Origin of the sequence: Enterobacter sp. J49, assembly GCF_002148625.1 — a bacterium.
GTDB classification, from domain to species: Bacteria; Pseudomonadota; Gammaproteobacteria; order Enterobacterales; family Enterobacteriaceae; genus Enterobacter; species Enterobacter ludwigii.
The window spans coordinates 1-57,671 of record NZ_MWPY01000020.1; the positions used below are offsets into that span (position 1 = coordinate 1).

Here is a 57,671-nt window from a genome sequence, read left to right on the forward strand (position 1 = left end):
TAAACTTCGTAATGAATTACGTATGTTCACTCAGAGACTTGGTATTCATTTTTCGTCCGAGGACGTTAAGAATCCATGTCACTTTGAGTGCCCACACAGATTGTCTGATAAATTGTTAAAGAGCAGTGCCGCTTCGTTTTCGCTACGGCGCGGGGTGTGCATATTACGCTTTCCCGCTTCAGAGTCAAGCATTTATTTTCGCTTATCTCTGCTGACCCGGCGGCGTGTGTGCCGTTGTTCCGTGTCAGTGGAGGCGCATTATAGGGAGTTATTCTGAAGTGACAAGAGGAAATTCAAAAAAAGTTTCTGTCCGTGTTTTTTTTCACCAACAGGGGTGAAATCAAGCTACAAATTGTTCTATTTGATGTATCTGCAACCACAATAGCACCCGAGGTGGCATAATTATCAGCATGAATCTTTAAGGAATAAACGCGATGCCATTAAGCGCACAACAACTGGCTGCCCAAAAAAACCTGTCGTATGTGCTGGCAGAAAAACTGGCTCAGCTGATTTTAGCGGGTAAATATGCCCCGGGGAGCATCCTGCCGGGTGAAATGGAGTTGGGTGAGCAGTTTGGGGTGAGCCGTACCGCCGTTCGCGAAGCGGTGAAAACCTTAACGGCAAAAGGCATGGTGCTTCCGCGTCCTCGCATTGGTACGCGTGTGATGCCACAGAGCAACTGGAACTTCCTCGATCAGGAACTGCTCTCATGGTGGATGACGGAAGATAACTTTCATCAGGTCGTCGATCACTTCCTGGTGATGCGCAGCAGCCTTGAACCTAAGGCCTGCCTCCTTGCCGCCACGCTCGGGACGGCAGAACAGAAAGCGCAGCTCAATGCCCTAATGGAAGAGATGGTGTTCCTGAAAAAACACTTCAACCGCGAACGCTGGATTGAGGTCGATATGGCCTGGCATGAACACATCTATATGATGAGCGCCAATCCGTTCCTGACATCCTTTGCCTCTTTATTCCATTCGGTATACCACACCTACTTTACCTCTATTACGCAAGACGAAGTGGTAAAGCTGGATTTGCACCAGGCGATTGTTGATGCCATTCAGGAGAGCGACGGGCAGCGAGCCCAGGATGCATGCCAGGCATTGCTGGCCGCGCCAACCCACCAGCAGGTACATAAATGAGAGAGAAAAAAGCACGCAGCATGGCCGGATTGCCGTGGATTGCAGCCATGGCGTTCTTTATGCAGGCACTGGATGCCACCATCCTCAACACAGCGCTACCCGCGATTGCACAAAGCCTTAACCGATCCCCGCTGGCGATGCAGTCCGCCATCATCAGTTATACCCTGACTGTCGCGATGCTCATTCCGGTGAGCGGCTGGCTGGCTGACCGCTTCGGCACCCGCAAAATATTCATGCTGGCCGTGACGCTCTTTACGCTCGGCTCTTTGGCCTGTGCGCTGTCAACGTCTCTTACAGAGCTGGTCATCTTCCGTGTTCTTCAGGGCGTTGGCGGGGCGATGATGATGCCCGTGGCGCGTCTGGCGTTACTGCGCGCCTATCCGCGCAGCGAACTGCTTCCTGTGCTCAACTTCGTCACGATGCCCGGCCTGGTCGGCCCCATACTGGGTCCGGTTCTCGGCGGGGTATTCGTCACCTGGGCAAGCTGGCACTGGATCTTCCTGATTAATATTCCCATTGGCGTCGCGGGGCTGCTTTATGCCCGCAAATATATGCCGAACTTCACCACCCCAAGACGCCGTTTCGATATGCGTGGTTTTTTCCTGTTTGGCCTGAGCCTGGTGCTCTTCTCCAGTGGGATGGAGCTGTTTGGTGAGAAGATCGTGGCGACATGGATTGCACTCTCCGTCATCCTCGGCGGTATTTTGCTGTTCCTTCTTTATATACGTCATGCACGCCGTCACCCGACGCCGTTAATTTCTCTGTCGCTGTTTAACACCCGAACGTTTTCCGTGGGCATTGCGGGCAACATTGCCTCACGCCTGGGGACGGGCTGCGTGCCGTTCCTGATGCCACTGATGCTGCAGGTGGGTTTCGGCTACCCGGCTCTGATTGCCGGTTGCATGATGGCCCCCACGGCGATGGGCTCTATTCTGGCCAAATCAACCGTCACGCAGGTGTTGCGCTGGTTTGGCTATCGTAAGACGCTGGTAGGTGTAACGGTCTTTATCGGGCTGATGATCGCGCAGTTCTCCCTGCAATCCGCCTCTTTACCGGTCTGGATGCTGATCCTGCCCCTGTTTGTGCTGGGAATGGCAATGTCGACACAGTTCACGTCGATGAACACCATCACCCTCGCCGACCTGACCGACGATAACGCCAGTAGCGGCAACAGCGTGCTGGCAGTGACTCAGCAGTTGTCGATCAGTCTGGGGGTGGCCGTCAGTGCGGCGGTGCTGCGGTTTTATGAAGGTTTTGACAGTGCGAACACCGTCGAACAGTTTCACTATACCTTTATTACCATGGGCGCACTCACCGTCGTGTCGGCGCTGGTATTTATGCTATTAAAACCCAAAGATGGCCGCAACCTGATCAAAGAGCGCCACAAAGCAAAGGCTAAACCGAACCCCGTTCCATCAGAACAGGAGTAAGCTGCAGACGTTGCTGCTGAAGGCCGGGCTCGGCCATTCGGTGGATAAGCACATCGATGGCCAGCTCGCCCAGTTCATCTTTTGGCTGATGAATCGTGGTGAGCGGCGGCGTCATGTAGCGGGCCAGTTCAATGTCATCGTAACCAATCACCGCCATATCGTGTGGAACACGCAGTCCCGCCTGATATAACGCCTGATACGCGCCAAACGCCATCGCATCGTTGCCGATAAACACAGCCTGCGGACGCTGCGCTTGCGACAGCAGTTTCTGCATAGCTTCAAAGCCGCCGTTAAATTCGAAATCACCGGTAATACGGTAGCCATCCGGAACAGTAAGCCCCGCCCGCGCCATCGCAGAAAGATACCCCTCAAGACGCAAGCGCGCCGGGGTTTTATCCAGGGGGCCGGTAATGCAGGCGATGCGGGTATAGCCTTTATCGATCAGATACTGGGTGGCCATGTCACCCCCCAGCAGCGAGTTATCCTGAATGAGATCGCTGGTACCGTCGAACGGCGCCCAGTCCATCATCACCGTGGGAATAGAAGGGTAGCGCTGAATAATCTCTTTCGAGGGCTGATGTGTTTCGGTACACAGCAGCAGTAACCCGTCGACGCGTTTTTGCATCAGCGTCTCCAGATTGCGGTTCATTCGCTGCTCATCCCCTTCGGTATTGCACAGCACCAGGCTGTAACCACGCTCGAAGCAGCTGCGTTCGACACCGCGAACAAGTTCAGAATAAAAGGGGTTGGTACTGGCGGTGATCAGCATGCCGATGGTGCGCGTCTGGTTGAGCTTGAGGCTGCGCGCCAGCGCGGACGGCGCATAGTTGAGATCTTTAACCGCGGCTTCGACTTTTTCCCGAATCGCCTCGCTAACGAAGCGATCGTTATTAATAACGTGGGAGACTGTCGACGTAGAAACGCCCGCCTGGCGGGCGACATCTTTCATTGTGGCCAAGCGTTACCCCTGCTGACTTAAGAATTCATCAATCTCTTTACGCCACGGAACGGAAGGCTGGGCACCTTTGCGCGTTACGGCAATCGCCGCGGCGGCATGGGCAAAGCGAATAGCATCATCCATTCTCTTGCCTTCCAGCAGCGCAGTCACCAATGCACCGTTAAAGGTATCTCCCGCCGCGATGGTATCAATCGCCTTAACCTTAAAGCCCGGCACGCGACGGCCTTCCCCGTTTACGCTGGCCCACACTCCACGACTGCCAAGGGTAATGATAACGGTGCCGATGCCTTTATCGTGCAGCACTTTCGCCGCCCGCGCGGCGTCGTCATCATTTTCAACGCGAACGCCTGTCAGTTTCTCCGCTTCAGTTTCGTTCGGGGTAATGATATCCACCAGCGCCAGCAGCTCGTCTGATAATACCCGCGCAGGCGCAGGATTGAGTACGACAGTGGTATGATTTTGATGCGCTATCGCTGCGGCCGCCAGGACGCTTTCAACGGGTGATTCCAGCTGCATCAGAAGCGCTTCGGCATTCGCGATGATCTCGCGCTGTGCGTCCACCCGCTCAGTGGTCAGCGCGGCGTTAGCCCCCGCATGAATACCGATGACATTCTCACCTTCCGCGTTGACGAAAATCAGCGCCACGCCGGTTGATTCCCCTTCGACAACGCTGACAGGCGCAATATCAATGTTATCGCTGGCCAGCTGTTTGCGTACGCGCTCACCGGTATCGTCATCACCCGTGCAGGCAATAAAGGCGATCTTCGCCCCACTGCGTCCTGCGGCGACGGCCTGGTTGGCGCCCTTACCGCCGAATGCCACCTGATACTGATTACCGGTGACGGTTTCGCCCGGTGTCGGGAACGATTCAAGGTTAAGAATGTGATCGGCATTGATACTGCCAAGGACGACAAGATTGCCTGCGGTTTTCATGGTTGAGGTGTCCATCTGAGAGCGCCACCGGTGTGACCCGGTGGCGTATGCCACACTTTTCTTTATAGGGTGTCCCTCAGGCAGCCAGCGACTGCCTGATTCGCCTTTTACTGCTTGATGACCAGTTTCAGGTCAACAGGATATTTGGCCTGAACTTTTTCGCCCTTCAGCACTTTATCAGCAGTCTGCACGCCCGTTGCGCCGATCTGCTCAGGCAGCTGAGCGATGGTCGCCGCCAGTTTGCCATCTTTTACTGCTTTTTCACCATCCGGTGTGCCGTCAAATCCGACAACCATCACATCAGATTTACCTGCGGTCTGCAGAGCACGCAGCGCGCCCAGCGCCATTTCGTCGTTCTGTGCAAACACAGCCTGCACGTCAGGGTGCGCGGTCAGCAGGTTCTGCATCACGTTCAGACCTTTCGTGCGGTCGAAGTCAGCAGGCTGGCTGGCCAGTACGTTAAATTTGTGCGCTGCAACAGCCTGCTGGAAGCCTTCACCACGCTCACGCGCCGCTGACGTACCGGCAATACCCTGCAGTTCGATAACTTTCGCGCCTTCACCCGCTTTCTTCGCGATGTAGTCACCCGCGATTTTGCCACCCAGTACGTTATCAGAAGCGATGTGGCTGACTACGTCGCCTTTCGTCGCCTGACGGTCAAGGGTGATGACCGGGATCTTCGCCTGGTTTGCCATCTTCACGGCGTTACCCACGGCGTCAGAATCCGTTGGGTTGATCAGCAGGATTTTGGTGCCACGTACGGTTAGGTCCTGAACGTTTGCCAGCTCTTTCGCCGGGTTGTTCTGAGAGTCCAGCACCACCAGGTTGTAGCCCAGTTTGTCAGCTTCTTTCTGTGCTCCGTCCTTCAGAGAGACGAAGAACGGGTTGTTCAGCGTGGAGATAACCAGCGCGATGGTGTCTTTCGCCATTGCGTTAGCACTTACGGTTGCGCTCAGCGCGACAGCAGAAACCAGGGTAGCCAGTTTTTTCATGTTCATATCTAAGATGTCCTGTAGTGTCGTCAGTTACTGTTTTTTGTTGTCTACCAGAACCGCCAGCAAAATCACCACTGCTTTAACGATCATCTGGTAATAGGAGGAAACACCTAATAAATTCAAACCATTATTCAGGAAACCAAGGATCAGTGCGCCGATCAATGTCCCAACAATGCGACCTTTACCGCCCGCAAGACTCGTACCGCCCAGAACGACTGCCGCAATGGCATCCAGCTCATCCCCCGCCCCCGCCGTTGGCTGCGCAGAAGAGAGGCGCGCCACTTCGATGATGCCTGCCAGAGAGGCCAGCAGACCACACAGCGAATAGACGATGATTTTGACTTTATTGACGCTGATCCCGGACAGACGCGTTGCCGCTTCGTTACCGCCCAGCGCATAGATATAACGACCCAGACGGGTGTGATGCAGCATGTACCACGCCGCGAGGAAAACGATAGCCATGATCCAGACCGGCGTCGGGATACCCAGCGGACGACCAATACCGAACCAGCCAAACAGATCGGCGTTATCCGTAAAGCCGGTATTTACCGGACTGCCGTTGGTATAAACCATGGTGACACCGCGCAGCAGGAGCATCATGACCAGCGTCGCAATGAACGCCTGAACGCGGCCTTTCGCCACAATCACACCGGTCACGGCACCAATTGCCGCCCCAAGTGCCAGCGCAGCTGCAACGGCCACCAGCGCGTTGACTTCAATCCCTACAATTGAAGCCGCAACCGCACCGGTGAGCGCCAGCAGGGAACCGACGGACAGATCGATACCCGACGTCAAAATCACCAGCGTCATCCCTACCGCCATAATGGCGTTAACCGACGTCTGCTGAAGAATATTGAACAGGTTATTAACGGTAAAAAAGTTTGGACTCATGGTCGAAACAATCGCGATCAACACCAGCAGGGCAATCAGCGATTTTTGTTCCAGCAGCCATGCCTTTGTGAAATAACGGCGACCAGAAACAGCCTGGGTAGTCATCTTCTTACTCCTGATTCACGCGATTAAGCTTGCCCACAGCGGCAGCCATCAGAACTTCCTGGGTGGCCTGCTCGCGAGTGAATTCACCACCGAGATGCCCTTCATGCATGACGATAATGCGATCGCTCATGCCTAATACTTCTGGCATCTCGGAAGAGACCAGAATGATGCTCAGGCCGTCGGCCTTGAACTGGTTAATCAGCTGATAGATCTCTTTCTTGGCCCCCACGTCCACGCCGCGGGTTGGCTCATCAAGGATCAGCACTTTCGGACGCGTCATCAGACCGCGTGCAATGGCCACTTTCTGCTGATTACCACCGGACAACAGGCCAATCGCCTGCTCCATCGACGGCGTTTTAACGTTGAAGAGACGGATAAAATCGCTGACCGCCTGCTGTTCATCTTTGTGCTTCAGGCTGCCACCGCTGCGGCTGAAATAGCGCAGGGCAGTAAGCGACATGTTCTCTTTTACCGACATCCCCAGCACTAAGCCGTCACGCTTGCGGTCTTCAGAGATATAGACGATGCCGTTTGCCAGGCCATCCTGTGGAGAGCGAGTTACTACCTCATGACCGTCGAGCGTGACATAACCGCTGGTACGCGGCAGTGCGCCATAGAGCACTTTCATCAGCTCGGTACGGCCTGCCCCCATTAACCCCGCCACGCCAAGGATCTCCCCCTGGCGCAGGGTAAAGGTGACATCGTTCACGCCCGGGCCACAGAGGTTATCCACCTTAAGGCGGATCTCACCCGGTGCTTTGTCCAGATGCGGATACTGGTCTTCGAGCTTACGTCCCACCATCATTTCGATAAGGGTATCTTCGGTCAGCGTGGCGACTTCGCGCTCGGCAATGAATTGCCCGTCGCGGAAGACCGTTACGTCGTCGCAGATCTCGAAAATCTCTTTCATACGGTGAGAGATATAGACAATCCCGCGTCCCTGCGATTTCAGCTCGCGGATAACGCGGAATAAAGATTCGGTTTCGGTATCGGTCAGCGCGTCCGTCGGCTCATCCATAATGATGACCTTCGACTCAAAGCTCAGCACCTTCGCGATTTCAACCATTTGCTGATCGCCAATGGAGAGGTCGCCCACCAGACGGTCGCTCTTGAAGCGCAGGTTTAGCTTCGCCAGCAGTTTATCCGCTTCGGCATACATCGTTTTCCAGTCGATTTTGCCAAACCGGTTAACGAACTCACGTCCGAGGAAGATGTTTTCCGCAATGCTGAGCTGCGGGATCAGGTTCAGCTCCTGGTGGATAATACCGATCCCCGCATCCTGGGAGGATTTCGGGCCGTTGAACGTGGTCTCTTTACCCAGCCACAGCAGCGAGCCGGCATCGCGTTGATAGATACCGGTCAGCACTTTCATCATGGTGGATTTGCCGGCCCCGTTTTCGCCCACCAGCGCCATTACGCGTCCGGGATAAACGTTCAGTGCCGCGCCAGAGAGGGCTTTTACGCCCGGGAACGCTTTATCGATCCCTTTCAGTTGCAGTAATGCGTCCATGATGGCCTCAGAAGGTGACGCCAGCACAGAGAATGATATTCGCATACGGGGAACACTCCCCGCTGCGAATCACCGCCTGACTGTCTGCGGTTTGTTGTTTGAATTGCTCGTGCGTTGTGTAACGAATTTCTATGGTGTTTCCCTGGTGTTGTTGCAGTTGCTCAATGTGGCTGAGCAACGTTTCGTGGAGTTGCGGATTATGGTGTTTAATTTCCGTCGCGAGAATGGCCGCCTCAACCTGCATCTCCGCAGTCACCACGTCCAGTACCTGCATAAACGAGGGCACGCCCTGCGTTAACGCCATATCAATACGGGTGGTGCTGCGCGGAACCGGTAAGCCTGCATCGCAAACCACCAGCGTATCGGTATGCCCAAGACGGGAAATAACCGATGAGATTTCTGCGTTAAGAACGGTGCCTTTCTTCATTTTCTTGCTCCACTAGCGAAACGTTTCGCTGAAATCAGTTTAGTCTTAACGGTGTTCAGAAAACCACCATGACATAACAGATTTGTGATCGGCGTCGAAACGTTTCGCTACGTGAAATGAGAAGGCGATAAATGCAAAAACGGTAACCCTTTGGTTACCGCTTTTTTAGGGTTGCACCCTCTCCATCCAGGAGAGGGCATCAGGCCACACGAGGACCTAGATTTCGACCTGCGTTCCCAGCTCAATCACACGGTTAGGCGGGATCTCAAACTGGTCAGGCGCGCGAAGGGCGTTACGCTGCAGGATAAGGTACAACTTGCCGCGCAGACGCAAATACCAGGGGCGCTTGCCAATAATCAGCGACTCGTGGGACATAAAGAACGAGGTCTCCATCATGCGACAGCTCAGTCCTTCCAGACCGCAGCGATGGAACACCTCTTCGACGTTTGGTGTCTCACGCCAGCCGTAGCTTGCAACTACGCGCCAGAAGGTCGGCGACAGTTGCTCGATTTGCACGCGGCGGACATTGTGGACGTACGGGGCATCTTCGGTGCGCAGGGTCAGCAGGATCACGCGCTCGTGCAGCACTTTGTTGTGCTTGAGGTTATGCATCAGCGCAAACGGGATAACGTTCAGCGCACGCGACATATACACCGCGGTGCCCGGCACGCGGACCGGCGGCGATTTCTCCAGCGAGGCAATCATAGCCTCCAGGGAGTTACCGTGCTCATGCATACGGCGCAGAAGGCGGAAACGTTCGCTTTTCCACGTGGTCATGACAATGAACATCACCAGACCGAGCGTCAACGGCAGCCAGCCACCGGAGACAATCTTGTCGAGGTTGGCGGAGAACAGCGGCACGTCAATGCACAGGAAGCCGACCAGAATCATCATCACGAGGAATTTGTTCCAGTGCCAGTTTCGGTACGCTACCGTGGTGGAGAGCAGCGAGGTCAGTACCATCGTACCGGTTACCGCAATACCGTACGCCGCCGCCAGGTTGCTGGAGTGCTCGAAGCTGACGATGACAATCACCACGGCGAAATAGAGCAGCCAGTTGATGAACGGAATGTAAATCTGGCCCGACTCCATCTCGGAGGTATGGATAATGCGCATAGGCGAGAGATACCCCAGACGCACGGCCTGACGCGTCAGAGAGAACACGCCTGAAATTACCGCCTGCGAGGCAATAACGGTCGCCAGCGTCGCCAGAATCAGCATGGGCACCAGCGCCCAGTCCGGAGCCAGCAGGAAGAATGGGTTCTTAATCGCCTCCGGGTTTTGCAGCAGCAGCGCACCCTGACCGAAATAGTTCAGCACCAGCGACGGCAGGACCACTAAAAACCACGCCACGCGGATAGGCAGTTTCCCGAAGTGCCCCATATCGGCATACAGCGCCTCAACACCGGTGATGGAGAGCACGACGGCACCGAGCGCGACGAAGGAAACCACTTTGTATTCAAGGAAGAAATGCACGGCCCAGTATGGGTTCAGCGCATGCAGCACGTCCGGGTTAGCTATAATGCTGCGTAAACCGAGTGCCGCCAGGACCAGGAACCAGGCCAGCATAATCGGAGCGAACAGCTTGCCCACCAGCCCGGTGCCGTGCTTCTGGATGATGAACAGCAGCGTCAGGACAAGGATCGCCAGCGGAACAACCCACGAATCAAGCTGTGGCGCGATAATCTCCAGCCCCTCTATCGCCGAGAGAACCGAAATCGCGGGCGTAATGACGACTTCCCCATAGAAGAAGCTGCCGCCAATCAGGCCGATAATGACCAGCACCGACGTCATTCTGGCGGAGGTATTCCGCCCGGCAAGGGACATCAGAGTCAGGATCCCCCCTTCACCGGCGTTATCTGCACGCATAACGAAGGAGAGGTATTTCACTGAAACCACCAGGATCAGCAGCCAGAAGATGAGGGACAGGAAGCCAAAGACGGCATCGCGCTCAACACCAAAACCAAACTGACCGGACAGACATTCACGAAGCGTATAAAGCGGGCTGGTGCCGATATCACCGTAGACAACCCCGATCGCCGCAAGCGTTATTGCGGGTAATGATTGCTTATTATCAGTGCTCATAGACTAGTCTTTTCGTTTAAATAACAAATGTGTGCTTAGTCCCTTGGCCCACAAAAAGCGCACAGTATGCACGATTCAATGCAAAATCGTACCCCTAAATGCAACCGCATTAATGTAGCGCAAAGAAAATAGCGCCGCACTTCAGTCTATTACCAGCCCTGACTGAAACGTCTATACTCGCTTCAATTGGCCGCCACGACGGCGAAAGGATGCAAAACTATTATGGCTCACTCACATTTAATAGCAGAAAGAATTTCCCGCCTCAGCGGCGCGCTGGAAAAAGGCCTTTTCGAGCGTAGCCACGCCATCCGCCTCTGTTTACTGGCGGCGTTGAGCGGTGAAAGCGTCTTTCTGCTTGGTCCTCCGGGCATCGCCAAAAGCCTGATTGCCCGCCGGCTGAAATTTGCCTTTCAGAACGCCCGCGCTTTCGAATACCTGATGACCCGCTTTTCCACCCCAGAAGAAGTTTTCGGCCCGCTTTCCATTCAGGCGCTGAAAGATGAAGGGCGCTATCAGCGCCTGACTGAGGGGTATCTTCCGGAAGCGGAAATTGTTTTTCTTGATGAGATCTGGAAAGCGGGGCCGGCTATTCTGAACACCCTGCTCACGGCGATAAACGAACGCCGATTCCGCAACGGTGCCAGCGAAGAGAAAATCCCGATGCGCCTTCTGGTGGCGGCCTCTAACGAACTACCGGAAGCCGACAGCAGCCTTGAAGCGCTGTATGACCGCATGCTGATCCGCCTGTGGCTCGACAAAGTGCAGGATAAATCCAACTTCCGCTCGATGCTGGTCAGCCAGCAGGATGAGAATGAAAACCCGGTCCCCGCTTCGCTGCAGGTCACGGATGAGGAGTATTACCAGTGGCAGGAGGATATCGGCAAAATCACACTGCCGGATTCGGTGTTTGAGCTGATCTATCTGCTGCGCCAGCAGCTCGATTTACTGCCTTCTGCGCCGTATGTCTCCGACCGTCGCTGGAAAAAAGCGATCCGCCTGCTGCAGGCCAGCGCCCTGTTCAGCGGCCGCGATGCCGTTGCGCCAATCGATCTGATCCTTTTAAAAGATTGTCTCTGGCACGACGCGGAAGGCATGAACCTGATGCAGCAGCAGCTTGACGTATTGATGACCGGACACGCCTGGGGCCAGCAGTCGATGCTCAACCAGCTCGGGGCGATTGCCCAACGGCGTATTCAGCTGCAGCAACAACAAAGCGACAAAACAGCGCTGAAAGTAAACCGCCTTGGCGGTATGTTCGCCCGCAAAGCGCATTATGAGCTGCCGTCCGAACTGACCAGTACAACGCTGACGCTCCTGCTTCAGCAGCCCCTTAAGCTGCATGACATGCAGGTGGTCCATATCACCGTGGAGCGAGAGCCACTGGCTCAGTGGCTTGATAAGGGCGGGGAGATCCGCGGCAAACTCAACGGCATCGGTTTTGCCCAGCCGCTGACGCTGGAAGTGGACAGCAGCCAGCATCTGGTGATCCGCGACGTCAGCCTGCAGGGATCGCGTCTTGCGCTTCCGGGAACCGCCTCTGACAGCGTGCCGGAAGAGATTAAACGCCAGCTTGAAGCGCTGGATACGGAATGGCACCAGCAACATACGCGCTTCAGCGAGCAGCAAAAATGCCTCTTTATTCATAGCGACTGGTTAGGTCGCATCGAAGCCAGCCTGCAGGATGTCAGCGCGCAGATCAAACAGGCTCGTCAATGCTAACGCTGGATACGCTTAACGTCATGCTGGCCGTCAGCGAAGAGGGGTTGATCGAAGAGGTGGTCATCACCCTTCTGGCCTCCCCGCAGCTGGCGGCTTTTTTTGAAAAATTCCCGCGGCTCAAAAAGGCGATGACCGACGATCTCCCGCGCTGGCGCGAAAACCTGCGTCAGCGGTTCAAAGAGACCGAAGTCCCCCCAGAATTAACTGACGAGGTGGCCTGCTATCAGCAGTGCCAGCGGCTCTCTACGTCACAGTTTATCGCCCAGCTCCCGCAAACCCTGACGTTACTCGACACGGTACACTCTCCGTTTGCCAGCCAGGCGCGGGCGCTGGTCGCGGATAACGTCACGTTTACCCCCGCACTACACACCCTCTTTTTACAACGCTGGCGCCTCAGCCTGGTGGTGCAGGCCACAACGTTGAACCAGCAGTTGCTGGATGAGGAGCGTGAACAGCTGCTTAGCGAAGTGCAGGAACGCATGACCTTAAGCGGTCAGCTGGAGCAGGTGCTGGTGGAAAATGAAAACGCCGCCGGGCGTCTTTGGGATATGAGCGCCGGTCAGCTGCGGCGCGGAGATTACCAGCTCATCGTCAAGTACGGCGATTTTCTGGCACAGCAGCCAGAGCTGATGAAGCTTGCCGAACAGCTGGGTCGTTCACGGGAGGCCAAATCGGTCCCAAAGAAAGATGCCCCAATGGAGACCTTCCGCACCCTGGTCCGTGAACCGGCCACCGTGCCTGAGCAGGTGGATGGGCTCCAGCAAAGCGACGATATTTTGCGCCTGCTGCCCACGGAGTTGAGTACGCTGGGGATGACCGAGCTTGAGTACGAGTTTTATCGCCGGCTGGTGGAAAAACAGCTTCTGACCTACCGGTTGCATGGCGAAGCCTGGCGTGAAAAGCTCAGCCAGCGCCCGGTCATCCATCAGGATTTTGACGAGCAGCCGCGCGGGCCCTTTATTGTGTGCGTGGATACGTCCGGCTCGATGGGAGGGTTTAACGAACAGTGCGCGAAAGCGTTCTGCCTGGCTCTGATGCGCGTGGCGCTCGCCGAGCGACGTCGCTGCTTCATCATGCTCTTTTCCAGCGAAGTTGTGGGGTATGAACTGACCCATCAGCAGGGTATTGAGCAGGCGATCCGCTTTTTAAGCCAGCGCTTTCGTGGCGGTACCGATCTGGCCAGCTGTTTTCGAAGCATCGTTGAGCGGATGCAGGGCGGAGACTGGTATGACGCTGACGCCGTGGTCATCTCCGATTTTATTGCCCAGCGGCTACCGGATGACGTGGTGAATAAAGTGAAGGAGCTACAGCGAGTGCACCAGCACCGTTTCCATGCTGTGGCGATGTCTGCCCATGGAAAGCCCGGCATCATGCGCATCTTCGATCATATCTGGCGCTTTGATACCGGGTTACGTAGCCGCCTGCTAAGACGCTGGCAGCGCTAATTACAGAAGAGATTCAACGCGATCGCGTACCTGTTGTGGCCACACACCGCACTGCACCTGACCAATATGAGGCAGCTGCAACAGCAGCATGGTCAGACGGGACTGGCCAATACCGCCGCCAATGGTCTGCGGCATCTCTCCGCGCAGCAGCGCCTGGTGCCACTCCAGCGTGAGGCGATCTTCATCCCCGGTCAGTGCCAGCTGACGCTTCAGGGCGTCAGCATCCACGCGGATCCCCATTGAAGAGAGCTCGAACGCATCTTCCAGCACCGGGTTCCAGACCAGAATATCGCCGTTCAGACCGGCGCGTTCGCCTTCACCCGTCGTGCTCCAGTCATCATAATCCGGCGCACGCACATCATGGCGTTTACCGTCAGACAATTTGCCGCCAATCCCGATCAGGAACACAGCACCCAATTCTTTGGCGATCGCACGCTCACGGCCTTTGGCATCCAGATCGGGATAACGGCTCAGCAGTTCCTGGCTGTGGACAAAGTGGATCGATTCCGGCAGGAACGGTGCCAGACCAAACTCTTTGCTCACTGCCGCTTCGGTCGCTTTGATCCCGGCGTAGATCGCCTCAACGGTGGATTTCAGCGTACCGACGTGACGCTCGCCATCGCCCATGACGCGCTCCCAGTCCCATTGATCGACGTAGACAGAGTGCATTGGCGTAAGACGGTCTTCATCGGGGCGAAGGGCTTTCATGTGCGTGTAAAGCCCTTCGCCCGCGCTGAAGTCGTGTTGTCCCAGGGTTTGACGTTTCCACTTCGCAAGGGAATGCACCACTTCGAACTGGGCGTCTGGCAGTGTTTTCACTTTCACCTGTACCGCTTTTTCGCATCCAGAAAGGTTGTCCTGCGTCCCGTCACCCACGCGGCTGAGAATGGGCGCCTGGACTTCGATCAGACCAAGCTTGTCTTCCAGCTGACGTGAAAAATGGGATTTAACGAAGCTGATCTGGCGTTGTTTTGCGATGTAAGCGGTTTTCATTATTTATACTCCTGCGTCCTGTTGATAGAGATTAAGCAACAGAAATGGCCTGTTATTCAATAACCCATCAACAAAAAGCCACCTTAACTTTTGATTCATTAAAATAAGGCGCTAGAATAGAGAGATTCATTAATGTTCATAAGAAAAAGCTATGGAAAATTATCAGATCGATAATCTGGACCGCGGCATCCTGGAGGCCTTAATGGCCAATGCACGTACTGCCTACGCGGAACTGGCGAAACAGTTTGGCGTCAGTCCGGGCACAATCCACGTTCGCGTGGAAAAGATGAAACAGGCGGGGATCATTACCGGTGCTCGTATCGACGTCAGCCCTAAGCAGCTCGGTTATGACGTCTGCTGCTTTATTGGCATTATCCTCAAAAGCGCCAAAGATTATCCGTCAGCCCTGGCGAAGCTCAACGCGCTTGAAGAAGTCACGGAGGCCTACTACACCACCGGGCACTACAGTATCTTTATAAAGGTGATGTGCCGCTCCATTGATGCCCTCCAGCAGGTACTTATCAACAAGATCCAAACAATTGATGAAATTCAGTCCACTGAAACATTGATCTCCCTGCAGAACCCGATCATGCGTACCATCCGCCCCTGATCGGGCAAATTCATTCCCACATTTTCCACAGGTAGATCCCAGCTCGTTCACAGCGTACAATGAGCCCCTCTTTATTTGAGCGAGCGATCAATGGCAGACATTACCCTTATCAGTGGCAGCACCCTGGGCGGCGCGGAATACGTTGCGGAACATCTGGCTGAGAAGCTGGAAGACGCGGGCTTTTCCACCGAAACACTGCACGGCCCGTTGCTTGACGATCTCCCGACTGATGGGGTCTGGCTACTGATCACCTCGACGCACGGCGCAGGCGATCTGCCGGATAATCTGCAACCTTTATATGACGAACTGCTGGAACAGCAGCCTGACCTGTCAAACGTCCGTTTTGGCGCGGTGGGTATCGGCAGTCGTGAATATGACACCTTTTGCGGTGCAATAGAGAAAGTCGAAGCCGCTGTGACTGCCTGTGGGGCAAAACAGCTGGGTGAAACACTGAAGATCAACATCCTCGATCATGACATTCCGGAAGATCCAGCGGAGATCTGGCTGGGTGAATGGAAAAATTTACTCAAAAACGATTAAAGATCGCGCGAACAGATGTGGATAACTCTGGTTAAAAGCTCGTATTAAGCGGTAGTTATCCAAGTTATAACTCTGAGGCTGTTTTGGGCCTGTGTATAAAGTCGCGATCTGATCCCAGCTTATACTGGCCAGGATCACCGATCATTCACAGCAAACGATCCTTTCTAACTGCATGATCTTCATCGTGAGATCGGGCTTATCCACAGTGGTACTCGATCCTAATAAGAGATCACAATAGAACAGATCTCTAAATAAAAAGATCTTCTTTTTAATAGCCCAGGATCCCAATGCTTTCTCGAAAGACTAAAGTTGAGTAGAATCCACGGCCCGGGCTTCAATCCATTTTCATACCGCTTTACGCGAGGCAGACCACCATGTTTTATCAGGATCCTTTTGACGTCATCATCATTGGCGGGGGTCATGCAGGCACTGAGGCCGCAATGGCCGCAGCGCGAATGGGTCAGCAGACCCTGCTTTTGACACACAATATCGACACGCTGGGACAAATGTCCTGTAATCCGGCGATTGGCGGCATTGGGAAAGGACACCTGGTAAAAGAAGTGGATGCACTTGGCGGCCTGATGGCGAAAGCGATCGATCATGCCGGCATCCAGTTTAGGATACTAAACGCAAGCAAAGGTCCCGCTGTGCGCGCTACTCGTGCTCAGGCAGACCGCGTGCTTTACCGTCAGGCGGTACGTACTGCCCTGGAGAATCAGCCAAACCTGATGATCTTCCAGCAGGCGGTAGAAGATCTTATCGTTGAAAACGATCGCGTTGTGGGTGCCGTAACCCAGATGGGCCTCAAGTTCCGCGCGAAAGCCGTCGTACTGACTGTCGGGACCTTCCTGGATGGCAAAATCCATATCGGTCTGGATAACTACAGCGGTGGCCGTGCTGGCGATCCGCCGTCCATTCCGCTGTCTCGTCGTCTGCGTGAACTTCCGCTGCGCGTCAGTCGCCTGAAAACAGGCACGCCACCGCGTATTGATGCGCGCACCATTGATTTCAGCGTGCTGGCACAACAGCACGGTGATAACCCCATGCCGGTGTTCTCGTTCATGGGCAATGCGGCTCAACATCCGCAGCAGGTACCGTGCTACATCACGCATACCAACGAAAAAACCCATGACGTGATCCGCAATAACCTTGACCGCAGCCCAATGTACGCTGGCGTGATCGAAGGGATCGGCCCGCGTTACTGTCCGTCGATCGAAGACAAAGTGATGCGCTTTGCCGATCGTAACCAGCACCAGATCTTCCTGGAGCCGGAAGGACTGACGTCAAATGAAATTTACCCGAACGGCATCTCCACCAGCCTGCCGTTCGATGTGCAGATGCAAATTGTTCGCTCAATGCAGGGTATGGAGAACGCGAAAATCGTTCGTCCTGGCTACGCTATTGAGTACGATTTCTTCGATCCGCGTGACCTGAAGCCAACCCTGGAGAGCAAATTCATCCACGGTCTGTTCTTCGCCGGCCAGATTAACGGCACGACCGGTTACGAAGAAGCTGCCGCTCAGGGTCTGCTTGCCGGTCTGAACGCAGCACGCTTCTCTGCGGAGAAAGAGGGCTGGGCACCTGCGCGTTCTCAGGCTTATCTGGGCGTGCTGGTCGACGATCTTTGCACCCTGGGTACCAAAGAACCGTACCGTATGTTTACCTCTCGCGCGGAATATCGCCTGATGCTGCGCGAAGATAACGCCGACCTGCGTCTGACCGAAGTGGGTCGTGAACTGGGTCTGGTGGATGACGAACGTTGGGCGCGCTATAACGAAAAACTGGAACGCATTGAGCAGGAACGTCAGCGTCTGAAAACCACCTGGGTGAATCCACAGGCGGAAACCGCTGCAGAAGTGAATGCTCACTTAACTGCGCCGCTTTCGCGCGAAGCCAGCGGCGAAGACTTGCTGCGTCGCCCTGAAGTGACCTACGAGAACCTGGTGAAACTGACCGCGTTCGCGCCTGGCCTTGAAGACGCTGAAGCGGCTGAACAGGTTGAGATCCAGGTCAAATACGAAGGTTACATCGCGCGTCAGCAGGATGAGATTGAAAAACAGCAGCGCAACGAAAATACGCTGCTGCCGGAAATGCTGGACTACCGTCAGGTGACGGGGCTTTCCAATGAAGTGATCGCCAAGCTGAACGATCACAAGCCTGTGTCGATCGGTCAGGCATCCCGTATCTCCGGTGTCACACCTGCCGCGATTTCGATTCTGCTGGTGTGGCTGAAAAAGCAAGGTATGCTGCGCCGTAGCGCATAATATCCAGTGCTTTTGGCGGGTGGCGCTTCGCTACCCGCCCTGCTAATTCGTAGGCCCGGTAAGCGTCACCGGGCAATTTATGTCTAAACAGGTACCCACTGTGCTCAATAAACTCTCTCGTCTGCTGGAACAGGCAGGTATTTCGCTCACCGATCACCAGAAAACTCAGCTGGTGGCCTATGTCGATATGCTGAACAAATGGAATAAAGCGTACAACCTGACGTCTGTTCGCGACCCCAACGAGATGCTGGTTCGTCATATCCTCGATAGCATCGTGGTTGCGCCGTATCTTAAAGGGGAGCGCTTTATCGATGTGGGCACAGGTCCTGGCCTGCCGGGGATCCCGCTGTCGATTGTCCGCCCTGAGAGCCATTTCACGCTGCTGGACAGCCTTGGCAAACGCGTCCGTTTTTTACGTCAGGTACAGCATGAGCTGAAGCTGGAGAATATCGCCCCTGTACAGAGCAGGGTAGAGGCGTTCCCCGCGAAGCCACCGTTTGACGGTGTTATCAGCCGCGCGTTTGCGTCGCTCAATGATATGGTGAGCTGGTGTAAGCACTTGCCTGCACAAGATGGCCGCTTTTATGCCCTGAAAGGGCAGTTGCCGGGCGATGAAATTGAACAGCTTCCGGAGGGTTTTGCTGTCGAATCCGTTGAGAAATTAAACATTCCTCAGCTTGAGGGTGAACGCCATCTGGTGATAATTAAGCCAAACAATTTTTAAATATTTAATAAAAATTGTGGAATTCGTGCTGTTCTGACTATGTTAAATAACAGCACGAATTCTCGGGTTTTACCGAAGAGAGTTTAACCTCTGTGTTACTAAGGTTTTTCTAACGGTTAACGTAACAGCCATTGTTCAGCATGAAGATAGTCAACATCGAAAATATCAGCCTGCTAAAAGTGGAATACGGCAACCAGAATCGAATGTTAAATATTTATTAAGAATGTCAATAAAAGGTTTTTATTGTATACCGGGCTGTTTTGAAAATAGTTACGATAATTTGTCTTTAATTTCATAAAGATGAAATAAACCGATTTGCGTCTTTGATAAATACACCCTTATCGCAAATGTGTATTTTGTGATCTCGTGCACGCTTTGTAGCCAACGTTTTCGCGCTGTTTGCAGTTTTGGTCGAAGGTCGTGGCTTTCAGGAAAAGTTAAAAAATAGCGGCGGGGAAAAATATTTAAACATTTATTCACCTTTTCGCTACTTAATGTTTGAAATCACGGGTGCGCACCGTATAATTTGACCGCTTTTTGATGCTTGACTCTGAGCCTTAAAGGACGTTTTATACGACACGCGGCATACCTCGAAGGGAGCAGGAGTAAAAACGTGATGTCTGTGTCGCTCTTGAGTAGAAACGTTGCTCGTAAGCTTCTGTTCATTCAGTTTCTGGCTGTGATAGCAAGTGGACTGCTGTTTAGCCTCAAAGACCCCTTCTGGGGCATCTCCGCCGTGTGCGGGGGTTTGGCGGTTGTTCTGCCAAACGTATTGTTTATGATTTTTGCCTGGCGTCATCAGGCGCATACACCCGCCAAAGGCCGTGTGGCCTGGTCCTTCGCTCTCGGTGAAGTGTGTAAGGTGTTGCTGACCTTTGCTCTACTGGTGATGGCGCTGGCGGTTTTGAAAGTGGTATTCATGCCGCTGATAGCAACGTGGGTTTTGGTGCTGGTGGTACAAGTTCTGGCTCCAGCTGTAATCAACAACAAAGGGTAAAAGGCATCATGGCTTCAGAAAATATGACGCCGCAGGATTACATAGGTCACCATCTGAATAACCTTCAGCTGGACCTGCGTACATTCTCGCTGGTGGATCCGCATAACCCCCCGGCCACCTTCTGGACGATCAACATCGACTCCATGTTCTTCTCGGTCGTTTTGGGTCTTCTGTTCCTGGCCATGTTCCGCGGTGTTGCGAAAAGAGCGACCAGCGGTGTTCCAGGGAAATTCCAGACGTTCATCGAAATGATCATCGGCTTCGTCCATGGCAGCGTCAAAGACATGTACCATGGTAAGAGCAAGCTGATTGCTCCGCTGGCCCTGACCGTGTTCGTTTGGGTGTTCCTGATGAACCTGATGGACCTGCTGCCAATCGATTTCCTGCCGTGGATTGGCGAACATGTCCTCGGTCTGCCAGCACTGCGCGTGGTGCCGTCCGCTGACGTGAACATCACCCTGTCGATGGCGCTGGGCGTGTTTATCCTGATTCTTTTCTACAGCATCAAAATGAAAGGCGTAAGCGGCTTCGTGAAAGAGCTTACCTTGCAGCCGTTCAACCACTGGGCGTTTATTCCGGTCAACCTGATCCTGGAAGGCGTTAGCCTGCTGTCCAAACCTGTTTCACTGGGTCTGCGACTGTTCGGCAACATGTATGCGGGTGAGCTGATTTTCATTCTGATCGCGGGTCTTCTGCCGTGGTGGTCACAGTGGATTCTGAATGTGCCTTGGGCCATTTTCCACATCCTGATCATTACGCTGCAAGCCTTTATCTTCATGGTTCTGACGATCGTCTATCTGTCGATGGCGTCTGAAGAGCACTGATTTTTTACCAACACTACTACGTTTTAATTGAAACAAACTGGAGACTGTCATGGAAAACCTGAATATGGATCTGCTGTACATGGCTGCCGCTGTGATGATGGGTCTGGCGGCTATCGGTGCTGCGATCGGTATCGGCATCCTCGGGGGCAAATTCCTGGAAGGCGCAGCGCGTCAACCTGATCTGATTCCTCTGCTGCGTACTCAGTTCTTTATCGTTATGGGTCTGGTGGATGCTATCCCAATGATCGCTGTAGGTCTGGGTCTGTACGTGATGTTTGCTGTCGCGTAGTAGTAGTTTTAAAACCCTAAGCCACAGATATTAAAGAGGTATTGTGCTGTGAACATGAACGCAACAATCCTCGGCCAGGCCATCGCGTTTATTCTCTTTGTCTGGTTCTGCATGAAGTATGTATGGCCGCCTTTAATGGCTGCCATCGAAAAACGTCAGAAAGAAATTGCTGACGGTCTGGCTTCTGCAGAACGCGCTAAGAAAGATTTGGACCTTGCACAGGCCAACGCGACAGACCAGCTGAAAAAAGCGAAAGCGGAAGCTCAGGTTATCATCGAACAGGCTAACAAACGCCGTTCGCAGATCCTGGACGAAGCCAAAGCTGAAGCAGAACAGGAACGTACTAAGATCGTGACACAAGCTCAGGCTGAAATTGAAGCTGAGCGTAAACGTGCTCGCGAAGAACTGCGTAAGCAGGTTGCGATTCTGGCTGTTGCTGGCGCCGAGAAGATCATCGAACGTTCCGTGGATGAAGCTGCTAACAGCGACATCGTGGACAAACTTGTCGCTGAACTGTAAGGAGGGAGGGGCTGATGTCTGAATTTGTTACGGTAGCTCGCCCCTACGCCAAAGCAGCTTTTGACTTTGCTGTCGAACACCAAAATGTCGATCGCTGGCAGGATATGCTGGCGTTTGCCGCTGAGGTGACGAAAAACGAACAAATGGCCGAGTTGCTTTCTGGTGCGTTAGCGCCTGAAACTCTCGCCGCGTCGTTTATCGCCGTGTGCGGAGAGCAACTGGATGCCAATGGTCAGAACCTGATTAAGGTAATGGCAGAAAATGGTCGTCTCCGTGTGCTCCCGGATGTTCTCGAGCAGTTTGAGCACTTACGTGCCCTTAGTGAAGCTACCGCTGAAGTCGAAGTGACTTCTGCGACTGAACTGAGTGATGAACAGCTTGCGAAAATCACCGCCGCGATGGAAAAACGTCTGTCACGCAAAGTTAAGCTGAATTGCAAAATCGATAAGTCTGTAATGGCAGGCGTAATCATCCGTTCGGGTGATATGGTCATTGATGGCAGCGTACGCGGCCGTCTTGAACGCCTTGCAGACGTCTTGCAGTCTTAAGGGGACTGGAGCATGCAACTGAATTCCACCGAAATCAGCGAACTGATCAAGCAGCGCATTGCTCAGTTCAGTGTTGTGAGCGAAGCTCACAACGAAGGTACTATTGTTTCTGTAAGTGACGGTGTTATCCGCATCCACGGCCTGGCCGATTGTATGCAGGGTGAGATGATTTCCCTGCCGGGTAACCGTTACGCTATCGCACTGAACCTGGAGCGCGACTCCGTAGGTGCAGTTGTGATGGGTCCATACGCTGACCTCGCCGAAGGCATGAAGGTTAAGTGTACTGGCCGTATTCTGGAAGTGCCGGTTGGCCGTGGCCTGCTGGGTCGCGTTGTTAACACCCTGGGTGCGCCAATCGACGGTAAAGGTCCGGTTGAGCACGATGGCTTCTCCCCAATCGAAGTTATCGCACCAGGCGTGATCGACCGTCAGTCCGTTGATCAGCCAGTGCAGACTGGTTATAAGTCCGTTGATGCCATGATTCCAATCGGTCGTGGCCAGCGTGAACTGATCATCGGTGACCGTCAGACCGGTAAAACCGCGATGGCTATCGACGCCATCATCAACCAGCGTGACTCCGGCATCAAATGTGTGTACGTGGCTATCGGCCAGAAAGCGTCCACCATTTCTAACGTGGTTCGTAAACTGGAAGAGCACGGCGCGCTGTCTAACACCATCGTTGTTGTGGCGACCGCTTCTGAATCTGCTGCACTGCAATACCTGGCACCATACGCCGGTTGCGCAATGGGCGAATACTTCCGTGACCGCGGTGAAGATGCGCTGATCGTATACGATGACCTGTCTAAACAGGCCGTTGCATATCGTCAGGTTTCCCTGCTGCTCCGTCGTCCACCAGGACGTGAAGCGTTCCCTGGCGACGTATTCTACCTCCACTCTCGTCTGCTGGAGCGTGCTTCCCGCGTTAACGCGGAATACGTTGAGAACTTCACCAAAGGTGAAGTGAAGGGTAAAACCGGCTCTCTGACCGCGCTGCCAATCATTGAAACCCAGGCGGGTGACGTTTCTGCGTTCGTTCCGACCAACGTAATCTCCATTACCGATGGTCAGATCTTCCTGGAAACCAACCTGTTCAACTCCGGTATTCGTCCGGCAGTTAACCCGGGTATCTCCGTATCCCGTGTGGGTGGTGCTGCTCAGACCAAGATCATCAAGAAACTGTCCGGTGGTATTCGTACCGCGCTGGCACAGTATCGTGAACTGGCTGCGTTCTCTCAGTTCGCATCCGATCTGGACGAAGCAACCCGTAAACAGCTGAGCCACGGTCAGAAAGTGACCGAGCTGCTGAAGCAAAAACAGTACGCACCAATGTCTGTTGCTCAGCAGGGCCTGGTTCTGTTCGCGGCTGAACGCGGTTACCTCGAAGATGTGGAACTGGCGAAAATCGGTAGCTTCGAAGCCGCTCTGCTGGCTTACGTCGACCGTGATCACGCTCCGCTGATGCAAGAGATCAACCAGTCCGGTGGCTATAACGACGAAATCGAAGGCAAGCTGAAAGCTATCCTCGATTCCTTCAAAGCAACCCAATCCTGGTAATCGTCCGGCGGCTTGTCTCAGGACAAGCCGCCTGGCATTGAGGAGAAGCTCATGGCCGGCGCAAAAGAGATACGTAGTAAGATCGCAAGCGTCCAGAACACGCAAAAGATCACTAAAGCGATGGAGATGGTCGCCGCTTCCAAAATGCGTAAATCGCAGGATCGCATGGCGGCCAGCCGTCCTTATGCAGAAACCATGCGCAAAGTGATTGGTCACCTTGCAAACGGTAATCTGGAATATAAGCACCCTTACCTGGAAGAACGCGACGTTAAGCGCGTGGGCTACCTGGTGGTGTCGACCGACCGTGGTCTGTGTGGCGGCTTGAACATTAACCTGTTCAAAAAACTGCTGGCGGATATGAAAGCATGGTCTGAAAAAGGCGTTCAGTGCGATATCGCAATGATCGGCTCTAAAGGCGTCTCTTTCTTTAACTCCGTTGGTGGCAACATTGTCGCTCAGGTGACGGGTATGGGTGATAACCCTTCCCTGTCCGAGTTGATCGGCCCGGTTAAAGTGATGTTGCAGGCTTACGATGAAGGCCGTCTGGACAGACTGTACGTTGTCAGCAACAAATTTATTAACACCATGTCTCAGGTTCCAACGCTCACTCAGATGCTGCCTTTACCGGCATCAGAAGATGACGAGCTGAAGCAAAAATCCTGGGATTACCTGTATGAACCCGATCCGAAACCGCTGTTGGATACCCTGCTGCGTCGTTACGTTGAATCTCAGGTTTATCAGGGCGTTGTAGAAAACCTGGCCAGCGAGCAGGCCGCACGAATGGTGGCGATGAAAGCCGCGACCGATAATGGCGGCAGCCTGATTAAAGAGCTGCAGTTGGTTTACAACAAAGCTCGTCAGGCCAGCATTACTCAGGAACTCACCGAGATCGTCTCGGGGGCCGCCGCGGTTTAACCAGGTTTACGAATTACGTAGAGGATTCAAGATGGCTACTGGAAAGATTGTCCAGGTAATCGGCGCCGTGGTGGACGTCGAGTTCCCTCAGGACGCCGTACCACGCGTGTACGACGCGCTTGAGGTACAGAATGGTAACGAGAGCCTGGTGCTGGAAGTTCAGCAGCAGCTCGGCGGCGGTATCGTGCGTACCATCGCGATGGGTTCTTCCGACGGTCTGCGTCGTGGTCTGGAAGTTAAAGACCTTGAGCACCCGATCGAAGTCCCGGTAGGTAAAGCAACACTGGGTCGTATCATGAACGTATTGGGTCAACCAATCGACATGAAAGGCGACATCGGTGAAGAAGAGCGTTGGGCTATCCACCGCGCAGCACCTTCCTACGAAGAGCTGTCCAGCTCTCAGGAACTGCTGGAAACCGGCATCAAAGTTATCGACCTGATGTGTCCGTTTGCGAAGGGCGGTAAAGTTGGTCTGTTCGGTGGTGCGGGTGTAGGTAAAACCGTAAACATGATGGAGCTGATCCGTAACATCGCGATCGAGCACTCCGGTTACTCCGTATTTGCGGGCGTAGGTGAACGTACTCGTGAGGGTAACGACTTCTACCACGAAATGACCGACTCCAACGTTCTGGACAAAGTATCCCTGGTTTACGGCCAGATGAACGAGCCACCAGGAAACCGTCTGCGCGTTGCGCTGACTGGCCTGACTATGGCTGAGAAGTTCCGTGACGAAGGCCGTGACGTTCTGCTGTTCGTTGATAACATCTATCGTTACACCCTGGCCGGTACTGAAGTATCTGCACTGCTGGGTCGTATGCCTTCAGCGGTAGGTTATCAGCCGACGCTGGCGGAAGAGATGGGTGTTCTTCAGGAACGTATCACCTCTACCAAAACCGGTTCTATCACCTCCGTTCAGGCGGTATACGTACCTGCGGATGACTTGACTGACCCATCCCCAGCCACCACCTTTGCGCACCTTGACGCAACCGTGGTACTGAGCCGTCAGATCGCGTCTCTGGGTATTTACCCGGCCGTTGACCCGCTGGACTCCACCAGCCGTCAGCTGGATCCACTGGTTGTGGGTCAGGAACACTACGACACCGCGCGTGGCGTACAGTCCCTGCTGCAGCGTTACCAGGAACTGAAAGACATCATCGCCATCCTGGGTATGGATGAGCTGTCTGAAGAAGACAAACTGGTGGTAGCACGTGCGCGTAAGATCCAGCGCTTCCTGTCCCAGCCGTTCTTCGTTGCGGAAGTATTCACCGGTTCTCCGGGTAAATACGTTTCCCTGAAAGACACCATCCGTGGCTTTAAAGGCATCATGGAAGGCGAATACGATCACCTGCCGGAGCAGGCGTTCTACATGGTTGGTTCCATCGACGAAGCCGTGGAAAAAGCCAAAAAACTTTAACGCCTTAATCGGAGGGTGATATGGCAATGACTTACCACCTGGACGTCGTCAGCGCAGAGCAACAAATGTTCTCTGGTCTGGTCGAGAAAATCCAGGTAACGGGTAGTGAAGGTGAACTGGGTATTTTCCCGGGTCACGCACCGCTGCTCACCGCCATTAAGCCTGGTATGATCCGCATCGTTAAACAGTTCGGTCATGAAGAGTTTATCTATCTGTCCGGCGGCATTCTTGAAGTGCAGCCTGGCAGCGTGACCGTTCTGGCCGATACCGCTATTCGTGGCCAGGATCTCGACGAAGCACGAGCCCTGGAATCGAAGCGTAAGGCTGAAGAGCACATTAGCAGCTCTCATGGTGACGTGGATTACGCTCAGGCGTCTGCGGAGCTGGCCAAAGCGATCGCGAAACTGCGCGTTATCGAGTTGACCAAAAAAGCGATGTAACACCGGCTTGAAAAGCACAAAGCCAGTCTGGTTTCCAGGCTGGCTTTTTTTATGGTTTCGTATCACACCGATCTTTATTCATGATCCAAAAGAATAGCTAAGCTATTGTGTGTGCTAGCGACTTATCGCGAGAAGGCTATTTTCCAGAGAAAAAGGGGTTTACTCTGCCCCTAAAAATCGCCTCAAATAGCCATTATTGGCTGATGTTGAACGTTTTACCGCCATTCCATTTTATGACGCAAAATATGTAGAATTTTCAACATCAACGGGTTTAACTTCTTACTCAAATTACAGTCAGGACGCGTATGTTGAACAATACAATGAGCGTGGTCATCCTTGCCGCCGGTAAAGGTACCCGCATGTATTCCGATCTTCCAAAGGTACTGCACACGCTGGCAGGAAAGCCGATGGTGCAGCATGTCATTGATGCCGCTAATGAACTGGGTGCCCGTCAGGTCCATCTGGTCTATGGTCACGGCGGCGATCTGCTTAAAAAGACGCTGAACGATGACAAACTCAACTGGGTGCTTCAGGCAGAACAGTTGGGGACCGGACACGCCATGCAGCAGGCCGCCCCGTTCTTTGCGGATGACGAAGATATTCTGATGCTTTACGGCGACGTCCCGCTGATCTCTGTCGACACCCTTGCCCGCCTGCGTGAAGCTAAACCGCAGGGTGGCATCGGGTTGTTAACCGTCGTGCTTGACGATCCGACCGGCTATGGCCGCATTACCCGCGAAAACGGTAACGTAACGGGTATCGTTGAGCATAAAGATGCCAGCGACGCACAGCGTCAGATTCAGGAGATCAACACCGGTATCCTGATTGCCAATGGCGCGGACCTGAAGCGCTGGCTGTCGAAGCTCAACAACAATAATGCGCAGGGTGAGTACTACATCACCGACATCATCGCGATGGCCTATCAGGAAGGGCGTGAGATTGCGGCGGTTCATCCGGCACGGATTAGCGAAACCGAAGGGGTGAATAACCGCCTTCAGCTTTCCCGCCTGGAACGCGTTTATCAGTCCGAACAGGCTGAAAAACTGCTCCTGGCAGGCGTTATGCTGCGCGACCCGGCGCGTTTCGATCTGCGCGGGACCTTATCTCACGGGCGCGACGTTGAAATCGATACTAACGTTATCCTTGAAGGCAACGTCACGCTTGGCCACCGCGTCAAAATTGGTGCCGGTTGTGTTATCAAAAACAGCGTCATCGGTGACGACTGCGACATTAGCCCGTACAGCGTGGTTGAAGATGCACATCTGGACGCGGCATGCACCATTGGGCCGTTCGCACGCCTGCGCCCTGGCGCTGAATTGCTCGAAGGCGCCCATGTTGGCAACTTCGTTGAGATGAAAAAAGCGCGTCTGGGCAAAGGTTCCAAAGCCGGCCATTTAACCTACCTGGGCGATGCAGAGATTGGCGATAACGTGAACATTGGTGCAGGAACAATCACCTGCAACTATGACGGTGCCAACAAGTTTAAAACCATCATCGGTGATGATGTGTTTGTCGGTTCTGATACACAACTGGTGGCACCGGTGACGGTCGGGAACGGGGTAACCATTGCCGCCGGGACGACCGTGACGCGCGATGTTGCCGACAATGAGCTGGTGCTGAGCCGCGTGCCGCAGGTTCACAAGCAGGGCTGGAAACGCCCGGTGAAGAAAAAGTAACGACCTGCACCCTGCTCTCTCCCGCGAGGAGAGCGCTCGTTCGGTGCGGTGTTTTTCGCCCTCGCCCCTCTGGGGAGAGGGATGGGGTGAGGGGATAACATAATCCTCCCCCCAAAGGCAGTACTTATAACAATAACCCCACTCTCTACAAGGCTCGGGGTGCCCGGAAAGGGCAAATACAGGTCAGCGACAACGCATGGCATAACGCCATAATCAGGAAATTAAACTATGTGTGGAATTGTTGGCGCAGTTGCGCAGCGTGATATTGCTGAAATCCTTCTCGAAGGTTTACGTCGTCTGGAATACCGTGGTTACGACTCTGCCGGTCTGGCAGTTGTGGATGCAGAAGGGCATATGACCCGTCTGCGTCGTCTCGGTAAAGTGCAGATGCTGGCCCAGGCTGCGGAAGATCATCCGCTGCACGGTGGTACGGGTATTGCGCACACCCGCTGGGCGACCCACGGCGAACCGTCTGAAGGCAATGCGCACCCGCATGTGTCCGAACACATCGTGGTCGTGCATAACGGCATTATCGAAAACCACGAACCGCTGCGCGAAGAACTTAAAGCGCGCGGCTATACCTTCGTCTCTGAAACCGACACCGAAGTTATTGCTCACCTGGTTCACTGGGAGCTGGAGCAGGGCGGTACACTGCGTGAAGCGGTGCTGCGCGCGATCCCTCAGCTGCGCGGTGCGTACGGTACGGTAATCATGGATTCACGCGATCCGTCCACGCTGCTGGCCGCACGTTCCGGTAGCCCAATGGTTATCGGTCTGGGCATGGGCGAGAACTTTATCGCCTCTGACCAGCTGGCACTTCTGCCGGTTACCCGTCGCTTTATCTTCCTGGAAGAGGGTGATATCGCGGAAGTGACGCGTCGCAACGTGACGGTATTCGATACCAAAGGCGAGCAGGTGAAACGCCCGGAGATCGAATCCAATCTGCAGTACGACGCAGGCGACAAAGGCGCTTACCGTCACTACATGCAGAAAGAAATTTACGAGCAGCCGAACGCCATCAAAAACACCCTGACCGGGCGCATCAGCCACGGCGAGGTGGACCTGAGCGAACTGGGCGCCAACGCCAATGAGCTGCTCGGTAAGGTTGAGCATATTCAGATCGTGGCCTGCGGTACCTCCTACAACTCCGGTATGGTCTCCCGCTACTGGTTTGAATCCCTGGCCGGTGTTCCGTGTGACGTCGAAATCGCTTCAGAATTCCGCTACCGCAAATCCGCGGTGCGTCGTAATAGCCTGATGATCACCCTTTCCCAGTCTGGCGAAACGGCGGACACCCTGGCGGCGCTGCGTCTCTCTAAAGAGCTGGGCTATCTGGGCTCTCTGGCCATCTGTAACGTGCCGGGTTCTTCGCTGGTTCGTGAATCCGATCTGGCGCTGATGACCAACGCAGGCACGGAAATCGGCGTGGCCTCCACCAAAGCGTTTACCACTCAACTGACCGTTCTGCTGATGCTGGTAGCGAAACTGGCGCGTCTGAAAGGGCAGGATGCGGCTGTTGAGCATGACATCGTTCATGGCCTGCAGGCGCTGCCAAGCCGTATTGAGCAGATGCTGTCTCAGGACAAACGCATTGAAGCGCTGGCGGAAGATTTCTCTGACAAACATCACGCCCTGTTCCTCGGCCGTGGCGATCAGTATCCAATTGCGCTGGAAGGCGCGTTGAAGCTGAAAGAGATCTCCTACATCCACGCGGAAGCTTACGCAGCAGGCGAGCTGAAACACGGCCCGCTGGCGCTGATTGACGCAGACATGCCGGTCATCGTTGTGGCACCTAACAACGAACTGCTGGAAAAACTGAAGTCCAATATCGAAGAAGTCCGCGCCCGCGGTGGTGTACTGTACGTCTTCGCCGATAAAGACGCCGGCTTTGCGAGCAGCGACAATATGCACATCATCGAGATGCCGCATGTGGAAGAGGTGATTGCCCCTATCTTCTACACCGTTCCGCTGCAGTTGCTGGCCTATCACGTCGCGCTGATCAAAGGCACTGACGTTGACCAGCCACGTAACCTGGCGAAATCGGTCACCGTAGAATAATCCCCTCAGGCTCCACCTTCGGGTGGAGCTTTTTTACCCTTCCTGGTTTGTTTTTAATCAACCCATCCGCATTTTTATTTATGACAATCTGTCATCTTCAGCTACTTTTTTCAGTGTCACATAAAGAAAATATTTCTGAAAACTTGCTGTCATGTAAGTGGTTAACTAGATGATAATTAAATGAATTTTTACTGATATTTAAGCTAAATTTTCATTGTCATAAAACTGTCATAATTCGTACATTTATCTGTCACCTGTTTGTCCTATTTTGCTCATCGTAGCCACTAAACAACGATTTACGAAAATCTTGCAGGAGACATTATGAAAGTTATGCGTACCACTGTCGCAACTGTTGTCGCCGCGACCTTATCTCTGAGCGCGTTCTCTGTATTTGCAGAAGCAAGCCTGACTGGCGCTGGTGCAACCTTCCCTGCGCCGGTGTATGCCAAATGGGCGGATACCTACCAGAAAGAAACCGGTAACAAGGTTAACTATCAGGGTATCGGCTCCTCCGGTGGCGTAAAACAAATTACCGCGAATACCGTTGATTTCGGCGCATCAGACGCTCCACTGTCTGATGACAAACTGGCGCAGGAAGGCCTGTTCCAGTTCCCGACCGTTATCGGTGGTGTTGTGCTGGCCGTTAACATTCCAGGCCTGAAATCAGGCGAGCTGGTCCTGGACGGCAAAACCCTGGGTGACATCTACCTCGGTAAAATCAAAAAATGGGATGACGAAGCCATCACCAAACTGAACCCGGGTGTCAAACTGCCTTCGCAGAACATCGCAGTGGTTCGTCGTGCAGATGGTTCCGGTACCTCTTTCGTTTTCACCAGCTACCTGGCGAAAGTGAACGAAGAGTGGAAATCTAAAGTCGGTTCCGGCTCTACCGTTAACTGGCCAACCGGTCTGGGTGGTAAAGGCAACGACGGTATCGCCGCGTTCGTACAGCGTCTGCCTGGTTCTATCGGCTATGTAGAGTATGCGTACGCTAAGCAGAACAACCTGTCTTACACCAAACTGGTTTCTGCCGATGGCAAGCCAGTCAGCCCGACTGAAGAGAACTTTGCTAACGCTGCAAAAGGCGCTGACTGGAGCAAATCCTTCGCTCAGGATCTGACTAACCAGAAAGGCGATGGTGCGTGGCCAATCACCTCTACCACCTTCATTCTGGTTCACAAAGAGCAGAAGAAACCTGAGCAGGGCGCTGAAGTGTTGAAGTTCTTCGACTGGGCGTACAAAAACGGCGGCAAACAGGCTAACGCGCTGGATTACGCCACCCTGCCGGACAACGTGGTTGAGCAGATTCGCGCTGCATGGAAAACCAACGTGAAAGACAGCAGCGGTAAAGCATTGTATTAATTTAGTATTCTGACGAAAATGGCGGGTGGCGCTCGCGCTACCCGCCGATTTCGTAAACGCGTTTAACAGAAGAGTGATTTATGGCTGCAACAAAGCCTGCATTTAACCCTCCGGGTAAAAAAGGTGACATGATTTTCAGCGCGCTGGTCAAACTGGCTGCGCTGATTGTGCTATTGCTGCTGGGCGGCATTATCGTGTCCCTGATTTTCTCCTCCTGGCCGAGCATCCAGAAATTCGGTTTCTCCTTCCTGTGGACCAAAGAGTGGGATGCGCCGAACGATATCTACGGTGCGCTGGTGCCGATTTACGGCACGCTGGTGACGTCGTTTATCGCCCTGCTGATTGCGGTGCCGGTGAGCTTTGGTATTGCCCTGTTCCTGACGGAACTGGCGCCGGGCTGGCTGCGTCGTCCACTGGGTATCGCCATTGAACTGCTGGCCGCTATTCCAAGTATCGTGTACGGCATGTGGGGCCTGTTTATCTTTGCTCCCCTGTTCGCAACGTACTTCCAGGAACCGGTGGGTAATGTTCTCTCCGCCATTCCGTTTGTCGGCACCCTGTTCTCTGGCCCGGCTTTCGGTATCGGTATTCTGGCTGCGGGGGTGATCCTCGCCATTATGATTATTCCGTACATTGCGGCGGTAATGCGCGATGTCTTCGAACAAACCCCGGTGATGATGAAAGAGTCGGCCTACGGCATCGGCTGCACCACCTGGGAAGTTATCTGGCGCATCGTCCTTCCGTTCACCAAAAATGGGGTGATTGGCGGCGTCATGCTGGGTTTAGGCCGTGCTTTGGGTGAAACCATGGCGGTGACCTTTATTATCGGTAACACCTACCAGCTCGACAGCGCCTCCCTCTACATGCCGGGTAACAGTATTACTTCCGCACTGGCGAATGAATTTGCCGAAGCGGAATCCGGGCTGCACGTCGCGGCGCTGATGGAACTGGGCCTGATCCTGTTTGTGATTACCTTCATTGTGCTGGCGATCTCCAAGCTGATGATCCTGCGTCTCGCAAAAAATGAGGGGGCACGCTAATGGCAACTCTCGAAATGCAAAGCACCACTGCGCTGGCGGAATCCCGTCGCAAAATGCAGGCGAAGCGTCGTTTCAAAAACCGCGTTGCGTTGACGCTCTCAATGGCAACGATGGCGTTCGGTCTGTTCTGGCTGGTCTGGATCCTGTTCTCGACCGTTGTGCGCGGCATCGACGGGATGTCGCTTTCACTGTTCACCGAGATGACGCCGCCGCCAAATACGGCGGGCGGCGGCCTGGCGAATGCCCTGGCGGGAAGCGGTTTGCTGATCCTCTGGGCGACGGTAGTTGGTACACCGCTTGGCATTATGGCGGGGATTTATCTGGCGGAGTACGGGCGTAAATCCTGGCTGGCAGAGGTGATTCGTTTCATTAACGACATCCTGCTGTCTGCGCCGTCTATCGTGGTCGGTCTGTTTGTTTACACCATTGTGGTGGCGCAGATGGAACACTTCTCCGGCTGGGCCGGCGTGATTGCGCTGGCGCTGCTGCAGGTACCTATCGTCATTCGTACCACCGAGAACATGCTGAAACTGGTGCCGGATAGCCTGCGTGAAGCGGCTTACGCGCTGGGCACGCCGAAGTGGAAAATGATCTCTGCGATTACGCTGAAAGCCTCCGTCTCCGGGATCATGACCGGTATCCTGCTGGCCATTGCCCGTATTGCAGGCGAAACGGCACCGCTGCTGTTTACTGCCCTCTCCAACCAGTTCTGGAGTACGGACATGATGCAGCCGATCGCCAACCTGCCGGTGACGATTTTTAAATTTGCGATGAGCCCATTCGCGGAATGGCAGCAGCTGGCCTGGGCCGGGGTGCTGATCATTACCCTTTGCGTACTGTTGCTGAACATTCTGGCGCGCGTCATTTTCGCGAAGCAGAAACACGGTTAAATTTTTACGGCGCGGCAGATCGCGGCGCCGAATGAGGAAATGAGTCAATGAGTATGGTTGATACTGCCCCGGGTAAGATTCAGGTTCGTGATTTGAACTTCTACTACGGCAAATTCCATGCCCTGAAGAACATCAACCTGGATATCGCCAGGAACCAGGTCACGGCATTTATCGGTCCGTCTGGCTGTGGTAAATCCACGCTGCTGCGTACCTTTAACAAAATGTATTCGCTCTATCCGGAGCAGCGTGCCGAAGGTGAAATCATCCTGGACGGCGATAACATTCTGACCAACAGCCAGGATATCGCCCTGCTGCGTGCGAAAGTCGGGATGGTGTTCCAGAAACCGACGCCGTTCCCGATGTCTATCTATGACAACATCGCCTTTGGCGTACGTCTGTTTGAAAAGCTCTCCCGTACGGATATGGATGAGCGCGTTCAGTGGGCTTTGACCAAGGCCGCATTATGGAACGAAACCAAAGATAAGTTGCACCAGAGCGGTTACTCTCTCTCCGGTGGTCAGCAGCAGCGTCTGTGCATTGCGCGTGGTATCGCCATTCGCCCGGAAGTGTTGTTGCTGGATGAGCCGTGTTCAGCTCTGGACCCGATCTCAACCGGCCGTATTGAAGAGTTGATCACCGAGCTGAAGCAGGATTACACCGTGGTTATCGTGACCCACAACATGCAGCAGGCTGCGCGTTGTTCCGATTACACGGCGTTTATGTACCTGGGCGAGTTGATTGAGTTCAGTAATACGGACGATCTGTTCACCAAGCCCGCTAAAAAGCAAACAGAAGACTATATCACCGGTCGTTACGGTTGATTCAGGAGCGCGCTATGGACAATCTCAATCTTAACAAACACATTTCAGGCCAGTTCAACGCAGAGCTGGAAAGTATTCGCACTCAGGTGATGACCATGGGTGGCATGGTTGAGCAGCAGCTTTCCGATGCCATTACCGCGATGCACAACCAGGACAGCGAGCTGGCGAAGCGCGTTATCGAAGGTGATAAAAACGTCAATATGATGGAAGTCGCCATTGATGAAGCCTGCGTGCGTATTATCGCCAAGCGTCAGCCAACGGCGAGCGACCTGCGTCTGGTTATGGCGATCATCAAAACCATCGCCGAGCTGGAGCGTATTGGTGACGTTGCGGATAAAATCTGCCGCACCGCGCTGGAGAAATTCTCTCAGCAGCACCAGCCACTGCTGGTGAGCCTCGAGTCGCTGGGTCGTCATACCGTGCAGATGCTGCATGACGTACTGGATGCCTTTGCGCGAATGGATCTGGACGAAGCGGTACGTATCTATCGTGAAGACAAAAAGGTCGACCAGGAGTATGAAGGCATCGTGCGTCAGCTGATGACCTACATGATGGAAGACTCCCGTACGATCCCAAGCGTCCTGACCGCGCTGTTCTGCGCGCGCTCAATTGAGCGTATCGGTGACCGTTGCCAGAACATTTGCGAATACATCTTCTACTTCGTGAAAGGACAGGATTTCCGTCACGTTGGCGGCGATGAGCTGGACAAGCTGCTGGCGGGTAAAGATCCGAAAGAGTGATGCGCTAACATGCCCGGTGCTGCTGCGCTTACCGGGCCTGCGAGCGCTATAGGCCGGATAAGCGTCAGCGCTATCCGGCTTTTTTCAGCGAGTAATATTCCACCCGCGAGCCTTCCACAATTCTGGCAGCTGCGCCAGATCGGTGAAGGTCGTCACTTTTGGATGATCGATCGGTTTGTTGTGCGGATCGGCGCAGAAGTAAAACACCTCCATACCCGCATCAATTCCCGACTGCGCTCCCGCAGAAGAGTCATCCACCAGAATGCAGTTCGCCACGTTAACGTTCATCGCTTTTGCTGCATGGAACATCAACGCCGGGTCTGGCTTCCAGCGCTGGATATCGTAGCCGCTGAACAGTTTTTCCGGGAAGTGGTGCAACATTTCAAGCTTACCCAGCGAGTGCTGCATTTTGCTGACCGGACCGTTCGAGACCACGCAGATGGGCACCGTCATCGCATCCAGAAGCGCATTCGCCCCGGCAATGACCTCCAGCTCGGAGTCGAAGAGGCGTGCGACCTCGGCGCGGTAGACCGGCTCCAGATCTGCTTTTGCCAGATCCACACCGTGCTCTTCGTTAATGATGTCGATGATCTCGTAGAGCTTCACGCCCTTAAAGCGTTTAAACACCTCTTCGAGATCCAGCGTAATGCCAAATTCCCTGAACATGGTCACATACGCGCGGGAACAAATGACCTCACTGTCGACCAGCGTACCGTCGCAGTCGAAAAATACCGCTTCAATTCCGGACATGCCTTTCCCTTTTTACAAGTTTAACGTTTACGTACGGCAGTTTAATGAGACGCAATCGTTGCCGTATAAGCAAAATCAATGAAAAAAGTATCTTGTAACCGCCACTATTGTCGCATTTTGGTATAGGATAGCGACGAATTTTCCCTCCTTGTTCGGAAATTGATGATGAGTCAACAACACACTACCCAGACATCTGGTCAGGGTCTGCTTGAGCGCGTGTTTAAACTACGTGAGCACGGCACAACGGCACGCACCGAAGTGATCGCCGGTTTCACCACCTTCCTGACGATGGTCTATATCGTTTTTGTTAACCCACAAATTCTGGGCGTTGCTGGCATGGACACCAGCGCCGTCTTCGTGACCACCTGTCTGATCGCTGCGCTGGGCAGTATCCTGATGGGTGTGTTCGCTAACCTGCCCGTGGCGCTGGCCCCGGCAATGGGTCTAAACGCTTTCTTCGCGTTCGTGGTCGTCCAGGCGATGGGTCTGCCATGGCAGGTCGGCATGGGCGCTATCTTCTGGGGCGCGGTTGGCCTGCTGTTGCTGACCATTTTCCGCGTACGTTACTGGATGATAGCCAATATTCCGGTGAGCCTGCGCGTGGGGATTACCAGCGGTATTGGTCTGTTTATCGGCATGATGGGTCTGAAAAACGCAGGCGTTATCGTGGCTAACCCGGACACGCTGGTGAGCATCGGTCACCTGACCTCGCACAACGTGCTGCTGGGCGTGCTGGGCTTCTTTATCATCGCTATCCTGGCTTCGCGCAATATTCATGCGGCCGTGCTGGTTTCTATCGTGGTCACCACGCTGCTGGGTTGGATGCTGGGCGATGTGCAGTACAAAGGGATTGTCTCCGCGCCACCGAGCGTGTCTACCGTCATTGGGCACGTCGATCTGGCAGGCTCCCTGAACCTGGGTCTGGCGGGCGTGATTTTCTCCTTCATGCTGGTTAACCTGTTTGACTCCTCCGGTACGCTGATTGGCGTGACCGACAAAGCCGGCCTGGCGGATGAGAATGGGAAATTCCCGCGCATGAAGCAGGCGCTGTTTGTTGACAGTGTCTCCTCTGTCACCGGCGCGTTTATCGGTACATCGTCTGTTACCGCTTACATTGAATCCTCTTCAGGTGTCTCTGTGGGTGGCCGTACCGGTCTGACGGCGGTTGTGGTGGGTATCCTGTTCCTGCTGGTGATCTTCCTGTCACCACTGGCGGGCATGGTGCCTCCGTATGCGGCAGCCGGCGCGCTGATCTACGTGGGGGTGTTAATGACCTCCAGCCTGTCGCGCGTGAAGTGGGATGATTTAACCGAAGCGGTGCCTGCGTTTATTACCGCGGTGATGATGCCGTTTAGCTTCTCGATCACCGAAGGTATCGCGCTGGGCTTTATCTCCTACTGCGTCATGAAGATTGGTACCGGTCGCTTCCGCGACCTCAGCCCGTGCGTTATCATTGTGGCGCTGCTGTTTGTGCTGAAGATTGTTTTTATTGATGCAAAATAAACAGAAAGCCCTTTTCGTCGAAAAGGGCTTTTGTGTTTGCGCCCTCTCCCGGTGGGAGAGGGCCAGAGTGAGGGTGTCAGGCTACGTTTAAGCTTTCACTCGCTTAATATAATCACCAAACGCGGTCAGCTGGCCAGAAAGATGGTCACGCGTACTTTGATCCACCACTTCACCCGTCTGCGGGTCGACCTTGTTCTGAATCACGCCCCCCATAAATTCCGGTTTGTTCATTACCATCGCATCCAGGAAGACCAGAATCTGACGCAGATGGTACTGGCAGCGTGCCCCGCCAATCGCGCCCATAGAGCTGGTCTGGATCAGCACCGGTTTACCCGACAGCGGTTGCTCCGGGAGACGGGATAACCAGTCAATGGCGTTCTTCAGGCCACCCGGAACGGAGTAGTTATATTCAGGCGTAACAATGACCACGCCGTCTGCCTGGCGGATCTGCTCTGCAAGCGCTTCTACGCTCTGTGGAAACCCTTCTTCCTGCTGCACGTCCGCGTCGTAAAGCGGAATGTCGCCAATCGATGGCAGGGCGCTAATGTCCATACCTGCCGGTGCCAGCTGAGGCAGCGTGCGGGCAACCATCCCGTTAAATGAACCTTTGCGCAGGCTTCCCAGTAACGTAACAACTTTCAACGTATCAGACATGATTACTCCTGTTTCATCATGATGACCCTGAATGGATCAGCTAAGGGTATATGCTTTTTCTGCCGGTAAACTGGTTAATCTCATCAGGCGCGCGGCGGGTTCGTTGGCTCGCTCGGGCACATCCGGAAGGCTACTCCATCCGTGTTGACTGTCAAATTCCCAGATTTTCAATCGTTCGATGGCGGGGGTCACCGCGATGGACCAAATCAGTACGTCTTCAGCATCGCTGAGCGCCTCTACCAGCGTGGCTTTAGCGGAACGCAGGCGTCCGGAGCCTGGAAGCAATTGCAGCAGGCTGGCGTCGTCTGATGCACAGCCACAGAGCTTTCGAATGCTCTGGCGTAAGGTAATGAGCTGAGCTCTGGCCTCGATGGGATCGTTCTGGTTACGCACCCACAGCTTTTCATTGCTGGAAAGCGGGTAGTCATCGTGTGGGTTCGCGCCGTGGAAGCCGCGGGTTGCGTGCTGAAGCTCCATGTCCAGGCCGCAATCCCCTTCAGTGGTGAGCGCGACGCCAATGATATTGCCCGTGTAGGCAATGGAGAAACGCGGCAGCTCCGGGTCGGCAAAGACCGGGCGGCCTTCAGGTTGGGTGAGGATATCCGGCAGTTCACTGGTGCCGTACAGCATGAACATCAGCTCAGCGAGAAGCGCGCGGGATGCCAAAAACCGCGTCCGGCGATGCTCCGGCAGTTTACGTGCTTCCTGGTGACACGCGGATGAAATTCTGGCCGATACGAGATGTCCCTCTGTCAGTATCCCTCTTGCAAAGTGCGTTGCCATTTTTCGCTCCTTGATAATGGTCGTATTCGGTTAAACGGTTACATGATTATCGCTTAACTTGCCTTCTGTTTTAATCAGTAAATGGGAGTAAGAGAAGCCTGAGGACCCAACTTTACATTTTCTTAGGCAAAAATAAGCGCTGGAGCGGCATATAGCGCTTTGATTGTCTCACGGAGCCAGAGGATTTTCGGATTATGGCTGTTTCGTTTATGCCAGATCAGCGTGAAAGGAACGGTCAGTTTTTCAGCCTGGGCTTCATCAATGGGAATGGGCAGGGCGATCAGCTTACGCTGGTGGAGTTGATTATAGTGATGGCAGTAGTGTGGCGCCGTGGCGATGTAGTTATGGTCGGGCTGCGCCGCCATAAACATCGACTGTTCGAAACCTGGCAGGCTCATGGCGATATTGCGCTCACGTCCCATCTCTCTGAGCACCTCATCAAGCGCCCAGGTGTCGCTGCGCTCCCAGAAGATGCTGATATGCGGATAGCGCAGGAAAGTCTCCAGGTTCCACTCTTCCCGAAGAGCCGGATGATCTTCGCGCAAATAGACGCAGGGACGGTCGCTGAACAGAATTTCGTAGTCGATAAACCACGGCATCAGCTTCAACAGCTCGCGGGAGCGCGGATGCGTTTCACGGCCCGTGAAGCCAAGATCGACTTCTCCGCGCGTAATGGCATCCACCGAGTCGTAATCCCAGTGGCGCATCTTTACCGTGGCCTGTGGATAGCGCTGATTGACCTGCTCGAGCAGGGCATTAAAGCGGATCAGCATCAGAGGCGTTTCCGCGGCCAGCACGAACGTCAGCCCGCCCGGGGAGTCATGATGGAATTTATCGAGGATCTGATTGCCAATCTGCATCCAGTCGGCCAAATCCTGCTCCAGGCTCATCGTCAGCGGTGTCGGCAGCAGGCCTAACGGTGTTTTCACAAACAGCGGATCGTCAAACCAGTCGCGCAGTTTCGCCAGCGATTTACTTACCGCGGACGGGGTCACGTTCATCCGTTTCGCGGCTTTGGTTACGCTGCGCTCCTGCAGCAAAAGCTGCAGACACAACAACAGGTTAAGATCGAGACTGCTGATTGGCTTCTTCATAATGGGCCGCGGGCTGGATGACCATAAGTAAGGTAATGCAGAGCATGCTACAACCAATCAGAATCCCGATCAGCATATTGAGCGCATTAAGGCCGATGACCGCCGCCAGCCATATCCACAGCGACGAACCGCAGACCTGTGCAATACCCAGCACCGAGCTTGCCACACCCGCGCGCAGCGAGAACGGGCCAAGTGCCTGACTCATCGCCACGCCAAAGCCGACGGAGAAGCCGGCGCAAATCAGCGTAATCCCTACCAGCATCAGCGCATGTGTGCTGGTGGTCGCCAGAATCCCCCCCGCAGCGAGGAACAGCACCTGCGAGGTTAGCATGAGCGTGCGCTGACGGAAGATATTCAGTGCGAACGGCGTCGAGAACGAGACGGCCATACTGACCATCGCGGTAAGTGCCATCACGGTGGAATACTCACCGCGATCAAACCCCATGGTCTCCATCAGCAACACCGGGGAAACGTTTACATACGTCAGGATCACCGCCACGCTCAGTGTGGTAATGGCCAGGCGACTCAGGAAAAAGCGGTTTAGCAGCGTCTCGGCCGGATGAAGGGTTGCCGTATGGCCTGTGTTTTGCGAGCCTGGATGGGTCTCTTTCAACACCGTGATCGAGAGGATAAAGACCAGCGCACCCATGGCCGCCATCGTCCAGAACAGGCTCTGCCACGGGAATTTCAGCATGATCAGATAGCCCACCACCGGCGCCATCACCGGAATGATGCAGGTAATACCGTTGAGCATGGAAAGCACTTTGGCACGGCGCTGAGCGCTTAAGGTATCGCGCAGGATGGCGAAGGCCACTACATAACAGCCACCGGCACCTATCCCCTGGATAAAGCGTCCTGTCAGGAACAGAGTACTGTCCTGGGCCAGGGAGCAGAGCATTGACGCCAGCGCGAAGATGATGGCACAGGTAATGGCCACGGGCTGACGACCCGCTTTGTCTGCGATTTTCCCGGCAAATACCATCGATGATGCCATCCCTGCGAGATAGGCCGAAAACGCAATATGCAGCTGCGCCTCGCTGGCACCCAGATCGCGGGCAATGTGCGGCAGCCCCACCAGATACATATCAATACCCGATGGATAAAGCAGAACCAGCGCAAAACTACAAAACAGAAAACGAGCCATAAACCCCCCATAGATGCAGGCAAGCAGAATAGGGGGATAAAAGGGATTAGGCGAGTTGCCATTTGGACAAAGGTGATTTCCCGGGAGGAAATCACCCTTCATCAGCGGTAATTACTTGCCGATACAGAAGCTCGAGAAAATCCGTCCCAGCAGATCGTCCGAGGTAAATTCGCCGGTTATCTCACTCAGATTTTGCTGCGCCAGACGCAGCTCTTCCGCCAGCAGTTCACCCGCCCATGCGCCAAGCAGCTGTGCTTTCCCCTGATCGAGGTGGCGTGCCGCGTCTTCCAGCGCCTGAAGGTGACGACGGCGCGCAAGGAAGCCGCCTTCCATACTGGTATCAAAGCCCATGCTCTGTTTGAGATGGTTGCGCAGGTCGTCAACGCCTTCACCGGTACGGGCCGACAGGCGAATAAGTGAGTGGCCATTCACTTCACTAATACCCAGCGTTTCGCCGGTCACATCCGCTTTGTTACGCACCACGGTGATCGGCAGTTTTGCCGGCAGGCGGGCAATAAAGTCGGGCCAGATGTCCGCCGGATCAACGGCATCGGTCGTGGTACCGTCCACCATAAACAGCACGCGGTCAGCCTGCTCAATCTCCTGCCAGGCGCGTTCGATACCGATGCGCTCTACTTCGTCACTGGCGTCGCGAAGACCTGCCGTGTCGATGATGTGCAGCGGCATACCGTCGATATGAATATGCTCACGCAGCACGTCGCGGGTGGTACCGGCGATGTCGGTGACGATCGCCGCTTCACGGCCCGCCAGGGCGTTGAGCAGGCTCGATTTACCGGCGTTAGGGCGGCCCGCAATCACGACCTTCATCCCCTCGCGCAGCAGGCTACCCTGACGTGCTTCGGCACGCACCGCGTCGAGATCGGCCATCACGCTATTAAGCTGAGCTTCAATTTTACCGTCAGAGAGGAAGTCGATCTCCTCATCCGGGAAATCGATAGCCGCTTCGACATAGATGCGCAGGTGAGTTAGTGCTTCCACAAGATGATTCACGCGCGCCGAGAACGCGCCCTGAAGCGAGTTCAGTGCGGAGCGGGCTGCCTGCTCGGAGCTGGCGTCGATCAGGTCAGCAATTGCTTCTGCCTGTGCGAGGTCGAGCTTGTCGTTCAGGAAGGCACGCTCGGAGAACTCACCTGGCTTTGCAATGCGCAGGCCCGGCAGCGTCAGAATGCGTTTTAACAGCAGGTCGAGAATGACCGGGCCACCGTGGCCCTGCAGCTCCAGTACGTCTTCTCCGGTAAAGGAGTTCGGGCCCGGGAACCACAGCGCAATGCCCTGGTCCAGCGGCGTGCCGTCAGTGTCTTTAAACGGCAGATAATCAGCGTAGCGCGGCTTTGGCAGTTTACCCAGCACCGCTTCGGCGACCTCGCGGGCCTTCAGGCCGGAGATACGCAGAATGCCTACACCACCGCGTCCCGGTGGGGTTGCCTGGGCGACGATAGTGTCGTTATGGCTCATGGTTGGTCTCGTTCAATACAAATAAAAAAGGCGGTCAATCGACCGCCCTTATTTTAGCGTTAACTTACCGAATCAGGACTTTTTCTTTTCGCGGCTATGCAGGCCACGTTTTTCCAGACCACGGTAAATCAGCTGCTGCTGGATAATGGTCACCAGGTTGCTGACGATATAGTACAGCACCAGACCTGACGGGAACCACAGGAAGAACACGGTGAAGATGACCGGCATAAAGGTCATGATCTTCTGCTGCATCGGGTCGGTCACGGTGGTCGGCGACATCTTCTGGATGAAGAACATCGTTACGCCCATCAGGATCGGCAGGATGTAGTACGGGTCCTGTGCAGACAGGTCATGGATCCACAGGGCGAACGGCGCGTGGCGCAGCTCAACGGAACCCATCAGCATGTAGTACAGCGCAAGGAAGATTGGCATCTGAATCAGCAGCGGGAAGCAACCACCCAGTGGGTTCACTTTCTCTGCTTTATACAGGGCCATCATCTCCTGGCTCTGACGCTGTTTGTCATCGCCCAGACGCTCACGCATTGCCTGAATCTTAGGCTGCAGCATACGCATCTTCGCCATGGAGGTGTACTGCGCTTTAGTCAGCGGGTACATGATGCCACGTACGATGAAGGTGATAACGATGATGGAGAAGCCCCAGTTACCCAGGAAGCTGTGGATGAACTTCAGCAGCTTAAACAGCGGCTGAGAGATGAACCACAACCAGCCGTAGTCCACGGTCAGATCCAGGTGCGGCGCAACGGCAGCCATTTTGTCCTGGATTTCCGGACCGACCCACAGGGTGCTTGCCAGCTTACCGGTTTGACCCGGCTGTACCAGAACCGGCTGAGATTTGTAGCCAATGGCTGCAAGACCGTTACCCAGGTTCGCGGTATAGAAGTTGTTAGTACCGTCGTTCGTTGGCACCCACGCAGTGGCGAAATACTGCTGCAGCATTGCCACCCAACCACCTTTAGCGCTGACGTTCAGGTTTTCGTTATCGGCAATGGTGTCGAATTTGTATTTCTCGTACTTCGCATCAGGCGTGGAGTACGCCGCGCCACGGAAGGTATGCAGTGCAAAGTTGCTGCTTCCGGTGTCACGGTGAGACGGCAGATTGATGGACTGCTTCAGCTGACCAAAGGTCGACAGTTCCAGCGGTTTCGCACCGGTGTTCTGAACGCTGTAGCCCACGTTCACCGCATATTCACCGCGTTTCAGGGTGAAGGTTTTGGTGAAGGTGTTGCCCGCGGCGTCGGTGTAGGTCATCGGGATAGCGATTTCGTTCTGACCATCAGCCAGTACGAAGGTCTCTTTCTCGACGTTGTACAGTGGACGCGCACCGTTAGCCGGGTTATCCGGGCCATCACGACCGGTCAGGCCGCTCTGGGCCTGGTAGATAAACTCAGGCGTGGTTTCCAGTAACTGGAACGGTTCGTTAGACTTCAGCTCTTTTGGGTAGGTCAACAGCAGCGCCTGCTCAACATCACCACCACGGGTGTTGATAGTCAGCTCAAGCACATCGGTCTTAACCGTAATCTGTTTCCCCTGGCCACTGGCCGGTACGCCCTGGTCGGCGGCGCTACCCGCTGCGGTGGTCGTAGTCTGCGTGGTCTGCTGCTGGGGTTGAGGATTTTTATCCTGCTCCCATGCCTGCCAGATCATGAAAGACACGAACAACAAAGCGATGATAAGAAGATTGCGTTGCGAATCCATCGTTAGTGTTCTCTGGTATCAAAGGGTCCTGGCGGGACGGGATCGTCTCCACCTGGGTGTAAAGGGTGGCATTTTAATACGCGTTTCACCGTCAACCAACTGCCTTTTATCACTCCAAACCTGCGCAATGCCTCAATTCCGTAGCTTGAGCATGTTGGCGTGAAACGGCAGTGCGGCCCGAGTAGCGGACTAATCAGGCGTTGATAGACCCGAATGAGGGCTATCAGGACCCGCGAGCCAGGCGACAATGGCGGCGCCATAATTTTTCCAACGCTTCCGAGAGAGCACGGTTATCGAGGTCGGCAACCCCTTTTTTAGCCACCACCACGAAATCCATTGAAGGCAGTTCGTGCTGACGTAAACGGAAGCTTTCACGCGTCAGACGTTTAATCCGATTGCGTTCATGCGCACGCTTAACGTTTTTCTTGGCGACAGTAAGACCGATGCGGGGATGCCCCAGCGAATTCAGGCGGCCGAGGATGGTGATTTGCGGCGTGCCAGCCCGTTGTGGCTGCTGGAAGACGAAAGTGAAATGAGTGGGAGTTAACAAACGTAACTCCCTGGGAAATGCTAGCTTAACCACTCAGGGGTTAGCTTTATTACTTGGAAACGGTCAGACGAGCGCGGCCTTTAGCACGACGACGTGCCAGAACCTGACGACCATTTTTAGTAGCCATACGAGCACGGAAGCCGTGAGAACGGTTGCGCTTCAGTACAGACGGTTGAAAAGTGCGTTTCATGGCGATTTCTACCTAAACTTGAATAAATTCACTGACTTTTGCGTATACCCGAACGAGTTTCGAACGACTAACGCCTCAGCGTGGGTGATTAAAGAGGCCGGATTGTAATAATTGTACACTCCGGAGTCAATTCTCTTTCCTTATTTCCCGCGTATTTCCGCACGTTTTCGCGTGGAAAATGAGCAACGGACGACGCAGGAAGATGAGCACCACGCGCCGGGTCGAGGATTATACGGCCTCCCAAACAAAGCGCAAGGATCGTCCCGGATCTTCGTTAGATCATTTAAGCAAGAAATTGTCTGTGCTCATTAATTTTTCCAATATGCGGGCTAAATCGTAGGGTACTCGCCCCAGGATCGTTTACACTTACCCGGTTTCCGATCTTCCTGTGGATAAATCGGGAAGAATCTGTGAGAAACAGAAGATCTCTGGCTCAGTTTAGGCTATGATCCGCGGTCCCGATCGGGATCCAGCGATCCTGGCCGGGTATAACCGCAGATAGCGGTTCGCACATCACCCTTTTGCACAGGGTCATGTCGATGTGCGCCAACAATCATGAATATTCAATAGTTTTCTTTTATTGTTCGAGTGGAGTCCGCCGTGTCACTTTCGCTTTGGCAGCAGTGTCTTGCCCGATTGCAGGATGAGTTACCAGCCACAGAATTCAGTATGTGGATCCGCCCCTTGCAGGCGGAACTGAGCGATAACACGCTGGCTTTGTATGCGCCAAACCGTTTTGTGCTCGATTGGGTAAGGGATAAATACCTTAATAACATCAATGGACTGCTGAATGATTTCTGCGGATCCGATGCGCCACAGCTACGCTTTGAAGTGGGAACAAAACCGGTCACGCAGACCGTGCGTGAAACGGTAAATGTGGCAATACCTGCTCAGGCAGCCCCCGCTCCGGCACCGCGCGCCCTTCCGGCGACCCGTTCGGGCTGGGACAACGTGCCTGCTCCGGCAGAGCAAACCTACCGTTCTAACGTCAATGTTAAACACACGTTCGATAACTTCGTTGAAGGTAAATCGAACCAGCTGGCACGCGCGGCGGCACGCCAGGTTGCAGATAACCCCGGTGGTGCCTACAACCCGCTGTTCCTTTATGGCGGCACGGGTTTGGGTAAAACGCACCTTCTGCATGCGGTAGGCAACGGCATTATGGCGCGTAAGCCAAATGCGAAAGTGGTGTATATGCACTCCGAGCGCTTCGTTCAGGACATGGTAAAAGCCCTGCAAAACAATGCGATCGAAGAGTTTAAACGCTACTACCGTTCTGTTGACGCACTGCTTATCGATGACATCCAGTTCTTTGCCAACAAAGAACGATCCCAGGAAGAGTTTTTCCACACCTTTAATGCGCTGCTGGAAGGTAATCAGCAGATCATTTTGACGTCGGATCGTTATCCAAAAGAGATCAACGGCGTAGAAGATCGTCTGAAATCCCGTTTTGGCTGGGGCCTGACCGTGGCGATCGAGCCACCGGAACTGGAAACCCGCGTCGCGATCCTGATGAAGAAAGCCGATGAAAACGACATTCGCTTGCCGGGTGAAGTGGCGTTCTTTATTGCCAAGCGTCTGCGCTCCAACGTCCGTGAGCTTGAAGGGGCACTGAACCGCGTGATTGCCAATGCCAACTTCACCGGCCGTGCGATCACCATCGATTTTGTGCGTGAAGCGCTTCGCGATTTGCTGGCACTGCAGGAAAAATTGGTCACTATCGACAATATTCAAAAGACGGTGGCCGAGTACTACAAAATCAAAGTGGCAGATTTGCTGTCTAAACGTCGTTCCCGCTCGGTGGCGCGTCCGCGTCAGATGGCGATGGCGCTGGCAAAGGAGTTAACCAACCACAGTCTGCCGGAGATCGGCGATGCGTTTGGTGGCCGTGACCATACGACCGTGCTGCACGCTTGTCGTAAGATTGAGCAGTTACGCGAAGAAAGCCACGACATAAAAGAAGATTTTTCCAATTTAATCAGAACATTATCATCGTGACGCTATGAAATTTACCGTTGAACGTGAACATTTATTAAAACCGCTGCAACAGGTGAGTGGCCCATTAGGTGGCCGCCCAACGCTGCCAATTCTCGGAAACCTGCTGCTTCAGGTCGCGGACGGTACGCTGTCGCTGACCGGCACAGATCTGGAAATGGAAATGATCGCGCGCGTTACGCTGTCTCAGCCGCATGAAGCGGGCGCGACCACTGTTCCGGCACGTAAATTCTTTGATATCTGCCGCGGGCTGCCGGAAGGCGCTGAAATTGCCGTGCAGCTGGAAGGCGACCGTATGCTGGTGCGCTCTGGCCGTAGCCGTTTCTCGCTCTCGACGCTGCCTGCCGCGGACTTCCCGAACCTGGACGACTGGCAGAGTGAAGTTGAATTCACCCTGCCGCAGGCAACGATGAAGCGTCTGATTGAAGCCACGCAGTTCTCAATGGCGCATCAGGACGTTCGTTACTACTTAAACGGCATGCTGTTCGAAACCGAAGGTGAAGAGCTGCGTACCGTGGCTACCGACGGTCACCGACTGGCAGTCTGTTCCATGCCCATTGGCGACTCGCTGCCAAACCATTCGGTGATCGTACCGCGTAAAGGGGTGATTGAGCTGATGCGTATGCTCGACGGTGGTGATACGCCACTGCGCGTGCAGATCGGCAGCAATAACATCCGTGCTCACGTGGGTGATTTTGTCTTCACATCGAAGCTGGTTGACGGTCGTTTCCCGGATTATCGCCGCGTATTGCCGAAGAACCCGGACAAAACGCTGGAAGCCGGTTGCGACAGCCTCAAGCAGGCCTTTGCCCGCGCCGCGATTCTCTCTAACGAGAAATTCCGCGGGGTGCGTCTGTATGTGAGCGAAAATCAGATCAAAATCACCGCCAACAACCCGGAGCAGGAAGAGGCAGAAGAGATTCTGGACGTCACCTATGCCGGGACTGAGATGGAAATCGGCTTTAACGTCAGCTATGTGCTGGATGTGTTGAACGCGCTTAAATGCGAGAACGTTCGCATTCTGCTGACCGACTCCGTTTCGAGTGTACAGATTGAAGATGCGGCCAGCCAAAGTGCGGCTTATGTTGTCATGCCGATGAGGCTGTAGTGAACGCTATCGGGCTATCTTTCTTGCCTTTTTCAACCCGGGCTGTGCTCGCCCCTGTCTCGTACTTCGTGTACGCGCCAGGGGCTACGTGCAGTCCGCGTTGAAACGGGCTGAGCCGATTACGCCCTGGCCCGAAGAAATCCAGATATGTCACTGACGCGCCTTTTAATTAAAGATTTCCGCAATATCGAAAACGCGGATCTCGCTTTATCCCCTGGCTTTAATTTCCTGGTTGGCGCGAACGGCAGCGGTAAAACCAGCGTGCTTGAGGCCATCTATACGCTCGGCCATGGACGGGCGTTTCGCAGTCTGCAAATTGGCCGCGTCATTCGCCACGAACAGGAAGCCTTTGTTCTGCACGGGCGTTTGCAGGGCGAGGAGCGTGAAACGGCCATCGGTCTGACCAAAGACAAGCAGGGCGACAGCAAGGTTCGTATCGACGGTACTGACGGCCACAAAGTGGCTGAGCTCGCGCTGCTGATGCCAATGCAGCTGATTACGCCGGAGGGGTTTACTTTACTCAATGGCGGCCCCAAATACAGAAGAGCCTTCCTTGACTGGGGATGCTTTCACAACGAAGCCGGTTTCTTTAACGCCTGGAGCAACCTGAAGCGCCTGCTTAAGCAGCGTAACGCTGCACTGCGCCAGGTGACACGCTACGCCCAGCTGCGCCCGTGGGACAAGGAATTAATTCCCCTTGCGGAACAAATCAGCTGCTGGCGTGCCGAATACAGCGCGGGTATCGCCGACGATATGGCCGACACCTGCAAACAGTTTTTACCTGAATTCTCTCTCACCTTCTCCTTCCAGCGCGGCTGGGAGAAAGAGACAGATTATGCCGAAGTGTTAGAGAGAAATTTCGAGCGCGACCGCATGCTGACCTACACCGCACATGGCCCGCACAAGGCGGATTTCCGCATTCGTGCCGACGGTGCGCCGGTGGAAGACACGCTGTCGCGTGGGCAGCTCAAGCTTTTGATGTGTGCGCTGCGCCTGGCGCAGGGAGAGTTTTTGACCCGCGAGAGCGGGCGACGCTGCCTGTACCTGATAGATGATTTTGCCTCGGAACTTGACGACGCGCGGCGCGGGCTACTTGCCAGCCGCTTAAAAGCCACGCAGTCACAGGTTTTCGTCAGTGCGATTAGCGCTGAACACGTTATAGACATGTCGGACGAAAATTCGAAGATGTTTACCGTGGAAAAGGGTAAAATAACGGATTAACCCAAGTTGAAATGAGCGAGAAACGTTGATGTCGAATTCTTATGACTCCTCCAGTATCAAAGTCCTGAAAGGGCTGGATGCGGTGCGTAAGCGCCCGGGTATGTATATCGGCGACACGGATGACGGCACCGGTCTGCACCACATGGTATTCGAGGTGGTAGATAACGCTATCGACGAAGCGCTCGCGGGTCACTGTAAAGACATCGTGGTCACGATCCATGCGGACAACTCCGTCTCCGTCACCGATGACGGTCGTGGCATCCCAACCGGTATTCACCCGGAAGAGGGCGTATCGGCTGCGGAAGTTATCATGACCGTTCTGCACGCAGGCGGTAAGTTCGATGATAACTCCTATAAAGTTTCCGGCGGTCTGCACGGTGTAGGTGTGTCCGTGGTTAACGCCCTGTCGCAGAAACTGGAGCTGGTTATCCAGCGCGAAGGCAAAATTCACCGTCAGCTGTATACGCATGGCGTGCCGCAGGCACCGCTGGCTGTTACGGGTGACACCGACAAAACCGGTACCATGGTGCGTTTCTGGCCGAGCCTTGAAACGTTCACCAACGTTACCGAGTTCGAATATGAGATTCTGGCGAAACGCCTGCGTGAACTGTCGTTCCTGAACTCCGGCGTCTCGATTCGTCTGCGTGACAAACGCGACAACAGAGAAGACCACTTCCACTACGAAGGCGGTATCCGGGCGTTCGTTGAGTATCTGAACAAGAACAAAACGCCCATTCACCCGAATATCTTCTACTTCTCTACCGAAAAAGACGGTATTGGCGTGGAAGTGGCGCTGCAGTGGAACGACGGTTTCCAGGAAAACATCTACTGCTTCACCAACAACATTCCACAGCGTGACGGTGGTACTCACCTTGCGGGCTTCCGTGCGGCGATGACCCGTACCCTGAATGCCTATATGGACAAAGAAGGCTACAGCAAGAAAGCGAAAGTCAGCGCCACCGGTGATGATGCCCGTGAAGGCCTGATTGCGGTTGTCTCCGTGAAGGTACCGGATCCGAAGTTCTCCTCTCAGACTAAAGACAAGCTGGTCTCTTCTGAGGTGAAATCGGCGGTTGAACAGCAGATGAACGAACTGCTGAGCGAATACCTGCTGGAAAACCCGTCAGACGCGAAAATCGTGGTTGGCAAAATTATCGATGCGGCACGTGCCCGTGAAGCGGCGCGTAAAGCCCGTGAAATGACCCGTCGTAAAGGCGCGCTGGATTTAGCTGGCCTGCCAGGCAAACTGGCTGACTGCCAGGAACGCGACCCGGCGCTGTCCGAACTGTACCTCGTGGAAGGGGACTCCGCGGGCGGTTCTGCGAAGCAGGGCCGTAACCGTAAGAATCAGGCTATCCTGCCGCTGAAGGGTAAAATCCTCAACGTAGAGAAGGCCCGTTTCGACAAGATGCTCTCTTCTCAGGAAGTGGCAACGCTGATCACCGCGCTCGGTTGCGGCATCGGCCGTGACGAGTACAACCCGGACAAACTGCGCTACCACAGCATCATCATCATGACCGATGCGGACGTCGACGGCTCGCACATCCGTACGCTGCTGTTGACCTTCTTCTATCGTCAGATGCCAGAAATTGTTGAACGTGGCCACGTCTACATTGCACAGCCACCGCTGTACAAAGTGAAGAAAGGCAAACAGGAACAGTACATCAAAGACGACGAAGCGATGGATCAGTACCAAATCGCGATCGCGCTTGATGGTGCGACCCTGCATGCGAACTCTCACGCCCCTGCACTGGCCGGTGAGCCGCTGGAGCGTCTGGTGTCCGAGTTTAACGCGGCGCAGAAAATGATTGGTCGTATGGAGCGTCGTTATCCTAAATCGCTGCTGAAGGCGCTGATTTATCAGCCAACCCTGACGGAAGCCGATCTGAGCGATGAACAGGTTGTGACCCGCTGGGTGAACACCCTGGTAACCGAGCTGAACGAGAAAGAGCAGCACGGCAGCCAGTGGAAGTTTGATGTCCAGCAGAACGCTCAGCAGCAGTTCGAACCGATTGTGCGCGTGCGTACTCACGGCGTAGATACCGATTACCCCCTGGAGCACGAGTTTGTGACCGGTCCGGAATATCGCCGTATCTGTACGCTGGGTGAGAAGCTCCGTGGTCTTATTGAAGATGATGCGTTTATCGAACGTGGTGAACGTCGTCAGCCGGTAGCAAGCTTCGAGCAGGCGCTGGAATGGCTGGTGAAAGAGTCCCGTCGTGGTCTGTCTATTCAGCGTTATAAAGGTCTGGGTGAAATGAACCCGGATCAGCTGTGGGAAACCACCATGGATCCGGAAAGCCGTCGTATGCTGCGCGTGACCGTTAAAGATGCGATTGCAGCCGATCAGCTGTTCACAACCCTGATGGGCGATGCGGTTGAACCACGTCGTGCCTTTATCGAAGAGAACGCCCTGAAAGCGGCGAATATCGATATCTAAGGGTGGTTACACCGCAAGTCAGAGGCCGCGCGTTTAGCGCGGCTTTTTTGTGGGCGCAGAATTATCAGCATCCAGCTCCAGCGACAGGACTGACGGTAACCGGCTGACCAGCATGTCGACCGCAATCCTGACTCGCAGGGGCAGATGCGGCGTCTGCTGCCAGACCGCGTGAACGTCGAAACGCACATCCGGCGCTTGTTTTAAGAGTGGGATGAGCCCTCCATTCTGCAGCTCTTTGCGCACCATCCAGCAGGGTAACCATGCAATACCATGCCCGGCCAGCGCTGCGTCGCAGATAGCCTGTAGATCGTCCATATTGAGGGATGAGCGGGGAATTAGGGTGTGCTGCGTGCCTTCGTGGTCCGCCAGTTCCCACGGTAACACCCTGCCGGCACGCAGGTAGTTAATGGCCTTATGCTGGCGTAAATCGGCAACGGTTTCAGGCTGGCCGTTATTCCTCAGGTACTCCGGCGCGGCGCACAGCACCATTCGGTGTTCCCCCAGGCGTCTGGCGACCAGCATGGTGCTGTCCGGCAGTGCGCCGTTTCGCACCGCCATATCAAACCCTTCCTCGACGATATCCACTACGCGATCGCTGAATGACATTTCCAGCTCAAGGGCAGGATGCTCCTGCGTCAAGGCTATCAGCAGCGGGGCGATGCACTGGCGACCAAACAGCACCGGCATGGCAACACGCAGACGGCCACTCACCTGATGTTTCCCTGTTTCCAGCAGCGACTCCGCGCCACGGATTTCCTGGAGTGCTCGCAGGCAGCGTTCATAAAAAAGGGCACCGTTATCGGTCAGGCTTTGGCTACGCGTTGTGCGCTGAAACAGGCGTACTCCCAGCCGCGCTTCAAGGCGAGCAATGCTTTTCCCTACCGCCGAGCGCGACAAATGCAAACGCACCGCGGCCTGAGCAAAACTGCCTGCCTCTACGGCGGCGACAAAAACGGGAATATCCTTCAGCGTATCGGTCATGGATTGTCGTTCTTCAGGAATCAATAGTGGGAAAATGTATCGCCACTGGCGACCATGAGTCAACGTTAGACTGTCAGTACTGAAGTGCATTTGATAACAGGAGAAAAAGATGACAGAGATGATGCAACGCTGGTCAATGGACGCCCTTGGGCGTGAAAACCTCAGACTCACTCAGGCGCCTGTTCCCCAGCCGGGCCCGGGTGAAGTGCGCGTGCGGGTGAACGCTGTTGCGCTCAACTATCGCGATAAAATGGTCATTGAAGGCAACATGCCGATCGCGCTCACCTTCCCGTTTACTCCGGCATCTGACATGGCAGGCGTGGTGGACAGTACGGGTGAAGGCGTTACCCGCTTTAAACCCGGTGCTCGCGTCATCTCCACCTTCTCTCCGGAGTGGGTCGACGGTAAACCGAAAGGCGACGCCCGCAATTTGCCCTACCAGACGCTGGGCGGTTACTTCCAGGGGATGCTGTCTGAATACGTGATCATGCGTGAAAACTGGCTGGTGGCCGCCCCGGAAACGCTGGATGACGCAGAGGCCAGCACCTTACCCTGCGCGGGGCTTACCGCATGGTTTGCACTGGTGGAGCGCGGACAGTTACGTGCCGGACAGTCGGTGCTGGTGCAAGGCACAGGCGGTGTCGCAATCTTCGCGTTGCAAATCGCCAAAGCACACGGTGCAGAAGTTTTTGTGACGTCGGGCAGTGATGAAAAACTGGCGCTGGCTAAAACGCTCGGTGCCGATCGGGGCATCAACCGGCTTAAAGGGAACTGGGCTGACGAGATTTACGCGCTGACGCAGGATCGCGGTATCGACCATATTATTGAAACCGTTGGCGGGGAGAACCTGAGACATTCCCTGCGGGCCGTTGCCGTTCACGGGCGCATATCCGTCATTGGCGTGTTGGCCGGGAGTGAAATCTCGCTGCCTGCCAGCGAACTCTTGCTGAAATCACCGGTGATTCAGGGGATTGGCGTCGGGCACCGCCGTGCGCTGGAAGATTTTGTCCGCGCCGTCGATGTCACGGGGCTGAAACCGGTGATTGAACACCGCTACCGTTTTAACCAGCTTGAAGAGGCGCTTGTACACCTCGACCGCGGTGCTTTTGGCAAAATAGTCCTCACCCGCGAGTAAGCCGTTATCCCCGGGACAGGCGTAAAAGGGGGCTTTTGTTGCGCAATGTAGCTCTATTTTTGTGGGCTTAATCGCGTTAGCATGAGGCAGCACTCATTTATCCCGGGGACCCTATGGCTATCAAACTTATTGCTATCGACATGGACGGCACGCTGTTGCTGCCAGACCACACTATTTCTCCAGCCGTTAAAAACGCGATTGCCGCTGCGCGCGCAAAAGGCGTGAATGTGGTACTGACCACCGGTCGTCCGTATGCGGGCGTGCACAGCTACCTGAAAGAGCTGCACATGAATCAGCCGGGCGATTACTGCATTACCTATAACGGTGCGCTGGTACAGAAGGCGGCGGATGGCAGCACGGTGGCGCAAACCGCGCTGAACTATGACGATTACCTGTTCCTGGAAAAACTGTCCCGCGAGGTCGGTTCCCATTTCCACGCGCTCGATCGCAATACGCTCTATACCGCTAACCGTGATATCAGCTATTACACCGTACATGAATCCTATGTCGCGACGATCCCACTGGTGTTCTGCGAAGCTGAGAAAATGGATCCGAGCACCCAGTTCCTGAAAGTGATGATGATTGATGAGCCTGACATCCTGGATAAAGCGATAGCGCGCATTCCGGCTGAGGTAAAAGAGAAATACACCGTGCTGAAAAGTGCGCCGTACTTCCTCGAAATCCTGGATAAACGCGTTAATAAAGGCACAGGTGTGAAATCGCTGGCAGATACGCTGGGCATCAAACCGGACGAGATCATGGCGCTGGGCGATCAGGAAAACGACATTGCGATGATTGAATATGCGGGCATGGGTGTGGCAATGGACAATGCGATCCCGTCGGTGAAAGACGTGGCCAATTTCGTGACCAAATCTAACCTCGAAGACGGCGTTGCCTACGCGATCGAGAAATTTGTCCTGCAGTAACAGCGTTTCACGCTCATCAGCCTCGGTTATCAACCGGGGCTTTTTTTTGCGCTGAATTTATCGAATTGTTCTTTTTGTGATCTTGATTGTAGTACAACATTAATTGATTGTACTACATTACAACCACGGTAATGATGAAAGGCGTCACGTTTGTACTGCAAAAGTGAGGCGAAATTCAGCGGTCGAGGTAAAGTAGTCCTGAACATACAGAGCATAAGGACTCTCCATGACTCTCAATAAAACCGATCGCATCGTCATCACGCTGGGCACCCAGATCGTGGGTGGAAAGTACGTTCCCGGTTCACCGCTGCCTGCTGAGGCAGAGCTGTGTGAGGAGTTTGAAACCTCGCGCAACATCATTCGGGAAGTGTTTCGCTCGCTCATGGCAAAGCGGCTGATTGAAATGAAGCGCTACCGCGGCGCCTTTGTCGCCCCGCGTAATCAGTGGAACTACCTCGACACCGATGTCCTGCAGTGGGTGCTGGAAAACGACTACGACCCAAGGCTGATTGGCGCGATGAGTGAGGTACGAAACCTGGTAGAGCCGGCCATCGCCCGTTGGGCTGCGGAACGTGCAACGTCAGGAGACCTGGCTCAGATTGAGTCCGCCCTGAACGACATGATTGCCAATAACCAGAACCGGGATGCGTTCAACGAAGCGGACATCCGCTATCACGAAGCGGTGCTGCAGTCGGTCCATAACCCGGTATTACAGCAGCTTAGCGTTGCCATCAGCTCGCTACAGCGCGCGGTATTTGAACGAACCTGGATGGGCGATGAGGCCAACATGCCAAAAACGCTCCAGGAACATAAAGCGCTGTTCGATGCTATCCGGCATCAGGACGGCGATGCGGCAGAGCAGGCGGCACTCACGATGATCGCCAGCTCGACACGAAGGTTGAAGGAAATCACATGACATCTCGCTACATCGCTATTGACTGGGGATCGACCAATCTGCGCGCCTGGCTGTATCAGGGCGAGCAGTGCCTGGAAAGCAGGCAATCAGAAGCAGGCGTGACGCGCCTGAACGGTAAATCCCCCGAGGCGGTGTTAGCAGAGGTGACACACAACTGGCGCGAGAGCACCACGCCGGTGGTCATGGCGGGCATGGTGGGCAGTAACGTGGGCTGGAAGGTCGCGCCTTATCTGCCCGTACCTGCCGCGTTCGCTGCCATTGGCGAGCAGTTAACGTCCGTTGGTGACAATATCTGGATTATTCCAGGATTATGCGTTTCCCGGAACGATAACCACAATGTGATGCGCGGCGAAGAGACCCAGCTCCTTGGCGCGCGCATGCTCTCTCCTTCTTCTGTCTACGTCATGCCCGGCACGCACTGTAAATGGGTGCAGGCCGACGCTGAGCACATCCACGATTTTCGCACCGTGATGACCGGTGAGCTGCACCACTTGCTGCTGACGCACTCGCTGGTGGGCGCGGGGTTGCCGGAGCAGGACGCTTCGCCCGAGGCCTTTGCCGCCGGGCTGGAGCGGGGTATCGCCAGCCCTGCCGTTTTGCCGCAACTTTTTGAAGTTCGCGCTTCGCATGTACTGGGCACGCTTCCCCGTACGCAGGTCAGCGAATTTTTATCGGGCCTGTTGATTGGCGCGGAAGTCGCCAGCCTGAGCGAGCAGTTCGCCGGGCAACAGACCATCACCCTCGTCGCGGGTTCATCGCTGACCTCTCGCTACCGCCAGGCGTTCAATGCCATCGGGCGGGACGTGGCGGCGGTAGAGGGCGACACGGCATTTCAGGCAGGAATAAGGAGCATCGCTCATGCAGTGGCAAACTAATCTTCCCCTCATCGCTATCCTGCGCGGCGTCACGCCCGACGAGGTATTAGCGCACGTAGGTGCGGCGATCGACGCCGGTTTTGACGCCGTGGAAATACCGCTTAATTCCCCACAGTGGGAAAAGAGCATCCCGGCGGTCGTGGACGCGTTTGGTGATAAGGCGTTGATTGGCGCTGGCACCGTTCTGCAACCGGAGCAGGTGGACCAGCTTGCGCAGATGGGCTGCAGGCTGATTGTGACGCCGAATATTCACCCTGAGGTGATCCGTCGCGCAGTGGGCTACGGCATGACCGTCTGCCCGGGATGCGCAACGGCAACAGAAGCGTTCGCGGCTCTCGATGCGGGCGCGCAGTCGCTCAAAATTTTCCCGTCATCGGCTTTTGGTCCGGCCTATATCAGCGCGCTGAAAGCGGTATTGCCCGCCAGCGTACCGGTCTTTGCGGTGGGGGGCGTGACGCCAGAAAACCTGGCGCAGTGGATCAACGCAGGTTGTGTCGGGGCGGGTCTGGGCAGCGATCTTTATCGCGCCGGGCAATCCGTCGAACGTACCGCACAGCAGGCGGCCGCATTTGTGAAAGCGTATCGAGAGGCAGTGAAATGAAAATAACCAAACTCACCACGTACCGTTTACCGCCGCGTTGGCTGTTCCTGAAAATCGAAACCGATGAAGGCGTGGTCGGCTGGGGCGAACCGGTCATTGAAGGGCGTGCGCGTACCGTGGAAGCGGCGGTGCATGAGCTGGGCGAGTACCTGACAGGACAAGATCCTGCCCGCATCAACGACCTGTGGCAGGTGATGTACCGCGCGGGTTTCTACCGGGGCGGACCGGTTCTGATGAGCGCCATCGCCGGTATCGACCAGGCGTTATGGGATATCAAAGGCAAAGTGCTGAATGCCCCGGTCTGGCAGCTGATGGGCGGCCTGGTGCGCGACAAAATCAAAGCCTACAGCTGGGTGGGCGGCGACCGTCCCGCGGAAGTGATCGACGGTATCAGGCAGTTGCGCAATATTGGTTTTGACACCTTTAAACTGAACGGCTGCGAAGAGATGGGCGTCATCGACAACGCACGGGCGGTAGACCGCGCGGTAAATACCGTGGCGCAGATCCGTGAAGCGTTCGGCAACGAGATTGAATTTGGCCTGGACTTCCACGGTCGCGTCAGCGCGCCGATGGCCAAAGTGCTGATTAAAGAGCTGGAGCCGTACCGTCCGCTGTTTATCGAAGAGCCGGTGTTGGCCGAGCAGGCGGAGTACTACCCGAAACTGGCCGCACAGACGCATATCCCGATTGCCGCCGGTGAGCGCATGTTCTCGCGCTTCGAGTTCAAACGCGTGCTGGAAGCTGGCGGCCTGGCG

54 protein-coding genes (1 of these 54 running past the window's edge) are annotated in these 57,671 nt (G+C 54.7%); 35 read left to right on the forward strand and 19 right to left on the reverse strand.

The window, feature by feature from the left end; all coding sequences use genetic code 11:
- The first annotated feature begins 434 nt into the window (after positions 1–434).
- Together BJP35_RS03215 and mdtD are read left to right on the forward strand one after the other, a co-directional pair.
- Positions 435–1,142, forward strand: a complete 708-nt coding sequence (locus BJP35_RS03215; protein ID WP_047742665.1) for a FadR/GntR family transcriptional regulator — start codon at positions 435–437, stop codon at positions 1,140–1,142.
- Positions 1,139–2,572, forward strand: coding sequence for a multidrug transporter subunit MdtD (gene mdtD / locus BJP35_RS03220; RefSeq protein ID WP_014172264.1), 1,434 nt, complete (start codon positions 1,139–1,141; stop codon positions 2,570–2,572). The genes BJP35_RS03215 and mdtD overlap by 4 nt, the downstream gene beginning before the upstream one ends.
- Here the strand turns inward: mdtD and rbsR are convergent.
- The 7 genes from rbsR to kup all read right to left on the reverse strand — a co-directional run bounded on the left by rbsR (position 2,538) and on the right by kup (position 10,476).
- A complete protein-coding gene (gene rbsR, locus BJP35_RS03225) occupies positions 2,538–3,530 on the reverse strand; it encodes a ribose operon transcriptional repressor RbsR (RefSeq protein WP_072255737.1) in 993 nt (330 codons plus the stop codon). The genes mdtD and rbsR overlap by 35 nt on opposite strands.
- A gap of 3 nt (positions 3,531–3,533) precedes the next feature.
- Positions 3,534–4,463 (reverse strand): ribokinase, encoded by a 930-nt coding sequence (gene rbsK / locus BJP35_RS03230; RefSeq protein WP_047742826.1) that lies wholly within the window; start codon positions 4,461–4,463, stop codon positions 3,534–3,536.
- 107 nt (positions 4,464–4,570) lie between these two features.
- The gene (rbsB, locus tag BJP35_RS03235) at positions 4,571–5,461 is read right to left on the reverse strand and encodes a ribose ABC transporter substrate-binding protein RbsB (RefSeq protein ID WP_014172267.1); all 891 of its coding nucleotides are present in this window, start codon (positions 5,459–5,461) and stop codon (positions 4,571–4,573) included.
- Between the two features lie 27 nt (positions 5,462–5,488).
- The gene (gene rbsC, locus BJP35_RS03240; protein ID WP_086462903.1) at positions 5,489–6,454 is read right to left on the reverse strand and encodes a ribose ABC transporter permease; all 966 of its coding nucleotides are present in this window, start codon (positions 6,452–6,454) and stop codon (positions 5,489–5,491) included.
- 4 nt (positions 6,455–6,458) lie between these two features.
- Positions 6,459–7,964: a ribose ABC transporter ATP-binding protein RbsA gene (rbsA, locus tag BJP35_RS03245; protein ID WP_020882771.1), complete on the reverse strand. Its 1,506-nt coding sequence runs from the start codon at positions 7,962–7,964 to the stop codon at positions 6,459–6,461.
- 7 nt (positions 7,965–7,971) lie between these two features.
- The gene (rbsD, locus tag BJP35_RS03250; protein WP_020882770.1) at positions 7,972–8,391 is read right to left on the reverse strand and encodes a D-ribose pyranase; all 420 of its coding nucleotides are present in this window, start codon (positions 8,389–8,391) and stop codon (positions 7,972–7,974) included.
- Between the two features lie 216 nt (positions 8,392–8,607).
- Positions 8,608–10,476, reverse strand: coding sequence for a low affinity potassium transporter Kup (gene kup / locus BJP35_RS03255; RefSeq protein WP_014172271.1), 1,869 nt, complete (start codon positions 10,474–10,476; stop codon positions 8,608–8,610).
- A gap of 222 nt (positions 10,477–10,698) precedes the next feature.
- Here kup and ravA point away from each other — a divergent pair, with 222 nt between their 5' ends.
- The gene (ravA, locus tag BJP35_RS03260; protein ID WP_025202724.1) at positions 10,699–12,195 is read left to right on the forward strand and encodes an ATPase RavA; all 1,497 of its coding nucleotides are present in this window, start codon (positions 10,699–10,701) and stop codon (positions 12,193–12,195) included.
- On the forward strand, positions 12,189–13,640 hold the full coding sequence (viaA, locus tag BJP35_RS03265) for an ATPase RavA stimulator ViaA (protein WP_086462904.1): 1,452 nt from the start codon (positions 12,189–12,191) through the stop codon (positions 13,638–13,640). Before ravA ends, viaA begins: the two co-directional genes overlap by 7 nt.
- Here viaA and asnA read toward each other — a convergent pair whose 3' ends face one another.
- Positions 13,641–14,633 carry an aspartate--ammonia ligase gene (asnA, locus tag BJP35_RS03270; protein WP_020882768.1) on the reverse strand — a complete coding sequence of 331 codons (993 nt, stop codon included), beginning with the start codon at positions 14,631–14,633 and terminating at the stop codon, positions 13,641–13,643. It abuts the gene before it with no gap.
- A gap of 151 nt (positions 14,634–14,784) precedes the next feature.
- Here asnA and asnC point away from each other — a divergent pair, with 151 nt between their 5' ends.
- The 20 genes from asnC to phoU all read left to right on the forward strand — a co-directional run bounded on the left by asnC (position 14,785) and on the right by phoU (position 34,858).
- The gene (gene asnC / locus BJP35_RS03275; RefSeq protein WP_014172275.1) at positions 14,785–15,243 is read left to right on the forward strand and encodes a transcriptional regulator AsnC; all 459 of its coding nucleotides are present in this window, start codon (positions 14,785–14,787) and stop codon (positions 15,241–15,243) included.
- 90 nt (positions 15,244–15,333) lie between these two features.
- Positions 15,334–15,783, forward strand: a complete 450-nt coding sequence (mioC, locus tag BJP35_RS03280; protein ID WP_020882767.1) for an FMN-binding protein MioC — start codon at positions 15,334–15,336, stop codon at positions 15,781–15,783.
- 374 nt (positions 15,784–16,157) lie between these two features.
- Positions 16,158–18,047: a tRNA uridine-5-carboxymethylaminomethyl(34) synthesis enzyme MnmG gene (mnmG, locus tag BJP35_RS03285; RefSeq protein WP_032679278.1), complete on the forward strand. Its 1,890-nt coding sequence runs from the start codon at positions 16,158–16,160 to the stop codon at positions 18,045–18,047.
- Positions 18,048–18,147: 100 nt separating this feature from the next.
- Positions 18,148–18,771: a 16S rRNA (guanine(527)-N(7))-methyltransferase RsmG gene (gene rsmG, locus BJP35_RS03290; protein WP_047742672.1), complete on the forward strand. Its 624-nt coding sequence runs from the start codon at positions 18,148–18,150 to the stop codon at positions 18,769–18,771.
- A 616-nt stretch (positions 18,772–19,387) separates the two neighbouring features.
- Complete coding sequence (atpI, locus tag BJP35_RS03295) at positions 19,388–19,768, forward strand: F0F1 ATP synthase subunit I (protein ID WP_008500194.1); 381 nt, start codon at positions 19,388–19,390, stop codon at positions 19,766–19,768.
- An 8-nt stretch (positions 19,769–19,776) separates the two neighbouring features.
- A complete protein-coding gene (atpB, locus tag BJP35_RS03300; protein WP_014172280.1) occupies positions 19,777–20,592 on the forward strand; it encodes a F0F1 ATP synthase subunit A in 816 nt (271 codons plus the stop codon).
- 49 nt (positions 20,593–20,641) lie between these two features.
- Positions 20,642–20,881 carry a F0F1 ATP synthase subunit C gene (atpE, locus tag BJP35_RS03305; protein WP_000429386.1) on the forward strand — a complete coding sequence of 80 codons (240 nt, stop codon included), beginning with the start codon at positions 20,642–20,644 and terminating at the stop codon, positions 20,879–20,881.
- Between the two features lie 48 nt (positions 20,882–20,929).
- Complete coding sequence (gene atpF, locus BJP35_RS03310; RefSeq protein WP_003862370.1) at positions 20,930–21,400, forward strand: F0F1 ATP synthase subunit B; 471 nt, start codon at positions 20,930–20,932, stop codon at positions 21,398–21,400.
- A 14-nt stretch (positions 21,401–21,414) separates the two neighbouring features.
- Positions 21,415–21,948 (forward strand): F0F1 ATP synthase subunit delta, encoded by a 534-nt coding sequence (gene atpH / locus BJP35_RS03315; RefSeq protein WP_014172281.1) that lies wholly within the window; start codon positions 21,415–21,417, stop codon positions 21,946–21,948.
- A 12-nt stretch (positions 21,949–21,960) separates the two neighbouring features.
- Complete coding sequence (gene atpA / locus BJP35_RS03320) at positions 21,961–23,502, forward strand: F0F1 ATP synthase subunit alpha (RefSeq protein WP_014172283.1); 1,542 nt, start codon at positions 21,961–21,963, stop codon at positions 23,500–23,502.
- 51 nt (positions 23,503–23,553) lie between these two features.
- Entirely contained in the window at positions 23,554–24,417 is an 864-nt protein-coding gene (atpG, locus tag BJP35_RS03325; protein ID WP_020882764.1) for a F0F1 ATP synthase subunit gamma, read from the forward strand.
- A gap of 31 nt (positions 24,418–24,448) precedes the next feature.
- On the forward strand, positions 24,449–25,831 hold the full coding sequence (gene atpD, locus BJP35_RS03330; protein ID WP_006177559.1) for a F0F1 ATP synthase subunit beta: 1,383 nt from the start codon (positions 24,449–24,451) through the stop codon (positions 25,829–25,831).
- 20 nt (positions 25,832–25,851) lie between these two features.
- A complete protein-coding gene (locus tag BJP35_RS03335) occupies positions 25,852–26,271 on the forward strand; it encodes a F0F1 ATP synthase subunit epsilon (protein WP_006177560.1) in 420 nt (139 codons plus the stop codon).
- Between the two features lie 305 nt (positions 26,272–26,576).
- Positions 26,577–27,947, forward strand: coding sequence for a bifunctional UDP-N-acetylglucosamine diphosphorylase/glucosamine-1-phosphate N-acetyltransferase GlmU (glmU, locus tag BJP35_RS03340; RefSeq protein ID WP_032679280.1), 1,371 nt, complete (start codon positions 26,577–26,579; stop codon positions 27,945–27,947).
- Positions 27,948–28,175: 228 nt separating this feature from the next.
- Positions 28,176–30,005 (forward strand): glutamine--fructose-6-phosphate transaminase (isomerizing), encoded by a 1,830-nt coding sequence (gene glmS, locus BJP35_RS03345; protein WP_020882762.1) that lies wholly within the window; start codon positions 28,176–28,178, stop codon positions 30,003–30,005.
- A gap of 321 nt (positions 30,006–30,326) precedes the next feature.
- Positions 30,327–31,367 (forward strand): phosphate ABC transporter substrate-binding protein PstS, encoded by a 1,041-nt coding sequence (pstS, locus tag BJP35_RS03350; RefSeq protein ID WP_014172287.1) that lies wholly within the window; start codon positions 30,327–30,329, stop codon positions 31,365–31,367.
- 80 nt (positions 31,368–31,447) lie between these two features.
- On the forward strand, positions 31,448–32,407 hold the full coding sequence (pstC, locus tag BJP35_RS03355) for a phosphate ABC transporter permease PstC (RefSeq protein ID WP_014172288.1): 960 nt from the start codon (positions 31,448–31,450) through the stop codon (positions 32,405–32,407).
- Complete coding sequence (gene pstA / locus BJP35_RS03360; protein ID WP_014172289.1) at positions 32,407–33,297, forward strand: phosphate ABC transporter permease PstA; 891 nt, start codon at positions 32,407–32,409, stop codon at positions 33,295–33,297. Before pstC ends, pstA begins: the two co-directional genes overlap by 1 nt.
- A 47-nt stretch (positions 33,298–33,344) precedes the next feature.
- Positions 33,345–34,118, forward strand: a complete 774-nt coding sequence (pstB, locus tag BJP35_RS03365) for a phosphate ABC transporter ATP-binding protein PstB (RefSeq protein ID WP_014172291.1) — start codon at positions 33,345–33,347, stop codon at positions 34,116–34,118.
- Positions 34,119–34,132: 14 nt separating this feature from the next.
- Positions 34,133–34,858 carry a phosphate signaling complex protein PhoU gene (gene phoU / locus BJP35_RS03370; RefSeq protein WP_008500182.1) on the forward strand — a complete coding sequence of 242 codons (726 nt, stop codon included), beginning with the start codon at positions 34,133–34,135 and terminating at the stop codon, positions 34,856–34,858.
- 84 nt (positions 34,859–34,942) lie between these two features.
- Here phoU and yieH read toward each other — a convergent pair whose 3' ends face one another.
- Positions 34,943–35,608 carry a 6-phosphogluconate phosphatase gene (gene yieH / locus BJP35_RS03375; protein ID WP_014172293.1) on the reverse strand — a complete coding sequence of 222 codons (666 nt, stop codon included), beginning with the start codon at positions 35,606–35,608 and terminating at the stop codon, positions 34,943–34,945.
- Positions 35,609–35,773: 165 nt separating this feature from the next.
- Between yieH and BJP35_RS03380 the strand changes: the two genes are divergently transcribed.
- Positions 35,774–37,111 carry an NCS2 family permease gene (locus BJP35_RS03380; protein ID WP_138614807.1) on the forward strand — a complete coding sequence of 446 codons (1,338 nt, stop codon included), beginning with the start codon at positions 35,774–35,776 and terminating at the stop codon, positions 37,109–37,111.
- An 87-nt stretch (positions 37,112–37,198) separates the two neighbouring features.
- On the opposite strand, the gene BJP35_RS03385 is transcribed toward BJP35_RS03380, so the two are convergent.
- The 9 genes from BJP35_RS03385 to rpmH all read right to left on the reverse strand — a co-directional run bounded on the left by BJP35_RS03385 (position 37,199) and on the right by rpmH (position 44,718).
- On the reverse strand, positions 37,199–37,765 hold the full coding sequence (locus BJP35_RS03385; RefSeq protein WP_020882759.1) for an NADPH-dependent FMN reductase: 567 nt from the start codon (positions 37,763–37,765) through the stop codon (positions 37,199–37,201).
- A 36-nt stretch (positions 37,766–37,801) separates the two neighbouring features.
- A complete protein-coding gene (locus BJP35_RS03390) occupies positions 37,802–38,548 on the reverse strand; it encodes a 4'-phosphopantetheinyl transferase superfamily protein (RefSeq protein WP_014172296.1) in 747 nt (248 codons plus the stop codon).
- A 122-nt stretch (positions 38,549–38,670) separates the two neighbouring features.
- Positions 38,671–39,642 carry an HTH-type transcriptional regulator YidZ gene (yidZ, locus tag BJP35_RS03395; RefSeq protein WP_047742677.1) on the reverse strand — a complete coding sequence of 324 codons (972 nt, stop codon included), beginning with the start codon at positions 39,640–39,642 and terminating at the stop codon, positions 38,671–38,673.
- Complete coding sequence (locus tag BJP35_RS03400; protein WP_047742678.1) at positions 39,611–40,786, reverse strand: MFS transporter; 1,176 nt, start codon at positions 40,784–40,786, stop codon at positions 39,611–39,613. The genes yidZ and BJP35_RS03400 overlap by 32 nt, the downstream gene beginning before the upstream one ends.
- A gap of 111 nt (positions 40,787–40,897) precedes the next feature.
- The gene (gene mnmE / locus BJP35_RS03405; protein WP_014172299.1) at positions 40,898–42,262 is read right to left on the reverse strand and encodes a tRNA uridine-5-carboxymethylaminomethyl(34) synthesis GTPase MnmE; all 1,365 of its coding nucleotides are present in this window, start codon (positions 42,260–42,262) and stop codon (positions 40,898–40,900) included.
- A gap of 72 nt (positions 42,263–42,334) precedes the next feature.
- Entirely contained in the window at positions 42,335–43,978 is a 1,644-nt protein-coding gene (gene yidC, locus BJP35_RS03410) for a membrane protein insertase YidC (RefSeq protein WP_014172300.1), read from the reverse strand.
- Positions 43,979–43,980: 2 nt separating this feature from the next.
- Positions 43,981–44,238 (reverse strand): membrane protein insertion efficiency factor YidD, encoded by a 258-nt coding sequence (yidD, locus tag BJP35_RS03415; protein ID WP_001307474.1) that lies wholly within the window; start codon positions 44,236–44,238, stop codon positions 43,981–43,983.
- Complete coding sequence (rnpA, locus tag BJP35_RS03420; protein ID WP_014172301.1) at positions 44,202–44,561, reverse strand: ribonuclease P protein component; 360 nt, start codon at positions 44,559–44,561, stop codon at positions 44,202–44,204. The genes yidD and rnpA overlap by 37 nt, the downstream gene beginning before the upstream one ends.
- Positions 44,562–44,577: 16 nt before the next feature.
- Positions 44,578–44,718 (reverse strand): 50S ribosomal protein L34, encoded by a 141-nt coding sequence (gene rpmH / locus BJP35_RS03425; RefSeq protein ID WP_000831330.1) that lies wholly within the window; start codon positions 44,716–44,718, stop codon positions 44,578–44,580.
- Between the two features lie 600 nt (positions 44,719–45,318).
- On the opposite strand from rpmH, the gene dnaA reads away from it, so the two are divergent.
- From dnaA to gyrB, 4 genes are all read left to right on the forward strand, one after another.
- A complete protein-coding gene (gene dnaA, locus BJP35_RS03435) occupies positions 45,319–46,716 on the forward strand; it encodes a chromosomal replication initiator protein DnaA (RefSeq protein ID WP_020882755.1) in 1,398 nt (465 codons plus the stop codon).
- Between the two features lie 4 nt (positions 46,717–46,720).
- Positions 46,721–47,821 (forward strand): DNA polymerase III subunit beta, encoded by a 1,101-nt coding sequence (gene dnaN, locus BJP35_RS03440; RefSeq protein WP_014167956.1) that lies wholly within the window; start codon positions 46,721–46,723, stop codon positions 47,819–47,821.
- A gap of 147 nt (positions 47,822–47,968) precedes the next feature.
- Positions 47,969–49,042, forward strand: a complete 1,074-nt coding sequence (gene recF, locus BJP35_RS03445; RefSeq protein ID WP_025202644.1) for a DNA replication/repair protein RecF — start codon at positions 47,969–47,971, stop codon at positions 49,040–49,042.
- 28 nt (positions 49,043–49,070) lie between these two features.
- Positions 49,071–51,482: a DNA topoisomerase (ATP-hydrolyzing) subunit B gene (gene gyrB / locus BJP35_RS03450; RefSeq protein ID WP_020882753.1), complete on the forward strand. Its 2,412-nt coding sequence runs from the start codon at positions 49,071–49,073 to the stop codon at positions 51,480–51,482.
- Between the two features lie 33 nt (positions 51,483–51,515).
- Here gyrB and BJP35_RS03455 read toward each other — a convergent pair whose 3' ends face one another.
- Positions 51,516–52,463, reverse strand: a complete 948-nt coding sequence (locus BJP35_RS03455) for a LysR family transcriptional regulator (protein ID WP_047742681.1) — start codon at positions 52,461–52,463, stop codon at positions 51,516–51,518.
- A 109-nt stretch (positions 52,464–52,572) separates the two neighbouring features.
- Here BJP35_RS03455 and BJP35_RS03460 point away from each other — a divergent pair, with 109 nt between their 5' ends.
- From BJP35_RS03460 to dgoD, 6 genes are all read left to right on the forward strand, one after another.
- Positions 52,573–53,598 carry an NAD(P)-dependent alcohol dehydrogenase gene (locus BJP35_RS03460; protein WP_014167960.1) on the forward strand — a complete coding sequence of 342 codons (1,026 nt, stop codon included), beginning with the start codon at positions 52,573–52,575 and terminating at the stop codon, positions 53,596–53,598.
- A 113-nt stretch (positions 53,599–53,711) separates the two neighbouring features.
- Complete coding sequence (yidA, locus tag BJP35_RS03465) at positions 53,712–54,524, forward strand: sugar-phosphatase (RefSeq protein ID WP_032679289.1); 813 nt, start codon at positions 53,712–53,714, stop codon at positions 54,522–54,524.
- Positions 54,525–54,750: 226 nt separating this feature from the next.
- Positions 54,751–55,440, forward strand: a complete 690-nt coding sequence (dgoR, locus tag BJP35_RS03470; protein WP_006177594.1) for a D-galactonate utilization transcriptional regulator DgoR — start codon at positions 54,751–54,753, stop codon at positions 55,438–55,440.
- Positions 55,437–56,315 carry a 2-dehydro-3-deoxygalactonokinase gene (locus BJP35_RS03475; protein ID WP_040018330.1) on the forward strand — a complete coding sequence of 293 codons (879 nt, stop codon included), beginning with the start codon at positions 55,437–55,439 and terminating at the stop codon, positions 56,313–56,315. The genes dgoR and BJP35_RS03475 overlap by 4 nt, the downstream gene beginning before the upstream one ends.
- Positions 56,299–56,916, forward strand: a complete 618-nt coding sequence (locus BJP35_RS03480; protein WP_032680045.1) for a 2-dehydro-3-deoxy-6-phosphogalactonate aldolase — start codon at positions 56,299–56,301, stop codon at positions 56,914–56,916. The genes BJP35_RS03475 and BJP35_RS03480 overlap by 17 nt, the downstream gene beginning before the upstream one ends.
- On the forward strand, positions 56,913–57,671 hold the 5' portion of the coding sequence (gene dgoD / locus BJP35_RS03485; protein WP_014167964.1) for a galactonate dehydratase. 390 nt of this gene lie beyond the right edge of the window; only the first 759 of its 1,149 coding nucleotides appear in the window; it begins with the start codon at positions 56,913–56,915; the stop codon falls past the right edge of the window. Before BJP35_RS03480 ends, dgoD begins: the two co-directional genes overlap by 4 nt.

Coding starts and splice junctions, on each gene's coding strand:
- BJP35_RS03460 (WP_014167960.1), top strand. CDS start 52,573: ATGACAGAGATGATGCAACGCTGGTCAATGGACGCCCTTGGGCGTGAA.
- rbsD (WP_020882770.1), bottom strand. CDS start 8,391: ATGAAGAAAGGCACCGTTCTTAACGCAGAAATCTCATCGGTTATTTCC.
- pstB (WP_014172291.1), top strand. CDS start 33,345: ATGAGTATGGTTGATACTGCCCCGGGTAAGATTCAGGTTCGTGATTTG.
- atpB (WP_014172280.1), top strand. CDS start 19,777: ATGGCTTCAGAAAATATGACGCCGCAGGATTACATAGGTCACCATCTG.
- yieH (WP_014172293.1), bottom strand. CDS start 35,608: ATGTCCGGAATTGAAGCGGTATTTTTCGACTGCGACGGTACGCTGGTC.
- glmS (WP_020882762.1), top strand. CDS start 28,176: ATGTGTGGAATTGTTGGCGCAGTTGCGCAGCGTGATATTGCTGAAATC.
- pstC (WP_014172288.1), top strand. CDS start 31,448: ATGGCTGCAACAAAGCCTGCATTTAACCCTCCGGGTAAAAAAGGTGAC.
- yidZ (WP_047742677.1), bottom strand. CDS start 39,642: ATGAAGAAGCCAATCAGCAGTCTCGATCTTAACCTGTTGTTGTGTCTG.
- mdtD (WP_014172264.1), top strand. CDS start 1,139: ATGAGAGAGAAAAAAGCACGCAGCATGGCCGGATTGCCGTGGATTGCA.
- glmU (WP_032679280.1), top strand. CDS start 26,577: ATGTTGAACAATACAATGAGCGTGGTCATCCTTGCCGCCGGTAAAGGT.
- kup (WP_014172271.1), bottom strand. CDS start 10,476: ATGAGCACTGATAATAAGCAATCATTACCCGCAATAACGCTTGCGGCG.
- yidD (WP_001307474.1), bottom strand. CDS start 44,238: ATGGCGCCGCCATTGTCGCCTGGCTCGCGGGTCCTGATAGCCCTCATT.
- BJP35_RS03215 (WP_047742665.1), top strand. CDS start 435: ATGCCATTAAGCGCACAACAACTGGCTGCCCAAAAAAACCTGTCGTAT.
- mioC (WP_020882767.1), top strand. CDS start 15,334: ATGGCAGACATTACCCTTATCAGTGGCAGCACCCTGGGCGGCGCGGAA.
- pstA (WP_014172289.1), top strand. CDS start 32,407: ATGGCAACTCTCGAAATGCAAAGCACCACTGCGCTGGCGGAATCCCGT.
- asnC (WP_014172275.1), top strand. CDS start 14,785: ATGGAAAATTATCAGATCGATAATCTGGACCGCGGCATCCTGGAGGCC.
- BJP35_RS03455 (WP_047742681.1), bottom strand. CDS start 52,463: ATGACCGATACGCTGAAGGATATTCCCGTTTTTGTCGCCGCCGTAGAG.
- rbsC (WP_086462903.1), bottom strand. CDS start 6,454: ATGACTACCCAGGCTGTTTCTGGTCGCCGTTATTTCACAAAGGCATGG.
- recF (WP_025202644.1), top strand. CDS start 47,969: ATGTCACTGACGCGCCTTTTAATTAAAGATTTCCGCAATATCGAAAAC.
- BJP35_RS03385 (WP_020882759.1), bottom strand. CDS start 37,765: ATGTCTGATACGTTGAAAGTTGTTACGTTACTGGGAAGCCTGCGCAAA.
- yidC (WP_014172300.1), bottom strand. CDS start 43,978: ATGGATTCGCAACGCAATCTTCTTATCATCGCTTTGTTGTTCGTGTCT.
- BJP35_RS03390 (WP_014172296.1), bottom strand. CDS start 38,548: ATGGCAACGCACTTTGCAAGAGGGATACTGACAGAGGGACATCTCGTA.
- mnmG (WP_032679278.1), top strand. CDS start 16,158: ATGTTTTATCAGGATCCTTTTGACGTCATCATCATTGGCGGGGGTCAT.
- ravA (WP_025202724.1), top strand. CDS start 10,699: ATGGCTCACTCACATTTAATAGCAGAAAGAATTTCCCGCCTCAGCGGC.
- yidA (WP_032679289.1), top strand. CDS start 53,712: ATGGCTATCAAACTTATTGCTATCGACATGGACGGCACGCTGTTGCTG.
- phoU (WP_008500182.1), top strand. CDS start 34,133: ATGGACAATCTCAATCTTAACAAACACATTTCAGGCCAGTTCAACGCA.
- rpmH (WP_000831330.1), bottom strand. CDS start 44,718: ATGAAACGCACTTTTCAACCGTCTGTACTGAAGCGCAACCGTTCTCAC.
- rbsB (WP_014172267.1), bottom strand. CDS start 5,461: ATGAACATGAAAAAACTGGCTACCCTGGTTTCTGCTGTCGCGCTGAGC.
- mnmE (WP_014172299.1), bottom strand. CDS start 42,262: ATGAGCCATAACGACACTATCGTCGCCCAGGCAACCCCACCGGGACGC.
- atpH (WP_014172281.1), top strand. CDS start 21,415: ATGTCTGAATTTGTTACGGTAGCTCGCCCCTACGCCAAAGCAGCTTTT.
- BJP35_RS03380 (WP_138614807.1), top strand. CDS start 35,774: ATGAGTCAACAACACACTACCCAGACATCTGGTCAGGGTCTGCTTGAG.
- rbsA (WP_020882771.1), bottom strand. CDS start 7,964: ATGGACGCATTACTGCAACTGAAAGGGATCGATAAAGCGTTCCCGGGC.
- viaA (WP_086462904.1), top strand. CDS start 12,189: ATGCTAACGCTGGATACGCTTAACGTCATGCTGGCCGTCAGCGAAGAG.
- dnaN (WP_014167956.1), top strand. CDS start 46,721: ATGAAATTTACCGTTGAACGTGAACATTTATTAAAACCGCTGCAACAG.
- pstS (WP_014172287.1), top strand. CDS start 30,327: ATGAAAGTTATGCGTACCACTGTCGCAACTGTTGTCGCCGCGACCTTA.
- atpD (WP_006177559.1), top strand. CDS start 24,449: ATGGCTACTGGAAAGATTGTCCAGGTAATCGGCGCCGTGGTGGACGTC.
- dgoR (WP_006177594.1), top strand. CDS start 54,751: ATGACTCTCAATAAAACCGATCGCATCGTCATCACGCTGGGCACCCAG.
- gyrB (WP_020882753.1), top strand. CDS start 49,071: ATGTCGAATTCTTATGACTCCTCCAGTATCAAAGTCCTGAAAGGGCTG.
- BJP35_RS03480 (WP_032680045.1), top strand. CDS start 56,299: ATGCAGTGGCAAACTAATCTTCCCCTCATCGCTATCCTGCGCGGCGTC.
- atpE (WP_000429386.1), top strand. CDS start 20,642: ATGGAAAACCTGAATATGGATCTGCTGTACATGGCTGCCGCTGTGATG.
- atpI (WP_008500194.1), top strand. CDS start 19,388: ATGTCTGTGTCGCTCTTGAGTAGAAACGTTGCTCGTAAGCTTCTGTTC.
- rbsK (WP_047742826.1), bottom strand. CDS start 4,463: ATGAAAACCGCAGGCAATCTTGTCGTCCTTGGCAGTATCAATGCCGAT.
- atpG (WP_020882764.1), top strand. CDS start 23,554: ATGGCCGGCGCAAAAGAGATACGTAGTAAGATCGCAAGCGTCCAGAAC.
- BJP35_RS03335 (WP_006177560.1), top strand. CDS start 25,852: ATGGCAATGACTTACCACCTGGACGTCGTCAGCGCAGAGCAACAAATG.
- asnA (WP_020882768.1), bottom strand. CDS start 14,633: ATGAAAACCGCTTACATCGCAAAACAACGCCAGATCAGCTTCGTTAAA.
- BJP35_RS03475 (WP_040018330.1), top strand. CDS start 55,437: ATGACATCTCGCTACATCGCTATTGACTGGGGATCGACCAATCTGCGC.
- BJP35_RS03400 (WP_047742678.1), bottom strand. CDS start 40,786: ATGGCTCGTTTTCTGTTTTGTAGTTTTGCGCTGGTTCTGCTTTATCCA.
- atpA (WP_014172283.1), top strand. CDS start 21,961: ATGCAACTGAATTCCACCGAAATCAGCGAACTGATCAAGCAGCGCATT.